The sequence below is a fragment of the Roseibium sp. TrichSKD4 genome (genome assembly GCF_000148725.1).
Lineage (GTDB): Bacteria > Pseudomonadota > Alphaproteobacteria > Rhizobiales > Stappiaceae > Roseibium.
The window spans coordinates 493,562-538,561 of sequence record NZ_GL476310.1; the positions used below are offsets into that span (position 1 = coordinate 493,562).

Below are 45,000 nucleotides of genomic sequence, written 5' to 3' on the forward strand. Positions count from 1 at the left end.
AAGAGAAGGAGTAAATAGAAATTTCAATTTTGTAAAGTGGAATTTCTATTTATTAAGGAAAAATTGGCGAGACCTGAAAAGGAACCCAAGACTGAGCTAGGAAGGCGGCTTAGGAGCGTCCGTGCGCATTTAGGAAATCTGGAAAGATCCGATTTAGCGGAACTCTTTGATGTAAGCGTCACTACAATTGCATTCTATGAACGCGGGGAGAGCGAACCGACAGCGTCAATCTTGGCTGGTTACAAGAAACATTTCGGAGTGAGTTTAGATTGGCTATTAGCCGGTGAAGGGGCAATGTTCGTTGGTGGGGATGTTCAGTTTGAGAATGTCACTCTTGCAGATATTCGAAAATATGTTTGGAACATCGCTGAGACGTATTGGGAAGAACTGCCCCGGAGAACACCTCCAGAGCAGGTCGCTAACCAATTTGTAGAAATGCTTGATTACCTCATTAGCCAACCAGACGTGACTGACGAACAAGCTTCTGGGGTAATTCAATTTGACGCTTCTCGGCTGAAACGCGCATCCGGTCAAGGCGAGACATGAGAGCATTGTAATCATTAATATGGTAGCCAATTTCAGGGATATTGGCTCCCCCAATTGAGCGGTCGCGATACACCAACGGTCTGCAACCGAGCATTGGATAAATGCGACGGTAGGGATTTTGCTTAAAAGCCCAGACACAAGCGGGCCACAAATTATTTTCCTTTAGTGACAGGGCAAGTGCCATCATTGCCATTGGCCCCGCCTGTCCGCCCCGAAACTCTGGCAAAATATAGCAGGCGTGAAATTCTCCCAATGCATCTATTGCATCGTCATGATTGGGCTTTGAAATCGCAAAGCCCACCACGTTGTCGTTGTGTAGCAAAACAAAAAGCGCCTCTAGGTCGGGTCTTTCCTGGAACCAACAATTCCATTGATTTCGCCTGTACGACAGATCTCTCATGTCATGCACTTCTCGAGGCATAAAACCATAAACCTCGCGCCAGCATTGAACATGAATTTTCGCAATTACCTCTACGTCATTTAAAGTTGCCGACCGTAAGCCCGTAATATTAGACATCTGCCAATTCTCCATATAGCTTGTAATTGCGAGCAAGCTGTTGGGAGATTGCAGTGCGGGACGGTGTAATTAAGAGTTCAATTCAGAAAGCTGCTGTTTCCAGCGCGAAGTATCCAGTCTTAGATGCCGTTACCGCATCCTCTCTTGTCAGTTTTGCACTCGGATGTGCGTTGACCTACAAGGTCATTGAGCCGATTAGCCAAGAAAATTTGGAGAAAGTGGCGGAAATGGCCGCATGCTCAACCGGGGAACCGCACTCTTCGGTCTGGCTCAGGGCCAACACCGGCACATTGGTATCGAATACAACTATTATGAAACGCCTGTTAGTTGACGTCGATGTCGAACGTTGCAAAATTCGACAGGCCGCGAACGCCAATCAAAGTGACGGGAAACCTCTCGCTTTTTCTCCAGGCGACACTCACGACTGACTGATTATACTTCACAATTTGGCTGCCTGTTGTCTTGCCTGATTTGGCCAGCTCCAATAGTTTTGGCGCTATAACCGCTTCTGCGGGAAACATACTGATCAGATCCCCTTGTTTGTTGACGGCCAAAGACCAACAATCTCCGCATTCCGAGTAGGTATCAAAGAGAGCCGGGGGCGAGACTACTGCGACGAATGTCAGTTCTCCGATGCGTTTGGCAATTGGAACAAACGCCGCCCCCGAAGTTCTTCCTACTACCGTTTTTCCAATGTGCAGCCCCGGTGACACCTGGGCAGCCTGAAAATATCGTCTGTCGGATAGCTTGAGACGGGCATGAGGGTAGGAATAGCTATCATGCAGTAGCAAACCATCCTGACCGATAACAATGATGGCGCGGGCCCCGGGTATCCCGGCAGCGAGTTGTTTGAGGTCCAAGTGAATCAACCGCTCGCTATCTAGCGAAGCCAAAATAATAGACGCAGTATCAAGCGCTGTTTCTGCTGCGTATAGAACGCGTTCTGTGGCTATCAGATTAGTCCTGGCTATTAGTCGGGCTTCCGTCAGTCTAAAGGAGGCTTCATCAAAAGGAGGGGTGTCTTCGGCTAGACTGGCATTACGAAATGTGAAAATGAAAACGAACAGAAGCAGAATACGAAACACAATGCCCTCCGGTTTCGGCATTATTACCCATGCCGAATACTACTGACCTTACGTCGTGAAACCGGCGTGAAAAATGCACAGCCTTTCTTCAATTTTTAAGACAGTTCTTTCGGCCCCGGTAAATCTGAAACGGGACATCACCTCGCGTTTTTTGTTCCCACTTAACTGCGAGTGGATTTCTGACAAGCTCTCGTAAACGGCGGAAAACCGCCAATTTGGCAAGGTGGGAACATGTAAGTATTGTTGACTTATTTAGTTCCCACCTCAAAATGGCGTCGCTGTTGTTTTTATTGAGCTTTTAGAAAACGCAAAATGGCGCGGCGCGCGCTTGTCTCTAAATTTGCCATTCATAATGACGCGGCGCGTTTCTACGAACTTTCTATAATTTTTGCGAAGAATGGCTATTTTCCGCGAAATTCCACTTATTACCGCATATTCCCGTAATTCCCGGATTTGCCAAGCATAGTGTCGCGTTACATCAATCATTCTGTCGAGTTCGTAGGCTTTCTCGTTGAAGTCACTGATGTGACTTTGAACTGCCCGAAGCCGACGGCTATGTTGATATGCCAGTTCGCTCAGGGCAAGTGCGTTTTCGTTCCACTTGTCCTTGTCCGTATTTTCGAAAAAAACACCCGATCATTTCCAGTACAACGGCTGTCGTTTCAGTGGCGCTAAGAACGACACTGAATTTGCTGTGGTCGGCTTCGGCGAAACATTTTGGATGGTGCATGGTCATGGCAGTTCCCTCTCAAGGCAATGAACGGCCACCAGTTTTGGTGGCCAGGCGATGACGGGTTGACAGACCGGCTAGAGGACCGGCAGAGCAAAGCTCTCCCATCACGCCCGACCATAAAAAACGCGCATGCGGCAAGCCGCTGCGCTTCGGGTGCGCCTCTAGTTCAACCGGCTGTCAATCCGGGCTCCATAAGTTCATGAAGCAATGTTACATTGGGTGCCATTTGATGAAGTGTCAAGAAACTTAGCGTTTGAAACTAGGTGTGCCCGGGCTGCGTTTACTCCTAAGCTTCTTGGAATATGCGCAAAAATCCTCTGTGCGAAATCAGATCTTTTTGTCACATCACTTGGCTTTCCCCACTGCTTTGAACTATTCGTTGCATATAGCTTGGAATTGCAGCTTCAAAAGGGTGGCAATGAAAGATTTAAGCAGTCGCTTTGAATTTGACGAAGATGCGTTGGTACTAGGTGACCCAAAAACCCTACGAGGCACTCTTTGGAGAGTTTATGACCGAAAAAACGGTTCGGCTGAGCGTCGGCTTCGAACCTGGCGAAAAACAAACTCTGATCTCGACATCGAGCTCCGTAGTCTTTGGCGACACGAAATGCGACAAGTGTCTAGAATAATGAGGTATCGGGACGCGGCCGACGTAATAGTAGATATCATTGAAGAAGTTGAAGATGAGGATGAATTTGCTCTCCTCTTAGCAGATCGTGGTGAACCTATTAAGTCTGCGAAACAGAGAAGAAACACAGCTACGGCCCCACGCGGTGCGCAAAGAATTTTGATTTGGCAGAACCTCGAAAGAGTCGCGCGCGCTCTGGGTATCTTGCATGACCAGGCCATCGTGCATGGAAGACTTACTCACGAATGCATTTTCACAGAAGGATCGAGTGCGCCTGATTTCAGGCTCAGCGGTTTTGAATGGAGTGTGCGTCTGGGTGTTGATACTGATGATGGACCAGCAGCCCATTCCTGGAGCCGGTTTAGGGCACCATGCTCCTTTTACGCAGACTGGGCTGCACTAGGTAATATCGCAGCAGATTTGCTTTGCGAAACTGCCAATTTTTCTACATACGAGGAATCCGGCTCTCAGCTAACTTCATCTGAGCGTCGGCTATTGAGGTTACTTATTTCTCCTCGCGCAATCGAGCCGATAGATGCTCGAATTGTAGTTAGAGAGATTACAAATGTAATTGAAGACCTAAAGAGATCGGCTGGAGGGCGCTTTGGCGCGTTGGTGCTATTCCCAAGTCCAGCGGAGTTGAGCCAGGCGATTGCAGACTACTTGGACGATGCGCTGGATCCAGATGACTTTGGCGCACAATTATCCTGGCTTGAAGACGATCTAAGCGACGAAGTTCGAATTATTAAAACTTCTTCCCAAACTAATGACAGAAGATGCACGCTGGTAACCGATACCTTCAGATATACAATCCTGCCGATGCACGGGGCGGATAGTTGGCAGATTGGATATCTAGCGAAGATTATTCGAAATGACGGGAGGGGTACGGGCACAGACGAGCCAGAAGTACTAGGTCACCCCGTACAAGTTTTCGCCAACAAGAAATCAGCAATTGATTCGAGGAGAGCTTTATGGCCGTCAGCAATCGATTGGGAAATGCTCACGAAAACAGATGTTGAGGAGGTTAAGTTTGCACCTGATGTGCGTGATGCGCTGTTTGTAATTGAGATCGTAGAAGCAACCGCAGAAACTCTTAACGCTTTTCCAGTTTCTTCAATTGAGTACGATCAATCGTCGCACGAGCTAAAAGTAAGTCTTGAATGTGATGCTGCGCGAAAGGCGTTACTCCAAGAGGCTGGCATGCGGCCGGATATAGATCGACTCAGCTTTCTTTTGGAAAAGGCAGATGACGCCGTTTGGAGACTTTCATCTTCTCCGAAACTGGGGAGAGAAACCAGCTGGGATATAGAACTCGAATTCCTTCGAATTGAAGAAGGAGAGAATGGGAAAATGTTCGTGTTTGAAGGCGACCAAGCTCCCAGCGGGCAGCTCTTTTTAAAGCCACCTCGTGATCAGGGGCAAGAGAGCGCAACTCGCAGACGCATAAGAAATATAGCAAAATTAAGAGGTCGAACTGACGTTGTTGTGGGACTTGATGATCCTTGGAAAACACGCAGAAAACGTCCTGCACAAGAACTCGCTGAATTGTCAAAACTGAAACTGGATCCAACAAAGACCAAAGCCGCGGATCTTATTGCGGAGATCGAACCCTATGTCTGTGTTGTCGGACCGCCTGGTGTTGGCAAGACGTATCTGGCGACTTCATTGATCTCAGAGATATTGGAAAACAAGACAGACGCGCGGATCCTCGTCGCAGCTCAAAGTCATGAAGCACTCAAAAACTTGGATGAGGCTCTTCGGAATTCTTTGGATCAAAAAGTAATGATCGTTAGAATTGGAAACGAAGATAATAGATTTGATGATATTGACAACTCTTCATACAAAGAATTGAAAAGTATTAGAGAAAGTACGGCAATTTCCGGATTGCAGTACAGACGTTTTAGAGAGTCGATTGACAATACTTTAGCTGCTCACAAAAGAAATCAGAGGACCGACAGAATTTCGAGATTGAGCGATTTCATGCTCGTACCACTGATCAGCCCCACCTGAGTGGTCCGTTTTGATTGTTAGTGCATGACTGGGCTTTGGTCCATCCGGACGATGGTTTCTGGTGCCGGTGGTCGGTAGCCCAAGGCGCTGTGTGGGCGTTTGGTATTGTAATGTTTCCTCCATTGTTCAATCAGGATTTGTGCTTCCTTTAAGCTGTAGAAGATTTCACCATTGAGTAGCTCATCTCGGAGGCGGGCGTTGAAGCTCTCGCAGTATCCGTTCTCCCATGGCGAACCTGGTTCGATGTACGCGGTCTTTGCACCCACAGCGTTGATCCAGTCCCTGACTGCCTGAGCAATGAACTCCGGCCCATTGTCTGATCTGATGTAGGCTGGAACACCTCGCAGGATGAAGAGATCCGTTAGCACATCAATCACGTCGGTGGAGTTCAGATTTCGCTTCACCCGGATTGCCAGGCACTCTCGGGAATACTCATCCAGGATGTTCAGTGTCCGGAACGCTTTTCCTTCATTGGTTCGGCAGTGCACGAAGTCATAGCTCCAGACATGATTGGGATACTCTGGCCGCAGCCGGACACATGATCCGTCGTTCAGCCAGAGCCGCCCTCTCTTCGGTTGTTTCATTGGCACTTTCAGCCCCTCTCGTCGCCACAGCCGCTCAACACGCTTGTCATTCACATGCCAACCAGCATCTCTGAGCAGAGCTGCAATACGCCTGTAACCGTAACGGCCAAACTCACGGGCGAGTGCGATCATATCCGCCACAAGATGTTCTTCGTCAGCACGCCCTGCTGGAGGTTTCCTCTGCGTAGACCGGTGCTGACCCAGAACACGACAGGTTCGGCGCTCTGACACGCCGAGATGCTGACGAATGTGATTGATGCAGGCTCGACGACGGGCGGGGCTCAGAAGTTTCCCTTTGCGGCCTCCGACAAGATCAACTTGTCCAGGGTCAGGTCAGACACTGCCTTGCGCAGCCGCTCGTTCTCTTTCTGAAGGCGTTTGAGTTCTTTCAGTTGGTCGGTTCCCATCCCACCATACTGCTTTCGCCACCGGTAATACCAACCGTCAAAATTCAGAACCGATGGGCCCAATCTCGCATTCCGATGGACATGATGGTCCATGGTTGTTCAATTAACCTGTTCCATGCGCGGCAACAGATATCGATGATTTGTTCGTAGGATTTGAAGACCCGGTTTGACAGCCAGTTATCCCTGATGAACTGCCATAGGTTCTCGACCGGGTTCAATTCGGGAGACCTCGGTGGCAATGGGAGAAGGGTAATGTTGTTGGGAATGTCGAGTTTGCCAGATGTGTGCCAGCCAGCCTGGTCAAGGATGACAACGGCGTGGGCTCCCGGAGCGACTTGCGACGAGATTTCCTGAAGATGCATTTGCATGGCCATGATGTTGCACTTGGGAAGGACGAGCGCAGCACCGACACCCCGTTCCGGGCAGATGGCCCCAAATATCCATGCTGACTTTGTCCGCTGATCCTTGGGGGCCCGCGGCCTTGTCCCGCGTTTTGCCCATCGCCTTGTGATCTTGGTCTTTTGACCCACACGCGCCTCGTCCTGAAACCAAACCTCTATCGGGGTGCCGCTTTCAAGCTGATTGCCGATTTCCGCCAGTTCGGCTGGGAAGCTTTTTTAAAATCCTCGACGGCAAACTCGTTTTGCGCCGGATGCTGCGGCCGGGCCGTCAGACGCCGATAACCCGCATTCTTCAGCTCCCGCGATACGGTACGCTCGTCAACGACAATGCCAAATTCAGACAGGATCCACGCAGCGAGATCCTTCAAGCGCCAACGTACCACTGCATCCACCGATGGATACGGGCCTCGTTCGACAATCTCGATCAACGCACGACGCTGCTGCTCGTCAAGTTTTGAGGGGCGACCTGACTTGGGCGTATCCTTCAGACCATTGGGACCAGAAGCATTGAAACGCAGCACCCAATCGCGAATGATTTGGAGCGTCACTCCGCCAATATGAGCTGCGTCCGAACGGCTCCCCCCATCATAGATCACCGCCAATGACAAAAGGCGACGGGTCTGTTTGGCGTCCCGGCACACCCTCGCCAACCGGCGAAGGGTACAACCGTCAAAGTCATCTCGAAGCGGTATCGCGGCTCCCATGGCAAACTCCCATCGTTTGCCATCTGGAATCATATTCGCAACAAAACCGGAAGCCCAAATATGAGTCACTTCATCTGACGTTTGGTATAATACGTCTGTTCGGTGATACGAACCTGCCGAATGGCATCAATGCGCGGCATGCCTTGGCCGACAAGGACTTCAACCTGCCGCAACTTCGAGACAATTTCTTCTGGCTTGTGACGTTTCGTAGCCATGTTGATCCTCCGTTTTCCTAAACATAACGATGGACCACTTCAAAGGGGGAGGATCAGCTTTTGTTGCTCCGGCGATCATTGGAACGCTGTTCCCCACTCTTGCTGGCGCGGCTTCAGGAACGTTCCTCAGCGCATTGGGGTCCGGCCTTGAAGCCTTTACAGCAACCTTCCTCGTTGAAAGTTTGGATGCAGCGGTCGCGGGTGATTTCGATATTGGCGATATCCTGAAAGACTCTGCCTTCTCAGGCGTATCTGCGGGTCTGACGGCAGGCATTAATCTCGACACGTTCATTGGTGAGATACCAAAAGACTCCGTCCTGAACGACGCTCTGATATCCGGGTTTGGTGGGCTCAACGCCAAGCTGACAATGAAGGGTATTCTCGACGGAGCCATTGATGGTGCGATCTCGTCCGGCCTCTCCTCTGCCGTTTATGGCACTGACTTCCTGGAAGGCTTCTCGTCTTCGGTTCTCAATACCGTGATCAATCTGACGCTAGCCGACGCACAATTCGAGATTGGGACGTTGGGAATCGAAGACGGTTCATTCCCTCACATATTGCTCCATGGACTTGCAGGTTGTGCAGCGGGAGCTGTTCAGAACGGTGTAGGCGGTTGTGCGAGTGGGGCTGCTGGAGCAGCTACTGCTGAGTTAGTTGCAACCGCCTGGATAAATGATCAGCTGGATTCCGGGCGCTTTAACAACCTCTCGAGGGAAGAACGGCTCAAGGAAGCTTATAAGATCAGATCGGAAGTCATCAAAATCGGTCAGCTATTTGGTGCATTTGCTGGCTATTTGACTTCTGGTGGTGACCCAAAAAATGTAAATATTGGAGCGTCCGTTGGGGCCTCATCGGTAGAAAATAATGCGTGTGGTTCCGGCGCATGCGCAGCATTAATTGCTTGGTTGGTGACAATACTAACTGTTGCAGATTATGCACTGACCGCTAAGGATGGATACGATCTTACTGAAGCGGCTTTAGCGTGTGATCAAGGCGACGCTGCAGCTTGTAATCGCGCCAAGGAGATGGCCACTGAACTTGCTCAAGATACTGGAATAGAGCTCACGATAGGAGCACCTGTTCCGGGTTCGAAAGTTGGCATAGAGATTATTCGGTGGCTCAAAAAACTGGATTTAGACCCCGATACTTTGGCTGCCATTGATCGAGCAATAGACGATAATAATGTAAAGAGTACTACCGGAGTTGAAAGTCCTTATTCAGGAGGTGCGCATAAGGATACAAAGAACCCTGTGGGAGATAACTTAGATAGTCATCACTGCCCCGCGAAGGCTTGTTATAAGGATGCCCCTATTAGTTCGGAAGACGGTCCAGCAATCAAAATGGATCCGGCTGATCATAGATTAACCTCAAGTCGTGGAAGTAGCGCAGAAGCTAAAGCCTACAGAGCTGAGCAGAAAAGACTTCTGGATCTGGGGAAACTCGAAGAAGCTATTCAAATGGATATTGATGATATCCGCCGTATAGAAAATGAAATTGGGCAACCGGGCAAATACGATAATGCAATCAAAGAAATGGTAAACTATGCGCGGACTCTTGATCCAGATGTTTTCCGAAATCGTTAAGGAGTAAGCAAATGGATTTGATTCCATTTTCCAGCCTATCGGAGCTACCGACTGGTCAGGGCACTTTGATAGACATCACCTCAAATAATGACCTGATTGATATTTCAGAGAATTTTATTCTTTCGAATGTTCGAGGGCGTCGGAAGCCATACTATGTTGGTATACGAGCTTTTTTGTTCGACGCGAAAATCGCTTTCGAGTTTGATGCCCAATACAAACTTCACTCGGTGGAATTCCGGCAGCCCTATGATGTCCAGAATGCTAGTGCCCTTTACTTTCAGGGAAAAAATCTTCTGCAGGATACGTTAATTAGCGCACAGAAGATTTTGCTAGAAGCCAAAATTCCTTTTGAGATCAGCGATGTAGGAATCGACGCTCCCGAAATTGGGCTTTCTTTCTACTCGGATAGTTTTGATGACAGTCTCGATGTTGAATTGGATTCAGTCACAGTGTTTTTTCGACAGAATATTCCGTGATGATGCTGTGTTCTGCCCAATCTAACCACCTTGTAGCCTGATTCCGATTGGTGCGTTCGTCGCGCCGTATCTTGTCAGTTCATTCCTGTCCTTCTTCTCTGGTCTGACCGGTGTAGCAACGGGAACTGAAGGTGCTGCAGCTGGTGCGGCCAGTGGAGCTGCAGCGACGGGAACGGCGGCGGCTACGGGAACGGCCGCTGCTGCATCGACCGGTGGCACATTCATGAGTGCCATTACCAGCGGTTTGGAAGCCTTCACCTCAACCTTCCTTGTCGAAAGCCTCGACGCTGCGGTCGCAGGTGATTTCGATATTGGCGATATCCTGAAAGACTCTGCCTTCTCCGGTGTGTCAGCTGGTCTTACCGCAGGTATCAATCTGGAAACCTTCGTTGGAAATCTACCAAAAGATTCGGTCCTGAACGATGCTCTGATTTCCGGGTTTGGCGGGCTCAACCCCAAGCTGGCAATGAAGGGTATTCTCGACGGCGCCATTGATGGTGCGATCTCGTCCGGCCTGTCCTCTGCCGTTTATGGCACTGACTTCCTGGAAGGCTTCTCGTCTTCCATGGTCAACACACTGGTGAACCTCACCCTTGCTGATGTTCAGTACGAGATCGGGGAGCTCGGGGTCATTCGAGGCCCCGACGGAAAAGTCATCGAAACCAAGGAAGGCTGGGGCGAAGGTTCATTCCCACATGCCATTTTGCATGGGTTAGCTGGTTGTGCCGCAGGTGCCGTCCAGAACGGCGGTCAGGGCTGCGCGGCTGGGGCTGCCGGTGGTATCGCGCAGAGCATTTTTGCCGGAACCTTGGGCGGCTCTACGCTGACAGGGGAGCAACAGGCTGCAAGGGCTCAGTTCTTGGGGGCGCTGGCTGGCTATATTTTCTCTGGAGGTGACGGGTCGAATGTTTCTACGGCCTCCGGCGTCGCGTTGTCCGGGTTTGTGAACAATTATCTGACACATCAGCAGTTCGATAGCATGCTGGAGTCGATGCGATCCTGTGATGGCGATGAAGAATGCCGAGCATCTGTCTATCGGGAATACCTGGATAATTCGGCAGAGCAGCAGCATGCATTGGCTATGTGCGGAAATGATCTGAGTTGTCAGGCACCGCACTTACAAGCGATGGCAGAAGCCCAAAACCATCCGTTTTGGCAGCAGCTAATGTCGCCGAGTTTTCAATCTGATCCATTACGTGAACAGGAGCTTCAAGCTCACCAAGTTTACCTTGGTTTCGAGTATCCGGGTTGGACCGCTACGCCAGATGCGACATCTGCATATTCGGCCTATCCCGAGTGGGCAGCCTCTAATTGCCAAGGTGTCCTCCGTCAGCGCTTAATGGACAAATTGGTTTGATTTCGTAAGGGAGTGATTTTGGCTCATCATTGCTAACTCAGGAGCAAATGATGAGACGAAAGAAGGATCGAGTGACCGACGATGCGGATTGGATCGTAAAAGACATCAAACGCCAGACCCGCCGTCGGTTTTCCGCTGAAGAGAAGATCCGCATAGTGGTTTCTGGTCTTCGAGGCGAAGACAGCATTGCAGAACTTTGCCGCCAGGAAGGTATCGCCCAGAGCCAGTATTATTCCTGGTCCAAGGACTTCATGGAAGCGGGCAAGAAACGGCTTGCTGGGGACGCAGCTCGTGAAGCCAGTTCTGATGAAGTAAAGTCTCTTCGCAAAGAGACGAGGGACTTGAAGGAAGTGGTTGCAGAACAGGCTCTGGAACTTCGCCTTCTCAAAAAAAGCATGATCGGGGATGGGGTCGACGACGAATGAGATATCCCGCCTCCGAGAAACTTGAAATCATTCGACTGGTGGAGCAGTCCCATCTTCCAGTCAGACAGACGCTGGATCGGCTGGGTATTCCAAGGTCAACCTTCTACGTCTGGTATGACAAATATCAAACCGGTGGCATAGATGCCTTGCAGGACACGGCCCCCATGCCTGCACGGGTCTGGAACCGGATCCCCGATGATATCCGCCAACAGGTCATTGATCTGGCCCTGGAAGAACCGGAACTCTCACCTCGGGAGCTGGCTGTCCAGTTTACGGACACAAAGCAGTACTTCGTGTCTGAGGCCAGTGTTTACCGGTTGCTGAAAGCCCATGACCTCATCACCAGTCCGGCCTTTATCGTGGTCAAGGCAGCTGACGAGTTCAAGAACAAGACCACAGCGCCCAATGAGCTGTGGCAGACAGACTTCACCTATCTGAAGGTTATTGGCTGGGGTTGGTTTTACCTGTCAACAATCCTTGATGATTACAGCCGCTATGTCATCGCGTGGAAGCTGTGTACGACGATGTTGGCCAGTGATGTCACGGATACGTTGGAACTGGCCTTACAGGCTTCAGGCTGTAATCAGGCCAGTGTCCGCCACCGGCCAAGACTGTTGTCGGACAATGGGTCAAGTTACTTCGCCGGTGAGCTGGCCGACTGGCTCGACGACAAAGGCATGGACCATGTGCGTGGAGCCCCATACCACCCCCAAACGCAGGGCAAGATCGAAAGATGGCATCAGACCTTGAAAAACCGGATCCTTCTGGAGAACTACTTCCTGCCCGGTGACCTCAAAGCCCAAATAAGCAAGTTCATCAGCCACTACAATCATCACCGATATCACGAGAGCTTGAAGAACCTCACACCCGCTGACGTCTACTTCGGGCGCGGCGAACAAATCCTGCGCAAACGAGAAAGGATCAAACAAAGCACCATCGAACAACGCCGCTTGCAACACCGCAAACAGGCCGCCTAATATCGACAAACAGATGAGCCAGATACTCCCTTAAACAAAACTCATATCTGTCCAAAAATCCCTGACGATGGACATATATGGGGTTGCTGGATGCCTCTATAGTGGCTCTTGATAAAAACACAGGCAAAGTTATCTGGCGCAAGAGGTTTGGTGACTACAAAGTCGGTTACACAATGACAGGCGCGCCGACTATAATTCATGATAAAAAATCAGGCCGAGACCTATTGATACATGGTTCCTCCGGGGATGAATTCGGTATTGTCGGAAAACTCTATGCCCGTGACCCGGAAACCGGGGAGGAAGTCTGGTCGCGCCCATTGCCGGACTGCTTGTCGGCACAATCGCCGGTTACGTGGGGGGCTGGACAGACACGGTCCTCATGCGGATCACCGATATCTTTCTCGCCTTTACGCGGCTGGTTCTGGCATTGGCCTTTGTTGCCGCACTTGGCGCTGGAATTGAAAATGCGGTGCTGGCGATTTCACTCACAGCTTGGCCGCCTTATGCACGGATTGCACGAGCCGAAACGCTGACGATACGTTCAGCGGATTATATCAGTGCGGTCCGTCTTCAAGGGGCTGGGCCGCTGCGCATCGTTGTGCGCCATATTTGGCCCTTGTGTATCTCTTCGCTCATTGTTCGGGTAACGCTCGATATGGCTGGAATTATTCTGGCTGCTGCAGGTCTCGGGTTCCTTGGGCTGGGAGCGCAACCGCCTAGCCCGGAATGGGGTGCCATGATTTCGGAGGGGCGTAGGTTCATTCTGGATCACTGGTGGGTCGCCACGGTGCCCGGCCTCGCTATTTTCACAGTCTCTCTTGCCTTCAATTTGTTGGGTGATGGTCTGCGTGACGTGCTTGATCCGAAGGACGGTAAACAATGAGCCTTCTTGAAGTTGAAAACCTTTGGGTTCGATTTCTAACCAGGCAAGGCGTCTTTGATGCTGTTCGCGGCGTCTCATTCTCGCTGGGCCGGGAGCGCCTTGGCATCGTGGGCGAAAGTGGCTCCGGCAAGTCCATGACGGGTCGCGCCATTCTGCGCCTCATTCGAAATCCGGGCGTTGTTGAGGCAGACCATATCAATCTGGAAGGTCGGAACCTCTTGGGGCTATCGGAAACGGAGATGCGTCAGGTGCGGGGTCAGCAAATCTCCATGGTGATGCAGGACCCGAAGTTCTCGCTTAATCCGGTCATGCCCATCGGCGACCAGATCATGGAAGCCTACCTGCAACACAACAATACGTCCCGCGCACAGGCGAGAGCCAAATCACTCGCGATGCTGGAAGCGGTATCGATCCGTGATCCGGAACGTGTGGTGCGCGCTTATCCGCATGAAATGTCTGGAGGGATGGGGCAACGGATCATGATCGCAATGATGCTCATTCCTGACCCCAAAATCTTGATTGCGGATGAACCGACCTCTGCATTGGACATCTCTGTGCAACGGCAAGTGCTGGACATCATGGACGGCCTTGTGCAGGAGCGCGGAATGGGTCTGATCTTCATCACCCACGACCTGAACCTTGTGTCTGAATTCTGCGATCGGGTCCTTATCATGTATTCGGGTCGGATCGTGGAAGTGTGTGATGCAAATAAGCTCCACGAAGCCAAACATCCTTACACGCAAGGGCTTTTGAACTCTCTGCTGCGCCTTGATCAGCCACGCAAACATCTTCAGGTGCTCAGTCGAGATGCCGCTTGGGCTGAAACGGAAAGCGTAAGGGGGCATTCATGACGGCCCTTTCAATCAAAAATCTCAATGTGTGGTTTGGTGTCGACCGCGACCGCGTTGATGCGGTGGTCGGTGCCCGTTTTCAGGTCGCCAAAGGTGAGAGTTTTGGCCTTGTCGGCGAAAGCGGGTCTGGAAAATCAACGATCTTGAAGGCCATTACAGGGCTTGCACCAACTTGGTCGGGCGACATCCTTGTTGAGGGAAATGCGCTGACTGGTGCAGCGCGTGGACGCGACTTTTATCGAACCGTGCAGATGGTGTTTCAAGACCCTTACGCGTCTTTGCATCCGCGTCACACGATTGATCAGGTGCTCAGCGAAACCCTGCATCTCCACGGGTTCAAGGACATTGATGCCAGGGTGTTGCGCTTGCTTGATGATGTGGGCTTGTCTCGCAAATTCCGGTTCCGCTACCCGCACCAGCTATCAGGCGCACAAAGGCAAAGAGTGGCTGTTGCGCGCGCTCTTGCGGGTGAGCCTAAATTGCTGCTGCTGGATGAACCGACATCTGCATTGGACGTCTCTGTGCAGGCAGAGGTGTTGAACCTCCTGGCAGACCTCAGGGACGAGCACCATCTCACCTATCTGATGGTCTCCCACGACCTGCCGGTCATCGCGCACATGTGTGATCGGCTTGCGGTCATGAAGGGTGGGGAGGTCGTTGAGGTCATGCAAACCGAAGACTTGCGACAGGGGACCGCCAAACATCCCTATTCTCAGGCACTCCTTGCAGCCTCAAATGCCACCGGGATGCGTGCCAAGGCGCAAGAGACAGAGCCTCTCCCGGTGTGAGAGCGTGCTCAATTCTTGTTGCCATCAAGGAGCGTTAGCGCCTTGATGGTTTCTTCTTCTTCCAGAATGGTTCGATCTCGCCAGCCATGATGCAGCCATAGGGATCGATATAGTCCTCGATCTCGGCAAGGCCGAATTTCTTGATTTGGGCGACCACCGCCCCGGCCTTCTTGTAGCCGGATGGCAATTCCGACACGTCAATCTTGTTTTCATAGAAACGGATATCGAGACCATTCGTTTCTTCAACAAGAAGCTCCTCGGCTGTTTTTCCCGCCGACCGGCGTTTGTGCTCCGAGCGCGAGTAGTTTCGTCCTGCACCATGCGGTGAGAAGCCAAGGGCATGGGAAGCATCCTTTCCGCGAACCACCAACACCGGTTCCGCCATGTTGAGCGGGATCAGTGTCAGTCCGGTCGCATCCGAAGCATAGTCTTCCCAGGCCGGGGTAGCTCCCTTGCCGTGATAGAAGAGGTCTCCCCGCTTGAAGACGAAGTTATGTTCGTTCCAAAAGCGCCTTGTCACCGTTGCACCTGCCAGATCGCTCGCGGCCTGATGGATCGCGTTGTGGTTCGCCTTGGTCCATTTGCGGATCAGCTGCAAGGCTTCCCAGTAGGCAATCCCTTCTTCCGTTTCAGCTGGAATCCACGCGTTCTGCTTCAAAGTTTTCGGCGACAGCTTGCGGCGGAACTTGTCCGCGACATTCATGCCGATCTTGTAGAGCAAAGCACCCGGTCCACGCGAGCCGTGATGGGTCACAAGCGTGGTCTTGCCGGTGTTTCGTGAAGTGCCGACGAACAGGAAGTGGTTGCCGTCACCCTGTGTCCCCAGATGCTCCTGCGCAGCGCGCAAGATTTTCGGGTTGTTCAGGTAGCGGTTTTCCCGAAATGCCTCATAGAGTGACATCGAAAGGGTAAAGCGCTTTCCGTTGGCAAGGCCACCTGCCCTGAAATGTGTCATGGCATGGGCTGCATCCAGAATCTTTGCCGGCTCTGTTTCCTCGAATTCGGTCATCATCACGGAGCAGCAGATATCCGCGCTATGCATTCCCGGGTGGATCGCACCACGCGCCGCAACAACGCCGCCCACCGGAATTGTCCCGAGCGGTCCGGCCGGGCAGACATCCGGCATGACGGCACCCGCCTCGATGGTCGGGGTCCGCATCAATTCGGTCATGTGGTGTTTTACTGCAATGAGGTTTGCTTCCTCATCAGAGTCTTCTGCCTCGATGCTTATATGGAACGGCTTGGCCCCGGAAGGGGAAAGGGGAATGGTCAGAGCTGGCTTATAAGATTCCAGCATCTGGCGCACGACTTCCAAAGAGGTGCCGTGATCAAGTGCTGTCTGCCCGTCACGAAGGGCTGCGCCAAAGGCCTTGCCTTCCGCGTGGCCCCAGGATTTCAAAAGCTCGCTGGTCAGTTTTTCTTCGGTCAACATCGTCATGGCATTTCTCGTTTCAATGTTCGGCAACCAGTTCCGGACAAAATTGAGGTTCGCAGGGCAAGGTTGGACAAGATGAAAATTCCGCCACCGGATATTCCGGGCCAGACTTGAACTGGCACAGGACCGGCTTCCCGGTCCTCCCCAAGGCGGTTGTGCGCTTCAGGGGCGTCTACCTGTAATCCTGTCGGCATCCCTGCGGATCTCTTTACAATCCGCAATCGGCCTGCCTTTCGGTAAAATCCGCAGCCAGGGCGGCAAGGTGGGTGCAAAACGTTCCTGCTCTACCATTGAGCTACGCCGCATCAAATGGCTGCGGCGGCGGGATTTGAACCCGCAACCTGGCGATTAACAGTCGATGTAGTTCTGCAGGCATCCGCCCTGGCTGTTTGTTTTTTCTTCAAGTTCGGTGCGCTCGGGGGCAGCCCCGAGCAGGTTGTGTCAGTCGGCGGCAAGGGCGTGATGAAACATCAAAACCTGCGTCTTTCCTCGTTAGACGACACCGCGATCTCGCGGCGGCGTGGCTCGACCCACGCGTTTCAGGTTCCTGCGATGTAGTTCCATCGGCATCCGCCGTTGAAATTCAGTCAGCTGCCAACAAGCCCAGACGGCAAGGAAGAAGAAACGGTGGGAGTCCCGCTCGAGCCTAAGAGCGCCTGCAAGGAGGGGAGTCGAACCCACTCGGACTGGTCCCTTTTATGGCGCAATGTAGTTCCTTCGGCATCCGTCTGGTTTTGTCTGGCGAAGGCGGCAACAGCTGTGCCGCCACCTTCGGGTTTATTCGGTCAGGTCGATCGCTTCGATCTCGCCAACCCATTGGATTGCGTCCATTTGACCCGCCGCAAATCGCGCAATCTGGTCGAATACTGCGTCGGAGAAACCTCCGACATTCAGGATGTCCGACCGGGTCGCGGCCTGCGCCGTGCCGTAGGGCGCAATGTCGATGCACACCAGCGCGCATCCGGCTTCCGCCGCTTGAGCGTTTCCCAGGCACGCATCACGCCGGTGCGTTCTGCACCATGGTGACGGCCCCAGGTGTCAACCCAGGACTGGTTGTCGGAAACCAGGATCACCAGGTCCGGAGACCGTCGGTTCTGGTTCAGCCATTCCAGCGGCGCGGCACAGTTCGTTCCGCCGCCCCATTGTGCGGCGAGCTTCTGGGCGTTGGTCATGATCGTGTCGCGCGGTTCCAATGCAACCTTGCGGACATTCACTTCGAATGGCAGCACGGTTCCGCCCCGGTTCCGCCTGAGGACGGCAGCAGCCACAAGGGCGGCCACATCCACAAACCGTGTCCGGAACGTTGCTCCCTTTCGCAGGCCCGTCACCACCCCGCTCATCGAGCCGGAAACATCTGGGCAGACAACAACCTGTCCCTTGAAGGACGGAACGTTGGCAACGGCCAGTTCGAGCGCATCATGCATTGCCTCGCGAATTGCCAGCGACATGTCCGCAGACAAGGCCTGATAGGCCGTCATCAGCTGGTAAGGGAAGGCATTTGCCTTCTTCACCCGCTGCGGATCCCGGAGAATGGCCGCAACATCTGCCGTAGCCTGGGTATCTTCAAAGACACCGTGGCGCAGGAAAGTGTTGAGGTTCATCCGCACCATGTTCCAGCTGCCCTGCCGAGCGATCTTCATCCACTGCTTCTGCGAGAGAGGCAGGTGGGTAAGCATCTGGAACGGCACATCCGGCACCGGACGCCCCTTCGGGTCGGCCTTGAACGAAACATAGTCGCGAATCTCAGCTGGCAGGGCGTCGGCGGCACACGGCTTGCCGATCAGCCATGCAAAGAGGGCGTCCCGCTGCGCATCACGCGGCTTGGGGTGTACCATCTTGATGACATCCGCCAGCGACGGATCATTACCCACGCTTGCCTGAAGCAGCTGATAGTCGGTGGCCGAGTTCAGCCAGCCGCGTACCAGAGCCTTCGGGCGAGACCCGAGCGAGCGCCGCCCGGTTTGTCCCGACCGCATGATCTGCACGAAGTTTCGCAACATCTTGCCGTTACTCGCGACCTTCGGAAAGGCGCGGGACAAAAGAACCGGGTCACGGGTTGCGAGGATCGCCAGCAAAAGCGCGGGCAGATCCTTCATCTTGCCCTGCTGGCGGGCATAGACCGCCGTCTTGGCAAGAAACTCGTCCGGCACAGCGTTTGCGACCTGAAGGACAGTCGCAAGTTCCATCTCGGCATCCTGATAGTAGAGGTCGCCGATGGTTCCGGTCACTGCCAGCTGGGCCAGCTTGTGCTGGTCGTCATATTTATAGGCGTTGCCACCCGCCAGGTTAACGGCGTTGGTCTCGGAACCAAAACGTCCCTTCAGGGACGCGAATAGAGACTTGTTAGCCATGATGCCCTCCTTCGGGTTTGAGGCTGGAAGCGATGTGCTTACGTGTTCGTGTTTAGGAGGAGAATGCGTTAGGTGCCGTTGAGGCAAAAGAAAAAATTCAAAATAGGATAAGTTATTGAAGATAATGAATATATTCGCACGTTGACAAAATCGACATGCTGTAATCCTATATAAATATATAAGATATTATCAAATAGGATAAAGCGGTGAAGAAGAACGTCGTTATCGGGTTCCTGGGAACGCAGCTGGATTCGGGTAAAAAGCGGAAATGGCGTCCTTCCGTGGCAGTGACCCAGCATGGCGGCTTTCCTGTTCATCGGCTGGAGCTGTTGCATGACCGCGGGTGGTCCCGTCTTGCCAATCAGGTGAAGCGCGAGATTGAGGAAGCGTCCCCGGCAACGGAAGTGTTGCTGCAGCAAGTCGATTTGAAGGACCCTTGGGACTTTCAGGAAGTTTACGGCTCCCTGTTCGATTTCGCTCGTGGCTATGGGTTTGATGAGGATCGGGAAGACTATTTCGTACACCTGACCACCGGAACCCACGTAGCGCAGATTTGCTGGTTTCTCCTGACGGAATCCCGACATGTGCCAGCCAAGCTTGTTCAGACCTCTCCACCCCGCGCAAACGAGACCGGTGTTCTCGGAGCCTACAACGTCGTTGATCTCGATTTGTCGCGATATGACGCCTTGCAGCAGCGATTTGATCTGGTTGCCGAGGAGTACAACGCCCTTTTGAAGGCCGGAATTGAGACCCGCAATCCAAGGTTTAACAGCCTGATCGAGCGCATAGAGCTTGTTGCGACCAACTCGGACGCACCGCTCCTCCTGCTGGGTGCAACGGGAACCGGCAAAAGCGAACTGGCGGAGCGCATCTACGAGCTGAAGCTTCAGCGCCGCCGGGTAAAGGGGCGTCTGGTGCATGTGAACTGCGCCACACTGAAAGGTGAGCGGGCGATGTCGAACCTCTTCGGACACAGGCGCGGGGCCTTCGGCAGCGGGACATCGGATCGACGCGGTCTTCTGCGCGAGGCGGATGGCGGTGTTCTGTTTCTCGATGAAATCAACGAACTGGGGCTGGATGAGCAAGCTATGATCCTGCACGCGGTCGAGACCGGAAGGTTCCTGCCGCTTGGCTCGGACCACGAGATCACCAGCCGGTTTCAGTTGATCGCCGGAGCCAATCGCGATCTGGGACAGCTGGTTGCTGACGGCAAATTTCGGCCGGACCTTCACGCGCGCCTGAACCTTTGGACGTTCCGATTGCCCTCTTTGACCGAGCGTCGCGAGGATATTGAGCCGAATGTAGAATACGAACTCAACCGGGCGGAGAAACTGCTCGGCACGCGGGTCGGCTTCAACGCGGATGCCTATGCCCGCTATCTCGATTTCGCGACGTCCCCGGCAACCCTGTGGCCGGGGAACTTCCGTGATCTCGGTGCCTCCGTTCAGCGACTGAGCACGCTTGCCCCTCGGGCGCGGATCACGCTGGCGCTAGTTGAGCAGGAAATTGAGGCCCTGCAGGCCCAATGGGCGGCGGCAAAGACAGATCCGGACGGTGCCTTGCTGCGCGACGTGCTGGGCGAGAGGGCTGGGGAGCTGGATCCCTTTGACAAGGTACAGCTGGCCTATGTTATTCGGATTTGCCGGGAAAGCGCTTCCCTCAGCGCCGCCGGGCGCACTCTTTTTTCCGCATCTCGTGCGGCAAAGGCCAGTCAGAATGACGCCGATCGCTTACGTAAATATCTCGCAAGGTTTGCGCTAAGGTGGTCGGATTTGGCAACTGACTAGGCTGAGTGATGAACTTTAGGAGAGCAGGAGAAGCGGCGTTCGTTTATGTGTCTTTCCCGAACAAAGTTCTCATAATTCAATTTGATTTTTTGCGCGCGATAAGAAATTGTAAAAAAGTAACTGAGGACGGATCAAACTCGCCCCTCGGATGGGGCTCTGGTGCAATGAGCAAAACTCAAATCAAAAACATGGAAGAATTCGCTGTTGTGAGCGGGATCTCCAGACCAACATTGTCGAAGTACTTCAACGATCCGGCGAGTGTGCGTGTCTCTACACGAGCACGCATCGAGGCTGCATTGGAGCAACACGATTACCGGCCTAATATTTTTGCGGTTAATCAAAACCGGAAGCTAACCAAAAACATCGGCATCGTTGTCCCTTATTTGGCGGACCCCTTCTTTGCGGAGATTGCGCGCAATCTGGAAGAAAGATGCATTCAGGCCGGGTATCGGCCAACTCTTTACAGCTCGCACGGCGAACAAAAGCTGGAGCTGGAAATCATGGACAGCTTGCGAGGCTTGCGACCGGCTGGAGTTCTTTTTGCGCCTCTTGGGAGGGCGTCAGACCGCTCGGAAATTGAGAAATTTTGCAAGGCTGTTCCCACCGTTCTGTTCGACAGCAACCTGGACGGTATCGGCGAAGCCTTCATTGGATCAGACAATTTCAGCTTTGTATCGCAAACGGTTGAGTATTTGACCCGTACAGGTGAGCCGCCGTCTTTTTTTGAGATGAAAACGCCCGCGAACCCAAACGCGAACAAGCGGCGCATAGCCTATATTCAGATGATGGAGCGTCTCGGATTTGAGCCCAACGTCATCAAGGTAGAAGGGCAGGGCTGGGCTTTTGAGGAGATTGGCCGACAAGGTGCGCTCAAGTTGCTGGGGGCCGGAAACCTGCCTACCAATGCCATTCTCTGCAGCAATGATCGTCTGGCGATTGGGTTGCTCTCGGCCTGTTATCAGCTGGGTATTCGGGTGGGGCGGGACAAAAGCGCATCTCTTCGAGTCGCCTCCAACGATGACCACCCGTTTTCGCGGTTTACATGCCCTTCTTTGACAACGGCGGCGCATGACTATGAAAACGTCTCGAACAAAAGCGCCGAAACATTGTTTCAGTTGATCGAGGGCGGAGGGCACTTGCCCGAGCGAACCGAAACTTTGTTTCCGGCCCGCCTGGTTCTGCGCGATTCAGCTTAGAAAAATTATCGCGCGTAAAATTTATATTGACGGCGCGATAAAATTGCTCTTACCTTACGTCCCAGTGATATCCAATCACTGGGAGGAAATTGATGAAGTTGAAAAGCGTACTTTGCGCAGCAACTGCGTTTGGCCTGATGGCTGCCGCATCCGCTCAAGCAGAAACACTCACCATTGCCACCGTGAACAACGGTGACATGATCCGCATGCAGGGTCTCACCGAAGCCTTTACGGCCAAAACTGGCCACAAGGTCGAGTGGGTGACACTGGAAGAAAACGTACTTCGCCAGCGCGTGACGACTGACATCACCACAAAAGGTGGTGCCTTTGATATCATGACGATCGGCATGTACGAGACTCCGATCTGGGGCAAGAACGGCTGGCTCGTTCCACTCAATGACATGTCCGAAGAGTATGACGTTGGTGATATTCTCCCGGCCATGGCAAACGGTCTGTCTTATGACGGCACGCTTTACGCAGCACCGTTCTACGGCGAAAGCTCCATGGTCATGTATCGCACTGACCTGATGGAAAAAGCTGGTCTTGAAATGCCGAAGGATCCAACCTGGCAGTTCATCCGCGAAGCAGCTGCTGCCATGGATGATCCGGAACAGGACATCAACGGCATTTGCTTGCGCGGCAAGGCAGGCTGGGGTGAAGGCGGCGCTTTCATCACTGTGACAGCCAACTCTTTCGGCGCTCGCTGGTTCGATGAAGACTGGCGTCCGCAATTCGATCAGCCTGAGTGGAAAGAGGCATTGACCTTCTACACAAGCTTGATGAATGACTATGGTCCTGCCGGATACGCAACAAACGGCTTCAACGAAAACCTGTCGCTGTTCCAACAGGGCAAATGCGGCATGTGGATTGACGCCACAGTGGCAGCTTCCTTTGTGACCAATCCGGAAGACAGCACGGTTGCTGACCACGTTGGGTTTGCATTGGCACCGAACAGTGAAGGCGTTTCAAAGCGCTCCAACTGGCTTTGGGCTTGGGCGCTCGCTATTCCGGCTGGCACTCAAAAAGCCGATGCTGCAAAACAGTTCATTGAGTGGGCTACGTCCAAGGAATACATTGAACTGGTTGCCGAAAAAGAAGGCTGGGCCAACGTACCTCCAGGTGCCCGTACATCTCTCTATGAGACTGCGGAATATCAGGAAGTTCCGTTTGCTGCGATGACGCTTGAATCGATCAATGCAGCAGACCCGACCAACCCGACTGTGAAGCCGGTGCCTTATGTCGGTATCCAGTTCGTTGCCATTCCGGAATTCGCCGGCATCGCGACAGAGGTGAGCCAGGAGTTCTCCGCAGCCTATGCCGGTCAACAGACCGTCGATGAGGCGCTGGCGAAGGCACAGGCCATCGTAAATGATGCAATGGAAGCTGCCGGCTACCGCTAAGCATCCTCCCGGGTCGGGCGTCAGGTCCTGCGTGGATTTGGTGCCCGACACCTATCCGACCTTCCGAAAATTATGACAGACTGGTCAGGCAGGTTTGGCCTGCCAACGGAGGAGGCTTGCGATGGCGACCCGACAATCTCGGACCCTTGCGCGCTACATGATGGCACCAGCTGTCATTCTATTGCTCGGGTGGATGCTCGTTCCCCTGACAATGACATTGTTCTTTTCATTCAAGAAGTACCTGCCTCTTCGCGGAGATTCACTTGACAATGGCCTTGAATGGGTCGGCTTTCAGAATTTTGTTCGTTTCATTTCATCCAGTGCGTTTTGGCCGTCCGTTTCCACCACCATCATTATGGTTGGCGGTGTATTGGTCATTACTGTTGTTCTGGGTGTCTTTCTCGCGATCCTTCTGGATCAACCGCTCTGGGGGCAGGGGCCGTTGCGTATCCTCGTGATCGCACCGTTTTTCGTGATGCCGACGGTAACGGCGCTGGTCTGGAAGAATATGTTTCTGGACCCGGTAAACGGCCTGTTTGCCCATTTGTGGAAGTTCTTCGGATTGGCACCCGTGGAATGGTTGGTCGACTATTCGCTCGGGTCGATCATCATGATCGTGTCCTGGCAATGGTTGCCCTTTGCACTCTCATTCTGATCACTGCCATCCAGTCACTCGACAGTGACAGCTGGAAGCCGCGAGATGGACGGAGCATCGCCCATTGCACGGTTCTTCTACATCGTGCTGCCACACCTTAGCCGCGCCATCACGATTGTCATCTTGATCCAGACCATCTTCCTGCTGTCGATCTTTGCAGAGATTTTCGTGACAACCGGAGGCGCTTTCGGTACGCGGACACTGACTTACCTGATTTTCCAACGGGTTATCGACAGTCAGAATATTGGGTTGGGGTCTGCAGGTGGTGTCTACGCAATCATACTGGCCAACATTGTTGCCATCTTCCTGATGCGCATCGTCGGCAAAAACTTGGACAGGTGACATCATGGCGCGTTCTGTTTCAACACGGCGCAAGGCGCTAAATACCATAATCGCCTGGACCATCGGACTGATGATCGTCTTTCCGATCCTCTGGACCATCCTGACCAGTTTCAAAACGGAAGCGCAGGCGATCAATGATCCGCCCTTGTTCTTCTTCTTTGACTGGACTTTGGAGAATTACTCGGTCGTTCAGGAGCGCTCAGATTACATGCGGTTCTTGTGGAACTCCATTATCATTGCCGGTGGTTCAACCCTTCTTGGCATTTTGATCGCAGTGCCCGCGGCCTGGTCCATGGCGTTTGTTCCCTCCAAGCGCACGAAGGATATTTTGCTGTGGATGCTATCCACCAAAATGCTCCCGGCAGTTGGCGTGCTCTATCCGATCTATCTCCTGTTCATCAGCCTTGGTCTACTGGACACGCGTGTTGGCTTGGTCTTGGTCCTGATGCTGATCAACCTCCCGATCATCGTGTGGATGCTCTACACCTACTTCAAGGAAATCCCGACGGAAATCCTTGAAGCGGCCCGAATGGATGGTGCAACGCTCAAGGAAGAAATCCTCTATGTCCTCACGCCCATGGCGATCCCCGGCATAGCGTCGACCATTCTCTTGAACATTATCCTCGCCTGGAACGAAGCCTTCTGGACACTCAATCTGACGGCAGCACAGGCAGCGCCGCTGACGGCCTTCATTGCAAGCTACTCCAGCCCTGAGGGTCTCTTCTACGCCAAGCTGAGCGCAGCCTCGACCATGGCTATCGCTCCGATCCTGATCCTTGGCTGGTTCAGTCAGAAACAACTTGTACGCGGCCTGACATTTGGCGCAGTGAAATAGGAACCGAAGACATGGGGCGTATTGTACTCGACCAAATCACCAAAAGCTTCGGCAGCACGCAGGTTATCCCACCACTGGACCTGACGATCGAAGACGGCGAATTCACCGTCTTCGTTGGTCCATCCGGGTGCGGAAAATCCACCCTTTTGCGATTGATTGCCGGGCTGGAGGATGTCACCAGCGGGCAGATTTCCATTGATGGTCAGGACGCGACACAGCTTGCTCCTGCAAAACGTGGCCTGGCGATGGTGTTCCAGTCCTACGCGCTGTACCCGCATATGACGGTTCGCAAGAACATCGCGTTTCCGCTGCGCATGGCGAAGATGGAGCAATCGGAAATCGACAGGCGTGTAACAGCTGCAGCGGATGTGTTGAACCTGACCGACTATCTTGATCGCCGTCCGGGCCAGTTGTCAGGTGGTCAGCGTCAACGCGTTGCTATTGGGCGCGCCATTGTTCGCGAGCCGTCCGCTTTCCTGTTCGATGAACCGCTGTCAAATCTGGACGCCGCCTTGCGTGTTGGCATGCGTCTGGAAATCAGCGAGCTGCACGAGCGCCTGAAAACCACAATGATCTATGTGACCCATGATCAGGTCGAAGCGATGACCATGGCAGACAAGATTGTCGTCTTGCGCGCTGGGCATATTGAGCAGGTCGGCTCGCCTTTGGAGCTTTATAAAAACCCGCGCAATAAGTTTGTTGCTGGATTTATTGGCTCCCCGAAAATGAACTTCATTGAAGGGGAAGAAGCGAAGCGCCACAACGCTCATGCCATTGGGGTGCGTCCGGAACACATTGAAGTTTCGGAATCTGGCGGCGACTGGACCGGTGTTGTCGGGGTGTCCGAGCATCTGGGCTCTGACACATTCTTCCACATACACGACACAGGCCTTGCAGACACGATAACGGTGCGCGCAGGTGGGGAAGTGGGCTTTCGCCATGGCGACCGCGTACACCTGACGCCGCGTTCAGATGTCATTCACAAATTCGACGCTCAAGGCCTTCGTCTATGACGCGGCTTGCCGGGAAAAACGCTCTGATTACAGGTGCTGCCCGCGGCATCGGGTTGGCGTTTGCAAAGGCCTATGTCCAGGAAGGTGCCCGCGTCGCTATCGCTGACATTAATGTGGAGCTCGCGCGGGAAGCGGCAGAAGAGATTGGTGCTAGCGCCATCGCCGTGGAGATGGATGTAACTGATCAGACCAGCATTGATGCTGCGGTTTCCGCCACCGTAGAAGCCTTCGGGCAGATCGATATTCTGATCAACAACGCAGCTTTATTTACAGCAGCTCCGATCACTGAGATCACGCAAGAAGACTATCAGCGGGTCTTTGATATTAATGTCTCCGGAACGCTTTTCACTCTGCAGGCTGTCGCGCGGCACATGATCGACAAGGGTGTTCGCGGACGCATCATCAACATGGCCAGTCAGGCCGGACGGCGCGGAGAACCGCTTGTCGCTGTTTATTGCGCAACCAAGGCGGCCGTTATCAGCCTGACGCAGTCAGCTGCTCTCAATCTGATTGAATACGGCATCAACGTGAACGCGATAGCGCCGGGTGTTGTCGATGGCGAGCACTGGGATGGTGTGGACGCGTTCTTTGCCAAATACGAAAACAAGGCGCCCGGTCAAAAGAAGCGGGAAGTCGGGGAAAGCGTTCCATTTGGACGAATGGGACGCCCGGACGACCTTACAGGAATGGCCGTGTTTCTGGCGAGTGCGGATGCCGAATACATCCTCGCGCAATGCTACAACGTCGATGGCGGACAATGGATGAGCTGATCATGGCAGAAAACAGCAGATCAAGTCTGACGCGCCTAACAGACACAGCGTTGGGCGGCCTGAATGAAGCGATCAAGCGCCCAAGCTACGTTCGAGCTGCATTAAAGCCCGGTATCGTTCACATCGGGGTTGGGAATTTTCATCGGGCACACCAAGCTTGGTACTTGCACAAGCTGATGGAGCAGGGGCTTGCTCACGACTGGGCAATCCTCGGAGCCGGCGTTCGAGCAAGCGATGCCGCGATGCGCGCTCGGTTGCTTGCTCAAGATTGCCTGACCACATTGATCGAATTGGATCCGAACGGCTCGTCTGCCGAGGTGGTGGGATCAATGATCAATTACCTGCCGGTGGAGGAGAGTAATGCGGTATTGATTGCCGCCATGTCGGATCCCGCTATCCGAATTGTCTCTCTGACAATCACCGAGGGGGGATATTTTCAAACCTCAACCGGGGCATTTAATGCGGACCACCCGGACGTCGCACATGATGTTGCCCATCCAAATGAACCGCGCACAGCATTCGGTGCAATTGTTGCGTCCTTAAAGGCCAGACGTATGTCTGGAGCGGGGCCATTTACTGTTCTTAGCTGCGACAACCTGCAGGGCAACGGCGATATTCTGCGTCAAACTGTGGTGGGTCTGGCACGCTTGATGGATGCAGATTTGGCAAACTGGATCGATCAATCTGCGACTTTCCCGAACTCCATGGTGGATTGCATAGTCCCGGCGACCGGTGAAACCGAACTGGCGCTTGCCCGATCATTTGGCGTTGAGGATCAGGCTCCGGTCACTCACGAAAACTTCCGCCAATGGGTGATTGAAGATGCGTTTTGCGCAGGTCGCCCGCCGCTCGAACAAGCTGGCGTGACGCTAACGGACGATGTTCATGCTTATGAGAGCATGAAAATCCGCATTTTGAACGGTGGGCACCAGTTGCTGGCCAATGCAGGTGAAATTCTGGCGCTACCTACCATCGCTTCCTGTATGGACCATTCTGGCGTTTCCGCGTTCTTCCGCAAAGTGCAGCTGGAAGAAATCTTGCCGCATGTAAAGCCCGTTCCGGGAATGGAACCAGATCACTATCTGTCGCTGATTGAGCAGCGCTTTTCCAATCCCAAAATTCATGACACGACCCGCCGCGTTGCCTTTGACGGATCGTCGCGTCATGCCGGTTTTCTCATTCCGACAATACGCGAAGCCGTTGAGGTCGGTGCGTCTGTAGAGGGTTTGGCTTTAGCACAGGCACTTTGGGCGAGAATGTGCGCAGGATCGCGTGAAGATGGCTCAACTATTGAACCCAATGACCCACATTGGGATGTGCTTACTCAAACAGCACTGTCAGCGCGCGATGAGCCTATTGCCTGGCTTAAACAAAGCTACTACGGCGGACTTTCAGAAACTTCCAGATTTACGGAAGCCTTCGACCGCTGGCTTAGGGCCCTTTGGCAAGAGGGCTGCGACGCGACGCTCAAAGCATATGTTTTAGGTGGTTAGGGCCAGGCCCATTTCATTCAAATTAATGTGGCCTGACCTTAGCTCGACCTATTGGGATTCGACTTCAGCAAATACCTTCTTTGCAGCACGGAAGCACTCCAGTCCCTGAGGCACACCGCAATAGATCGCTATAACGTGGATAATGGCGCGGACTTCTTCCTTCGTCACTCCGTTATTAATGGCACCGCGGCAATGAAGTTCCCACTCCTGCATCTTGCCAAGCGCACCGATCATGGAGAGGTTCATCATGGACCGTGTTTTTGCATCAATTGCCTCATCGCCCCAGCCGAAGCCCCAGCACCACGCGGTCATGGCCTCTTGAAAAGGCAATGTGAAATCATCAGCAGCGCCCAAGCTTTTTTCAACATACTCAGCGCCCAGCGTTGCCTTGCGCTGAGCCAACCCTTTTTTAAACAGATCCTGATCCATGGTGTTCACCTCAGCTTGATTGCAACGTTTTTGGTTTGCACATAATTCATCAGGGCTTCACGCCCCTTCTCCCGGCCATAACCGGACTTCCCAAAGCCACCGAACGGGGTTTCGACCCCGCCCGCGTACCATTCATTGACAAAGACCTGCCCCGCTCGCAGCTTCTGGCTGGCACGCATGGCGCGATCAATATCTTTGGTGAAAACGCCGGCAACAAGACCATAAGGCGTGCCATTGGCTATCTCGATTGCTTCGGCTTCATCCTTGAACCTGAGAACGGACAGCACTGGTCCAAAAACCTCATCATGGGCAATTGTTGTGTCTTTGGTCACATCGTGTTGATTTTCACTGAGAACTGACCCGGTATTTTCACCGAGAATTGACCCACCTTTAGTTATGCGTCGTGGTCTATGACGCGGTCAATGTTGGGGTCTCCTTTCTAGTTTTCTTTGTATCCTTGGAACTGGCTTTGAAGCGGTAGCTGTCGTTGCCTGTTTCCAAGATGTGGCAGCGGTGCGTGAGGCGGTCTAAGAGAGCGGTGGTCATCTTTGCATCTGTGAAGACCTGCGCCCATTCTGAGAAGCTACGGTTGGTTGTGATGATGACGCTTGTGCGCTCGTAGAGCTTGCTGAGCAGGTGAAAGAGCAGCGCCCCACCTGATGAACTGAACGGCAGGTAACCGAGCTCATCCAGGATGACCAAGTCGACTTTGGTCAGCATATCAGCGATTTTCCCAGCCTTGCCAATCGCTTTTTCTTGCTCCAGTGCATTGACCAGCTCCACTGTTGAGAAGAACCGAACCTTGCGCCTGTGGTGTTCGATCGCCTGAACGCCGATTGCTGTGGCGGTGTGGCTTTTGCCCGTGCCGGGCCCACCGATCAGAACGACATTCTCGGTGTTTTCGATGAACTCACACCGGTGTAACTGCCGGACTTTCGCTTCGTTAATTTCACTGGACGCAAAATCAAAGCCGGTGAGGTCTTTGTATGCAGGGAAGCGGGCGACCTTTGTGTGGTAAGCGATGGATCGAACCTCTCGTTCCGCCATTTCAGCCTTGAGCAGCTGTGATAACATCGGGGTCGCGGCTTCAAAGGCTGGGGCACCTTGGGCGACCAGGTCTTCGACGGCATTTGCCATGCCATAGAGCTTGAGGCTGCGCAGCATGATGACGATAGAGGCTCCGGCTGGGTCATGACGCATGGCGCTTCTCCCCAGCCTGTCTCAGGCCATCGTAACGATTTAGATTTGCCTCGGGCGTGGTTTGCAATGCCAAGGCGTCCGGTGGGTCGACTTCTGGATGTTCCGTCGGCTTACGGTCGATCAACCGGTGTAGAAGGTTCAGGATATGCGTCTTGGTTGGCACACCCGCTTCCAGCGCCTTGTCCACGGCGCGTAACACGTCCTCTTCGTTATGCTGCAGAACCAATGAGAGGATGTCGACCATTTCCCTGTCACCCCCCTCCTTGCGTAACATGCGTTCCTGCAGCCGTTGGAAGGCTTCCGGCATCTCGGTGAAGGGCGCGCCATTGCGAAGGGCGCCAGGTTTGCGCTGAATGACAGCAAGATAGTGCCGCCAGTCATAAACAACCTTGCCTGATTTGCGGCAGGACCGATCAATGAGCCGTGCATGTTCACAAACTGTTTGCCCTTCGGCCACAACGACCAGTCGGTCAGGGTAGACATGCAGGCTGACACGGCGGTTCGCAAAGCTGGCGGGCACGCTATACCTGTTGCGTTCGAATGTGATCAGGCATGTGGGAGACACTCGCTTGCTATGTTCGATAAATCCATCGAAGGCCGGCGGCAGAGCCATCAGCATTGGCTTCTCAGCTTTCCACACATCGGCGAGAGACCCCGGCAAGGCTTTGTGCGGCGTCTCCGCCCAAAGGGCGATGCACCGATCTTCAAGCCATTGGTTCAGTTCAGCCAGATCTGCAAGGACGGGCATGACCTGCCAAAGCCGATTGCGCGCGTCCTGGACGTTCTTCTCGACCTGGCCTTTCTCCCAACCTGAAGCCGGATTGCAGAACTCAGGCTCAAAGACGTAGTGGCTAGCCATCGCCTTGAAACGGACGTTGATGTCCCGCTGCTTGCCTTTGCCGACGCGATCAACCGCTGTCTTCATATTGTCATAGATCCCTCGGCCAGGAACGCCGCCAAACACGCGGAACGCGTGCCAATGGGCGTCAAACAGCATCTCGTGCGTTTGCAGCAGGTAAGCCCGGACCAAAAACGCCCGACTGTGTGACAACTTGATATGCGCGACCTGAAGCTTCAGTCGCTCGCCGCCAATATTGGCCCAGTCTTCACTCCAATCAAACTGGAAAGCTTCGCCGGGCTGGAAGATCAGAGGCACAAATGTGCCGCGCCCTGTCGTCTGTTCCGCCCGCTGCCGGTCCGCACGCCACGCACGGACAAAGGCCGCCACACGTTCATAGGAGCCATCATACCCTAACTGCACCAGATCCACGTGCATCTGTTTGACGGTTCGACGCTCTTTGCGCGACTTGCGCGTCTGGGCCACAAGCCAAGAAGACAAACGGTCCGCATACGGATCAAGTTTGGTTGGTCGCGGCGGGGTTTTGAACTTCGGCTCAACAATGCCCTCGCGCAGATACTTCTTCACCGTGTTGCGAGATAAACCCGTGCGACGGGAAATCTCTCTGATTGGCATTTTGTCACGCAATGCCCAGCGTCGAATGACACTCAAAAATCCCATGTCGATCACTCCATATCCCCCGAGCCAAAAACGTCGGGGTAGTGTGTTCACATGGGTCAGTTCTCAGTAACAATTTATGGGGCCACCGGGTCAGTTCTCAGTGAAAATCAACACTGGCTGTCCAGTTTACGGACACAAAGCAGTACTTCGTGTCTGAGGCCAGTGTTTACCGGTTGCTGAAAGCCCATGACCTCATCACCAGTCCGGCCTTTATCGTGGTCAAGGCAGCTGACGAGTTCAAGAACAAGACCACAGCGCCCAATGAGCTGTGGCAGACAGACTTCACCTATCTGAAGGTTATTGGCTGGGGTTGGTTTTACCTGTCAACAATCCTTGATGATTACAGCCGCTATGTCATCGCGTGGAAGCTGTGTACGACGATGTTGGCCAGTGATGTCACGGATACGTTGGAACTGGCCTTACAGGCTTCAGGCTGTAATCAGGCCAGTGTCCGCCACCGGCCAAGACTGTTGTCGGACAATGGGTCAAGTTACTTCGCCGGTGAGCTGGCCGACTGGCTCGACGACAAAGGCATGGACCATGTGCGTGGAGCCCCATACCACCCCCAAACGCAGGGCAAGATCGAAAGATGGCATCAGACCTTGAAAAACCGGATCCTTCTGGAGAACTACTTCCTGCCCGGTGACCTCAAAGCCCAAATAAGCAAGTTCATCAGCCACTACAATCATCACCGATATCACGAGAGCTTGAAGAACCTCACACCCGCTGACGTCTACTTCGGGCGCGGCGAACAAATCCTGCGCAAACGAGAAAGGATCAAACAAAGCACCATCGAACAACGCCGCTTGCAACACCGCAAACAGGCCGCCTAATATCGACAAACAGATGAGCCAGATACTCCCTTAAACAAAACTCATATCTGTCCAAAAATCCCTGACGACCGACACTATCGCAGAGTTGAAGGACCGTTTGGCAACGACGTTTTCAGCGTTGTTGAGCAATCGTCCGGAATATGCCCAGTTTCGACTGATTGAGGCCAATGAAAGCGGCACCGAAATTGTTCGGGTTGATCGAACGCAATATGGATTGAGAACCGTCCGGCCAGAAGACCTTCAGGACAAGGGCGGCGAACCGTATTTTGCGCTTGCGATGAAAAGCAGGGGGCACAGAGTTGCGTTCTCTGACGTTACCCTCAATCGCGAGAACGGGAAAATTGAAGAAAACGCAAAGCCGGTTCTCAGGGGGGCAATCGACGACCCTTTGGGGGACCGGAAGGTTATTTTGATCGTTAATGTAAACTACGAGAAAATACTTTTGGCAGCGTTTCAGTCAGCCCCACCTAGACACGATATGATTGCCGTAAACGCCCGCGGTGATTTCATGCACTATCAGGTCAAGGGGGCGATGTCTGGTCAGAAGCTTTTTCTGGCGAACGCGGCTCAAAGTGACCTGCCTAAGCTGGTCGCGGCTTATACTCAATCATCGGGCGCCGAAGGGCTCGTCGAGCTGAATGAGCAGATCGGTTATTTTGTGCGCTCTAGCGCTGGGTTTAGCCAGGACTCGACCAAAATCGGATTGATACAGTATCTTCCAAAATCTGAGTTTTTTGCGGAGTCGTCCGCATTTTTCTACCGGGTTCTGGAGATTGGCATGTTCCTGCTTGTGCCAATCCTCTTGATTGCTGTGTATGCGGGCCGGAAATTTATCGAGCCGCTTCGGAAGCTTGCCAACCAAGTGCAAGCCCTGCCCGAAAAGCGCCTTGTTAGTGGGTTGCCAGAGAAAAGGGACGATGAAGTAGGCTATCTGGCATCTGCAATTAGAAAACGAGCTCAAGACCTCTTGGAGGCAGAGGCGCAATCATCAACCATACTGGAGAAGGTAATCGAAGGGATTATCTTGATCGATGACAAGGGAGTTGTCGAAAAATACAACGCGGGCAGTCAAAAAATATTCGAGTACACGCCTGAAGAGGTCATCGGTAAAAACGTAGCTATGTTGATGCCAACTGAATTGGCTGATGTGCATGACAGCTTCGTTCATCGTGCGAATACAAATGACGTGATGCCAGAGTTCCATAGCTTCCGCGAGTTTGAAGCTCTGGACAAATATGGGAACGAGGTTGCAATAGAACTGAGCGTAAATTCGTTGCAAATCAACGGTCAGCGCAAGTACATCGGAGTTGTGCGTGATGTTTCTCATCGTCAGGAAATTGACCGGATGCGGAACGAGTTTATCTACACGGTCAGCCATGAACTTCGCACGCCGTTGACGTCCATTCGCGGATCACTCGCGCTGGCGAACACATTGGCCGCGGGCACTGAGATACCTGAAAAAGTGTCAAAGATGATGGATCTCGCACTTAAAAACAGCGAACGCCTCAACCTTCTTGTGAATGATATTCTGGACCTTGAAAAACTTCGGTCCGGCAAAACGACCTTCGATTTGTCAGAAGTTGATCTGAACGAGGCGGTCGAGGAATCTGTGGCATTGAACCAGCACTACGCGCTTGAGCGAAATGTCAAACTCAAGGCAACGCCTCTTGAGCAGCCTGTCGTAGTGAAGGTCGACAAGGCGCGATTGCAGCAAGTGCTTTCCAACCTGATTTCGAATGCGGCCAAATTCAGCCACGAAAATGGAACGGTCGATGTCCGCGTTGGCCTAGAAGGCGAGGCGGCCAAGCTGTACGTCATAGATGCCGGCATGGGTATTCCAGACGAGTTCAAGGCCTATATTTTTGATCCCTTCAGTCAGGCTGATGGCTCGGAGCGCCGTAAAAAAGGTGGTACCGGGCTTGGTCTCAACATTACAAAACGTCTTGTTGAGGGTATAGATGGCGGCATCAACTTCACCAGTGAAGAAGGCGTGGGCACGACATTCGTCATCGAGTTCCCACGCCTACAAAACGCCGAGTTGGTGCGCCCGCCACGGCTGGCTGAAGACAGCACTTTGATCGGCCTTTACATCGACCATGAAGAGGATATGGAAGAAGCGCTCTGCTCTGGGTTGGAAGGTGAAGTGGAATGCCTTCACGAGGTGACCTTGTCTGGTGCCCGAAAACGTCTTTCCGAACAGGCGTTCGACTTTGTGATCCTCAACACGGCGCTCTACGGGGATGATGAAAGCAGTGTCGACCTGCTTGATGAAATCCCGGATGCAGCCAATGTCGCGGTGATTGCGATGTGTGAAGCTGGCAGCGAGCTTGAGCATCCGTCCGTCGATATGGTGCTGGATAACGGACTATCATCGGAAGGTGAGATTGTCTCGGTTCTTGCCGCCATATTACTGGAAATGAAAAAAGGTGCTCTTGGTGCCGACACAGCGGAGAATTCGGCAAAACAACCGGACGCATCCGGTCCGCATCTTGCAGCTGTTCGTGGTTCCAGTTGAGCTTTAGAAATGAAAAGCCCCTTGCCCGGACTTAAGCTTCTGAGTGCGGCACTGGGCCTAAAGTGGCTCGGTGAGTAACTTCGGTGTCGAGCTCCGTGTGGCGATCGAAACTTTTGCCAGCAAGCATGTTGGTCAGGACATCGGCTGCTTGTTTGCCCATGCGTCGGTGGGGAACATGAACGGTGGTCAGTGGCAACAGCGCGACACTGGCAAGTTCGATATCGTCAAAGCCGGTGATTGAAATGTCCTTGGGAACCTCTAGTCCATGCTGAACAGCAGCGCGCAGTGCGCCAATGGCCAACACGTCGTTTCCGCACATGATTGCCGTCGGTCTTGCTCCTGAGGTGAGGATTTCCCGGCAAGCCTGTTCCCCGTTTTCGATAGAATAATGAGTTTCAGCGAGCAAAAGACGGCTCGGGTCAAGGCCGCGCGCCAGCATGGCATCTTTGACGGCCTCAACCCGACCACGGGCACGGTCGTTTGTCGCTGTTGGTGCGGAAATAAACGCAACTTGCGTGTGCCCTTGGTCCAGTACGTCTTCCGCAAGAGCACGCATGGCCTGTCGATTGTTGAAGCCGATCGCCGGAAGGTTTGAGGAGGGATCGCACGCCCAAGCAATCAAGGCTGGAACCTTCCGCTTTTTAAGAAACTCATAAATCTCTTCATTGCGGTGGTAACCGATCAGCAATAGGGCGTCTGCGCCTCGTGCTGCGAGTGTGCGAATTTGCTCTTCCTCGACATCTTCCCGATAGGCGGAGCTGGCTACAAGCAGAGTGTAGCCGTGATCGCGAAGGCGCTCTTGAAAGGCTTGCAGACCACGGGCAAAAATCGCGTTTTCCATGGTTGGAATGATCGCGCCGATTGTTTTGCTTTGCCGGGCTGCCAAGGCGCGGGCGTTGTAGTTTGGGGCATAACCTAGCTGGTCAACGGCTGCCATCACCTGATCAAGGGTGGCTTTACTGACCTGCGTTGGCGAATTGAGACAACGGGACACAGTTGCCGTGGAGACACCTGCAGTTTTGGCTACATCTGCCAAAGTCGGCAGTGCGGTTCCTTTTTTTGTTGGTCCCTGCGTCATTCCAAAAGCCTGAGTTTAAGCCGAATTTTTTCGACCACAGCCCCTGATTACTATGCTTCGGGTCCAGATCAAACGAAATTCATGCTTGCCAAGGAGAATGTAAGCGCTTACATTCGCACTTATCGCTAGGTTATTCTGGTGTTGGGAGGTGAATGTGTTGCTTATGTTGTCCGGGGCGTTTTTCGCCGCTTTCCTGATCAACGTTTCGATTGGCTCATTCGGAGGAACTCCCTTTCTGGGTAGCGTCGGTGAAATGCTTTTGTTGTTTGCCACGTCGATCGCCTTCGTGGCGGCCGTCCTGAAAAAGGAGGAGGACGCGCGCGAGGCAGGCAATTGAACGCAAAGACAAACTGGGAGGAAGTGTATGTCCGAGATTAAAGAGCTGCAGTCCGTAGAACGTAGAAATTTCATGAAGCTTGCAAGCGCCGGCGCTTTCACAGCGGCTGTTGTTGCAGGTGCAGGTGGGCTGCTGTGGTCTGAGCAAGCTGTCGCGCAGACTGCAAAAGAAGAGCGCGAGCGTGAGGCCGCGGCTGATCATGTGATGACTATCGCCACCGCTTATGTGCTTGGTGCGTCTCGCAGTTATCCAATCATGCAGCTGGATCTGAAAGAAAACATCCAGAATGCGACAAACGGTAAGGTCTATGTGAAGCTTGCACCAGGTGGTCAGCTCGGTGCCGGTGGTGCGCTGGCTCAGGCCGTCCAAAGCGGCACCATTCAGGCGGCACAGCACTCCCTGTCAAACTTTGCTCCGTTTGCATCTGCTGTTGATCTCATCAACATGCCTTATTTCTGCGGCTCCAATCAGCGCTTCACCAATTTGGTGACGTCTGAGGCCTGGAAAAAGGAAGTGCACCCGAAAGTGGAAGCTTCCGGTTTCAAGGCGTTGTTCTACGTAGTGATTGACCCACGCGTGGTTGCTATTCGCAAAGGCAGCAACGCTGTCATCACACCGGGCGATCTCGATGGCGTGAAGTTCCGCGTTCCGGGTTCTGCCATGCTGCAGCAGTACTACCGCATGGTTGGCGCAAACCCGACGCCGGTTGCCTGGGGTGAAACACCTTCAGCAATCAAGCAAGGTGTTGCTGACGCTCTCGACCCGTCTGTTGGCGCTCTTTACGTCTTCGGCTTCAAGGATATCTTGAGCCACGTAACATTCACGCAGGCCGTTCCGGACAGTCAGGTCTATTCAATGAACCTTGAGTGGTTCAACAGCCTGCCTGCGGATGTTCAAGAAGGTATTGAGTTTGCTGGTGAAATGACCGCGCAGCAAAATCTGGCAAAAGTTCCGGCAGCGCGCGCCTACGCAATGTCCGAGCTGACAAAGGCTGGCGTTGAGTTCCATTCACTTTCCGAAGACCAGCTCGGCGAGTGGCAGGATGCCGGTGGTTACCAGCGGTCCGAGTGGGATCAGTTCAAGGTGGACCTTTCTGGCTCCATGGATGCCTTCAACCGTCTGGAAGAAGCAGCAAGCACACGCGGCCGCTACTACGTCCACGACGCATAAGATCCAAATCTCGGCCCGGGAGATATCTCACTCCCGGGCCACTCACCATTTCTGAAAGCTGACGCATTCCGGTCGGGCGCAAAGCGCCATTCACCGGGTGAGGGGAAGCTATGTCCAAAATTCTGCATGCCTTGGACCAGAACGCGGAGCGCTGGTCACTGCTCGTATTCTACACGATGATCGTCTTGACGATGTTTATCGAGGTGGTTCGGCGCGAAGTCTTCGCCTATTCCTCGATCTGGGGCGAAGAGATCGTTCGGTACAGCTTCATTTATCTGGCCTGGATCGGAGCAGCAGCTGCTGTCAAGGAGCGTGGCCACATCCGCATCGATGTGATTATGCACTATGCCTCGCCGCGATTGAAAGCGCTGCTCTATATTTTTGGCGATTTGGTCATGTTTGGCGTGGCGGCGGTTGCGTTCTTTTGGTCGATGGAAACTGTGTTGGTTTCGGCCAAATTCGGATCCGTCACCCACGGTCTTCGCATCTCCCAGGTCTGGTTCCTCTTGGCGGTACCGATCGGGTTCGGGCTTGTCATCATTCGCCTCCTTCAGTCCTTTCTGCGCGATATGCGCGATCTTCGGAACGGCAACGCCGTTTACGAAGGCGACAAGCTGTTTGATTGAGGAGAGACGATATGCTTTGGCAACAACTCCAAAATCAAGCCGTTGAACTCGGTTGGGACTTTTATGGTCCGGTCCTGATTTTCGTCGGCCTTGTCGCACTTGCCGTTCCAGTTTGGGCTGCAATTGGCGCGGCGGCGATCGCCATGCTCATGATGTCCGGCGCGCTTCCGCTGTCGCTCATCGGCGAAAGCCTCTTTCACGGCATTGACCACTTTGCTCTTACGGCGGTTCCGCTGTTCATCCTGACGGGTGATGTTCTGGTCCGCACGGGCCTCAGCCGCAAGTTCTTGGATGTGGCAGAAGCGCTGACGTGCTGGACAAAAGGCGGCTTCGGCTCGGCAACGGTTCTCGTTTGCGGCATGTTCTCGGCCATCTCCGGGTCTGATGCCGCCGGTGCTGCTGCTGTGGGCCGGATGACGATCGCCCGTTTGGTGGAAAGTGGCTACCCGCGTCCTTACGCCTGTGCCTTGGTCGCAGCAGGTGCCTGTACAGGTATCCTTATCCCGCCGTCGATCGCCTACATCATCATCGGCCTTGTCCTTGGCATTTCCGCATCTACCTTGTTTCAGGCAGCGCTCATTCCCGGCATTGCCATTCTGGTCTCTATCCTTGTGACGAACATCGTCATGAACCGGATTTACGCCTATGAAAACGGCGGCCAGATGAGCTTCGCCGAATGGTCTGCCAATGTGGTGCAAGCGCTGAAATCCGGATGGTACGCGTTTATTGTTCCGGGCATCATTTTCTATGGCATCTTCTCTGGAAGACTGACGCCAACCGAGGCGGGTGCTGTCGCCGTGGTGGTCACCATTGCCATGGGCTTCATGCTCGGCACTTTGAGGCTGTCTCATTTCCCGGCCATGTTGGTGAGCTCAGCGAAGGTGAATGGTGTGATCCTGCCGATCATTGCCTTCTCCCTGCCACTTGCTCAGGCGTTGGCTATTCTCGGTGTCCCGCAAGGCTTCGTCTATTCCGTTACATCTCTGACGGACAATCCGGCGATCCTCATCTTCCTGATGGTGGGTATCCTGATCGCAGCTGGCTGCGTGATGGAAACAACCCCGAATATCGTGATCTTGGCGCCGATCTTGAAGCCCCTGGCTGACAATATCGGAATGAATGAAATCCAGTTCTGCATCATGATGATCACAGCGCTGGGCGTCGGGTTCATTACGCCGCCTCTGGGCCTCAATCTCTTCGTGGTCTCGGGTTTGACCGGGGAGTCGATCCTCAAGATTGCCGCTCGGGCCGTCCCCTTCGTGCTGTTCATGCTCGCGGTGACGCTGCTGATCGCCTACGTGCCCGAGATTTCAACCACGCTTCTTCCTGACATCTACAAGTAGGACTGACCATGTCTGTCGAGTATTTGAAAAAAGCCACCAAGACGTCTCGCAGCGACGCGTCCGATACGACGGCGATCGTGCAGGAAATCCTCGACCGGATCGAGGCAGGTGGAGACGAGGCTGCGCTGGAATATGCGGCCAAGTTCGACAAGTATGAGGGCAATATTGTCCTCCCCGCTGAGGAAATCGAAGCCGCAAGCGCTCTGGTTCCTGCAAAGCTGAAACAGGACATTGAGTTCTCGCACGCCAATGTAAAGCGGTTTGCTGAATCTCAAAAAGAATCCTGCGGCAACACCGAAGTGGAAATCATTCCGGGTCTGATTGCAGGGCAAAAGTGCATCCCGGTTGACACAGCCGGCTGTTACATCCCGGGTGGTCGCTACAGCCATATAGCCAGCGCGATCATGACTGTGACGACGGCAAAGGTGGCAGGCTGCAAAAACATCATTGCCTGCTCGCCGCCACGCCCGGGAGTTGGTATCAATCCGGCCATCGTCTACGCCGCTAAAGTTTGTGGTGCGGATCAGATCCTCGCCATGGGCGGTGTTCAAGGTGTTGCGTCAATGGCCTTCGGTCTGTTTGGTATGCCGCCGGCAAACATTCTTGTCGGACCGGGCAATCAATTTGTCGCTGAAGCCAAACGCATCCTGTTCGGCCGTGTCGGTATCGATATGTTTGCAGGGCCAACAGACAGTCTGATCCTCGCGGATGAAACCGCTGATCCAATGGTTGTTGCAGCCGATCTCGTGGGGCAGGCCGAACATGGCTACAACTCACCGGTTTGGCTGGTGACGGACAATCGTCCGCTCGCCGAAGAAGTTATGCGTCTGGTACCTGAACTCATTCAGGACCTGCCTGAAGTGAACCGGGACAATGCAATGGCGGCCTGGCGGGACTATGCCGAAGTCATACTTTGCGGTGACCGCGAAGAAATGGCGGCAACTTCAGATTCATATGCTCCAGAGCATCTGACCGTTCAGGCGCAAGATCTTGATTGGTGGTTGGGTCGTCTGTCCTGTTACGGTTCTCTCTTCCTTGGCGAAGAAACGACAGTTGCCTTTGGCGACAAGGCGTCGGGAACCAATCACGTTCTGCCCACATCGGGCGCCGCCACCTATACCGGTGGGTTGTCGGTGCACAAGTTCATGAAAATCGTGACTTGGCAGCGTGCAACCCGGGAAGGTGCCAAGCCTGTTGCAGAAGCAACCGCTCGCATCTCGCGCCTTGAAGGCATGGAAGGGCACGCCCGCACCGCCGACATCCGTTTGAAGAAATACTTCCCGGATGAAACGTTTGATCTGACGGCAGGAGCCTGACGTGAACTCCGCTTCCTCCATATTTGATGTTGCAGGGCGCGTGGCCTGTGTGACCGGTGCAAGTTCCGGCTTGGGGCGGCGTGCAGCAACTGCACTGGCTCAAGCGGGTGCTTCGGTTGTTGGCGTCGCTCGCCGTGCAGCTGATCTGGAGGACTGGCAAAACGAAACCACGGGATCGACGGCGTGCGTGTCGGCGGACCTGAGTGACCGCGCAGGCTTGCCGGACATCGTTGATCAGATCACTGCGCCGTTTGGTTCGCCGAACATTTTGGTTCACGCGGCTGGGATCAATACCCGGGAAGCTGCCGATAAGGTAACACTGGAAGGATGGGACATCACGCTGGCACTCAATCTCAGCGTCCCGTTCTTCCTGTCACAGGCACTTGTTCCCGCAATGAAGGAAAAAGGCTGGGGGCGGATCGTCAATTTCGCATCCTTGCAAACCACGCGCGCATTTCCTGGTGGCATCGCCTACGGCGCTACCAAGGGCGGTGTCGGGCAGATGACGCGCGCGATGGCCGAAGCCTGGTCTTCAAGCGGGATCAACACCAATGCGATTGGACCCGGTTTCTTTCCAACGGAACTCACTGCCGCTGTCTTTGGAGATGACGAACGCGCTGCTCGCAATGCAGCTCAAACTTGCATTGGTCGAAATGGGAGGCTTGAGGACATTGATGGTCCATTGCTGTTCCTGTGTTCGCCAGCCTCTGACTATGTCACAGGGCAGATATTGATGGTTGATGGGGGGTTCACGGCGAAATGAAAGCCCTTGTTTATAACGGTCCAGAAAAACTGGACTATCAAGACTTCCCAAATCCATCTCCCAAAGAGGGGGAAGTCCTCATCCAGATTGCACTTTGCGGGATCTGTGGATCAGACATGCACGCCTATCTTGGGCATGATGAGCGCCGTCCCGCTCCATTGATCCTCGGACATGAAGTTACCGGAACCATTGTATCTGGCGCAAAAACTGGACAGCGCGTTGCGGTAAACCCGTTGGTTCCTTGCGGTGAGTGCGCAGCCTGCCAACGGAAACAGGAAAATCTATGCCCGAACCGCCAGATCATTTCCATGCCGCCACGAGAAGGCGGGTTCGCAGATTATGTCGCGATGCCAGTTGGGAATTTGGTTGATGTTCCTGATCATGTGCCAGACAGCACAGCTGCGCTTGTTGAGCCGATAGCTTGCGGATGGCATGCGGTTCGGCTGGGTATCCGGGCGTTGGGCGATTTTTGGAACGGCGCAAGGGCTCTTGTGATCGGTGGCGGTGCAATTGGAACTGGTGCCGCGCTGGCGCTAAAGGCGCAAGGTATATCCGAAGTGTCGGTTGTGGAGCCTAATAGCCAGCGGGCCGCGTTCCTTGAGAAATCGATCGGCCTGAAGGTTTTGACACCAGAACAAGCAGAAGCCGAGCAGCCCTTTGATCTGATCATTGACGGCGTCGGGTATGCCGCAACACGCCAGATGGCATCTGCCTCAGTCCGTCCCGGGGGCGTCATCGCGCATATCGGCCTCGGATCAGGGGAAAGCGGTCTCGATATCCGCCGAATGACTTTGCAGGAGATCACCTTCATCGGGACCTACACCTATACCGCTGAAGATTTCCGCGAGACAGCCAAGGCCATGTTTGATGGTCGGCTGGGTGCATTGGACTGGGTTGAAATCCGTCCTCTTTCTAAAGGGGCAACAGCCTTTGCCGATTTGCGGGCAGGCCAGGTTGCCTCACCAAAAATTCTGCTTAAGCCAGACACTACAGGAGACAAGAATGTCTGAAATTCCGCATCTGCTTGTTCATGAGCAAGCCGACAACGTGGGTGTTGTCGTCGTGGAGGGGCTGACCGCTGGCACGGACATGCTGTGCTGCATTACCCATGACAACTCAACCTTTCGCCTGACTGCGGGAGCCGATGTGCCGATCGGGCACAAAATCGCTCTGACGGATCTAAAGGCAGGCGATACGGCCATTAAATACGGCGAAGACATCGGCAAGATCATTGCTGACATCCCCAAGGGCGCACACGTCCATACCCACAATTGCAAGACAAAGCGCTGGTAAGGAGTCGCTCCCATGTCAAAATATTCCAACATGACTTTCATGGGCTACCGGCGTGAAAATGGCCGGGTCGGGGTCCGGAACCACGTCGTTATTTTGCCGCTTGATGATATCTCGAACGCTGCCTGTGAGGCCGTTGCGAACAATATCAAAGGGACAATGGCAATTCCGCATGCCTACGGCCGCTTGCAGTTCGGTGAGGATCTGGAAGTTCATTTCCGCACCATTATCGGCACGGGCGCCAATCCGAACGTTGCGGCTGTCGTCGTGATCGGAATTGAGCCGAGCTGGACCCAGCGCGTTGTCGACGGAATTGCCAAAACCGGAAAGCCGGTTTGGGGCATTTCCATTGAACAGAAGGGGGATCTGGAAACGATCCGTCAAGCAAGCTGGAAAGCCAAGGAATATGTCCATTGGGCGTCCGAGCTGCAGCGCGAAGAGTGCAACATCTCCGAGCTTTGGGTCTCCACCAAGTGCGGTGAAAGTGACACGACCACAGGTCTCGGCTCCTGTCCGACCGTTGGCAACATGTATGACAAGCTGCTTCCGGAAGGCATCTATGGCTTCTTCGGCGAAACATCGGAAATCACCGGTGCCGAGCACATCTGTCAAAAGCGCGCGATCAACGAAGAAGTTGGCGAGCGTTGGTACAAGATGTGGAAGGCTTATCAGGACGATGTCATCTTCGCTCACCAGACCGACGACCTCTCCGACAGCCAGCCGACCAAGGGCAACATCGAGGGCGGTTTGACCACCATTGAGGAAAAAGCGCTTGGCAATCTGGAAAAGATTGGCCGCACGTCTCAGTATGTCGATATTCTCGATCCGGCCGAAGCGCCTCAATCGGGCAAGGGTCTTTACTTCATGGATTCCTCATCAGCGGCTGCAGAGTGTGTCACGCTGATGGCTGCAGGTGGTGCGGTCATTCACACATTCCCGACAGGGCAGGGCAACGTGATCGGCAACCCAATCGTGCCGGTGATCAAGATTACCGCCAACCCGCGCACTGTCCGGACTATGGCTGAGCACGTGGATGTGGACGTCTCCGGCATTCTGCGCCGCGAAATGACCATCGATGAAGCCGGAGATGAGCTGATCGACATGATCCGCCGGACTGCGAATGGTCGAAACACGGCAGCCGAAGCACTTGGGCACCGTGAGTTCTCCATGACCAAACTATATCGCAGCGCCTGATATCGGCGAGCGATCTTGATTGGGCGGTTGGCAACGGCCGCCCAAGCGGGGCTTTTAATCATGCAAACCCACTGTATGAACCTGTCTGAGGCGACGGAACTTGTCGAAGCGGCCTTTCGCAAGGTTTCTGTCCCGGTCGAATCTGCGCGCTCTGTTGCCAGTGCACTCGTTGCAGCTGAAGCAGAAGGGCAGGTTGGACATGGGTTCTCCCGCGTTGAGGATTATGTGGCTCAGGTCGTGTCGGGCAAAGTGGTCGCGGATGCGAGTGTGTCTGTCGCCCATGCAGCGACCACGAGCCTTTTAATTGATGCTGGAAACGGTTTTGCCTATCCGGCACTCGATGCAGCCATTCAGGCCGGTGCGGAGCTGGCGCAGGAGCATGGCTCGGCCACGATGGCGATTTACCGGTCCCATCATTGCGGTGCTTTGTCCGTGCAGGTGGAGAAGCTGGCTCAAAAGGGGCTGGTCGCAATGATGGTTGCCAATGCTCCTGCAGCCATGGCGCCGTGGGGAGCCAAGTCTGCGGTTTTCGGAACCAACCCGATCGCCTTTGCAGCGCCCCGTGATAACAAGCCGCCGCTGGTTATTGACCTCTCCTTGTCGCGTGTTGCGCGTGGAAAGGTCATGAATGCAAAGAAAGCCGGGTCAAGTATTCCCGAAGGATGGGCACTTGATCAAGACGGGAAACCGACGACGGACCCAGAGGCTGCGCTTGAAGGGACAATGGTCCCCATCGGTGAGGCTAAAGGCACCGCGCTTGCCCTGATGGTGGAAATCTTGGCTGCTCTCATGACGGGTGCGGCCAGAAGTGCAGAAGCATCTTCTTTCTTTTCAGCGGATGGTCCGCCACCCAATGTCGGCCAATACCTGATTGCCTTGAAGCCGTCTGACAATGTCGGCTTCGCAAGTCGTTTGGAAGATCTGCTCCAACACATCGAAA

39 protein-coding genes and 6 pseudogenes (1 of these 45 running past the window's edge) are annotated in these 45,000 nt (G+C 53.8%); 31 read left to right on the forward strand and 14 right to left on the reverse strand.

All coding sequences use genetic code 11. The annotated features are described in order from the left end of the window. Positions 1–36: 36 nt before the first annotated feature. Entirely contained in the window at positions 37–546 is a 510-nt protein-coding gene (locus TRICHSKD4_RS32265) for a helix-turn-helix transcriptional regulator (RefSeq protein ID WP_050763368.1), read from the forward strand. Here TRICHSKD4_RS32265 and TRICHSKD4_RS30180 read toward each other — a convergent pair. Together TRICHSKD4_RS30180 and TRICHSKD4_RS08235 are read right to left on the reverse strand one after the other, a co-directional pair. Then, complete coding sequence (locus tag TRICHSKD4_RS30180) at positions 452–1,063, reverse strand: GNAT family N-acetyltransferase (protein ID WP_168156992.1); 612 nt, start codon at positions 1,061–1,063, stop codon at positions 452–454. The two genes, TRICHSKD4_RS32265 and TRICHSKD4_RS30180, sit on opposite strands and share 95 nt — an antisense overlap. A gap of 323 nt (positions 1,064–1,386) precedes the next feature. Then, a complete protein-coding gene (locus tag TRICHSKD4_RS08235; RefSeq protein ID WP_208993030.1) occupies positions 1,387–2,148 on the reverse strand; it encodes a hypothetical protein in 762 nt (253 codons plus the stop codon). Positions 2,149–3,299: 1,151 nt separating this feature from the next. Between TRICHSKD4_RS08235 and TRICHSKD4_RS08240 the strand changes: the two genes are divergently transcribed. Then, positions 3,300–5,519 carry an AAA domain-containing protein gene (locus TRICHSKD4_RS08240; RefSeq protein ID WP_083782751.1) on the forward strand — a complete coding sequence of 740 codons (2,220 nt, stop codon included), beginning with the start codon at positions 3,300–3,302 and terminating at the stop codon, positions 5,517–5,519. Positions 5,520–5,536: 17 nt separating this feature from the next. Here the strand turns inward: TRICHSKD4_RS08240 and TRICHSKD4_RS08245 are convergent. From TRICHSKD4_RS08245 to TRICHSKD4_RS30185, 3 genes and pseudogenes are all read right to left on the reverse strand, one after another. Then, positions 5,537–6,540: pseudogene (locus tag TRICHSKD4_RS08245) on the reverse strand (IS3 family transposase); the annotation flags it as partial. 14 nt (positions 6,541–6,554) lie between these two features. Further along, positions 6,555–7,615, reverse strand: a protein-coding gene (locus TRICHSKD4_RS29180) for an IS630 family transposase (protein WP_085979595.1) whose coding sequence is annotated in 2 segments (ribosomal slippage) — positions 6,555–7,123 and positions 7,123–7,615 — 1,062 coding nt in all. Because the reading frame shifts where the segments join, the coding sequence is not laid out codon by codon here. Between the two features lie 74 nt (positions 7,616–7,689). Further along, positions 7,690–7,830: pseudogene (locus TRICHSKD4_RS30185) on the reverse strand (IS3 family transposase); the annotation flags it as partial. 29 nt (positions 7,831–7,859) lie between these two features. Between TRICHSKD4_RS30185 and TRICHSKD4_RS08270 the strand changes: the two are divergent. Further along, entirely contained in the window at positions 7,860–9,413 is a 1,554-nt protein-coding gene (locus TRICHSKD4_RS08270) for a DUF637 domain-containing protein (RefSeq protein WP_009467053.1), read from the forward strand. A gap of 11 nt (positions 9,414–9,424) precedes the next feature. Continuing rightward, complete coding sequence (locus TRICHSKD4_RS08275) at positions 9,425–9,889, forward strand: hypothetical protein (protein ID WP_009467054.1); 465 nt, start codon at positions 9,425–9,427, stop codon at positions 9,887–9,889. 21 nt (positions 9,890–9,910) lie between these two features. Here the strand turns inward: TRICHSKD4_RS08275 and TRICHSKD4_RS30190 are convergent, their stop codons facing one another. Continuing rightward, the gene (locus TRICHSKD4_RS30190) at positions 9,911–10,114 is read right to left on the reverse strand and encodes a hypothetical protein (RefSeq protein ID WP_208993031.1); all 204 of its coding nucleotides are present in this window, start codon (positions 10,112–10,114) and stop codon (positions 9,911–9,913) included. On the opposite strand from TRICHSKD4_RS30190, the gene TRICHSKD4_RS08280 reads away from it, so the two are divergent. From TRICHSKD4_RS08280 to TRICHSKD4_RS08305, 6 genes and pseudogenes are all read left to right on the forward strand, one after another. Then, positions 10,113–11,246: a DUF637 domain-containing protein gene (locus tag TRICHSKD4_RS08280; RefSeq protein ID WP_009467055.1), complete on the forward strand. Its 1,134-nt coding sequence runs from the start codon at positions 10,113–10,115 to the stop codon at positions 11,244–11,246. The genes TRICHSKD4_RS30190 and TRICHSKD4_RS08280 overlap by 2 nt on opposite strands. 50 nt (positions 11,247–11,296) lie before the next feature. Beyond that, positions 11,297–12,648, forward strand: a protein-coding gene (locus TRICHSKD4_RS08290; RefSeq protein ID WP_371256719.1) for an IS3 family transposase whose coding sequence is annotated in 2 segments (ribosomal slippage) — positions 11,297–11,632 and positions 11,635–12,648 — 1,350 coding nt in all. Because the reading frame shifts where the segments join, the coding sequence is not laid out codon by codon here. 77 nt (positions 12,649–12,725) lie between these two features. Beyond that, positions 12,726–12,806 (forward strand): annotated as a pseudogene (locus tag TRICHSKD4_RS32270) (hypothetical protein); the annotation flags it as partial. A 152-nt stretch (positions 12,807–12,958) separates the two neighbouring features. Then, a pseudogene (locus tag TRICHSKD4_RS31635) lies at positions 12,959–13,531 on the forward strand (ABC transporter permease); the annotation flags it as partial. After that, positions 13,528–14,382 (forward strand): ABC transporter ATP-binding protein, encoded by an 855-nt coding sequence (locus TRICHSKD4_RS08300; RefSeq protein ID WP_009467058.1) that lies wholly within the window; start codon positions 13,528–13,530, stop codon positions 14,380–14,382. The pseudogene TRICHSKD4_RS31635 and the gene TRICHSKD4_RS08300, both read left to right, overlap by 4 nt. Beyond that, positions 14,379–15,170, forward strand: a complete 792-nt coding sequence (locus TRICHSKD4_RS08305) for an ABC transporter ATP-binding protein (RefSeq protein WP_009467059.1) — start codon at positions 14,379–14,381, stop codon at positions 15,168–15,170. The genes TRICHSKD4_RS08300 and TRICHSKD4_RS08305 overlap by 4 nt, the downstream gene beginning before the upstream one ends. Positions 15,171–15,204: 34 nt before the next feature. Here the strand turns inward: TRICHSKD4_RS08305 and TRICHSKD4_RS08310 are convergent, their stop codons facing one another. Beyond that, positions 15,205–16,608 (reverse strand): RtcB family protein, encoded by a 1,404-nt coding sequence (locus TRICHSKD4_RS08310; RefSeq protein WP_009467060.1) that lies wholly within the window; start codon positions 16,606–16,608, stop codon positions 15,205–15,207. Next, positions 16,605–16,799 carry a hypothetical protein gene (locus tag TRICHSKD4_RS08315; RefSeq protein ID WP_040616508.1) on the reverse strand — a complete coding sequence of 65 codons (195 nt, stop codon included), beginning with the start codon at positions 16,797–16,799 and terminating at the stop codon, positions 16,605–16,607. The genes TRICHSKD4_RS08310 and TRICHSKD4_RS08315 overlap by 4 nt, the downstream gene beginning before the upstream one ends. Positions 16,800–16,914: 115 nt before the next feature. Between TRICHSKD4_RS08315 and TRICHSKD4_RS08320 the strand changes: the two genes are divergently transcribed. After that, positions 16,915–17,163, forward strand: coding sequence for a hypothetical protein (locus tag TRICHSKD4_RS08320; protein ID WP_009467062.1), 249 nt, complete (start codon positions 16,915–16,917; stop codon positions 17,161–17,163). A 332-nt stretch (positions 17,164–17,495) separates the two neighbouring features. Here TRICHSKD4_RS08320 and TRICHSKD4_RS08325 read toward each other — a convergent pair whose 3' ends face one another. Next, entirely contained in the window at positions 17,496–18,956 is a 1,461-nt protein-coding gene (locus tag TRICHSKD4_RS08325; protein ID WP_009467063.1) for an RNA-binding protein, read from the reverse strand. A gap of 206 nt (positions 18,957–19,162) precedes the next feature. On the opposite strand from TRICHSKD4_RS08325, the gene rtcR reads away from it, so the two are divergent. From rtcR to TRICHSKD4_RS08365, 8 genes and pseudogenes are all read left to right on the forward strand, one after another. Then, positions 19,163–20,743, forward strand: a complete 1,581-nt coding sequence (gene rtcR / locus TRICHSKD4_RS08330) for an RNA repair transcriptional activator RtcR (protein WP_009467064.1) — start codon at positions 19,163–19,165, stop codon at positions 20,741–20,743. 164 nt (positions 20,744–20,907) lie between these two features. Beyond that, entirely contained in the window at positions 20,908–21,939 is a 1,032-nt protein-coding gene (locus TRICHSKD4_RS08335) for a LacI family DNA-binding transcriptional regulator (protein WP_009467065.1), read from the forward strand. A 92-nt stretch (positions 21,940–22,031) separates the two neighbouring features. Then, entirely contained in the window at positions 22,032–23,339 is a 1,308-nt protein-coding gene (locus TRICHSKD4_RS08340; protein WP_009467066.1) for a sugar ABC transporter substrate-binding protein, read from the forward strand. A gap of 121 nt (positions 23,340–23,460) precedes the next feature. Then, positions 23,461–24,336, forward strand: a pseudogene (locus TRICHSKD4_RS08345) (carbohydrate ABC transporter permease). 4 nt (positions 24,337–24,340) lie between these two features. Beyond that, positions 24,341–25,171 carry a carbohydrate ABC transporter permease gene (locus TRICHSKD4_RS08350; RefSeq protein WP_009467069.1) on the forward strand — a complete coding sequence of 277 codons (831 nt, stop codon included), beginning with the start codon at positions 24,341–24,343 and terminating at the stop codon, positions 25,169–25,171. An 11-nt stretch (positions 25,172–25,182) separates the two neighbouring features. Beyond that, on the forward strand, positions 25,183–26,184 hold the full coding sequence (locus tag TRICHSKD4_RS08355; protein WP_009467070.1) for an ABC transporter ATP-binding protein: 1,002 nt from the start codon (positions 25,183–25,185) through the stop codon (positions 26,182–26,184). After that, entirely contained in the window at positions 26,181–26,954 is a 774-nt protein-coding gene (locus tag TRICHSKD4_RS08360; RefSeq protein ID WP_009467071.1) for an L-iditol 2-dehydrogenase, read from the forward strand. Before TRICHSKD4_RS08355 ends, TRICHSKD4_RS08360 begins: the two co-directional genes overlap by 4 nt. 2 nt (positions 26,955–26,956) lie before the next feature. Next, positions 26,957–28,447 (forward strand): mannitol dehydrogenase family protein, encoded by a 1,491-nt coding sequence (locus tag TRICHSKD4_RS08365; RefSeq protein ID WP_009467072.1) that lies wholly within the window; start codon positions 26,957–26,959, stop codon positions 28,445–28,447. 48 nt (positions 28,448–28,495) lie between these two features. Here TRICHSKD4_RS08365 and TRICHSKD4_RS08370 read toward each other — a convergent pair whose 3' ends face one another. The 4 genes from TRICHSKD4_RS08370 to istA form a co-directional block, all read right to left on the reverse strand. Further along, positions 28,496–28,876, reverse strand: a complete 381-nt coding sequence (locus TRICHSKD4_RS08370) for a carboxymuconolactone decarboxylase family protein (protein WP_009467073.1) — start codon at positions 28,874–28,876, stop codon at positions 28,496–28,498. A gap of 5 nt (positions 28,877–28,881) precedes the next feature. Further along, complete coding sequence (locus TRICHSKD4_RS08375; RefSeq protein ID WP_009467074.1) at positions 28,882–29,208, reverse strand: aldehyde dehydrogenase family protein; 327 nt, start codon at positions 29,206–29,208, stop codon at positions 28,882–28,884. Positions 29,209–29,284: 76 nt separating this feature from the next. Beyond that, the gene (gene istB / locus TRICHSKD4_RS08380) at positions 29,285–30,076 is read right to left on the reverse strand and encodes an IS21-like element helper ATPase IstB (RefSeq protein WP_009465782.1); all 792 of its coding nucleotides are present in this window, start codon (positions 30,074–30,076) and stop codon (positions 29,285–29,287) included. Then, entirely contained in the window at positions 30,066–31,595 is a 1,530-nt protein-coding gene (gene istA, locus TRICHSKD4_RS08385) for an IS21 family transposase (RefSeq protein WP_009469599.1), read from the reverse strand. Before istA ends, istB begins: the two co-directional genes overlap by 11 nt. A gap of 113 nt (positions 31,596–31,708) precedes the next feature. Here istA and TRICHSKD4_RS08390 point away from each other — a divergent pair. Both TRICHSKD4_RS08390 and TRICHSKD4_RS28035 read left to right on the forward strand, forming a co-directional pair. Continuing rightward, a pseudogene (locus TRICHSKD4_RS08390) lies at positions 31,709–32,428 on the forward strand (transposase); the annotation flags it as partial. 97 nt (positions 32,429–32,525) lie between these two features. Further along, on the forward strand, positions 32,526–34,943 hold the full coding sequence (locus TRICHSKD4_RS28035) for an ATP-binding protein (protein ID WP_009467076.1): 2,418 nt from the start codon (positions 32,526–32,528) through the stop codon (positions 34,941–34,943). Positions 34,944–34,974: 31 nt separating this feature from the next. On the opposite strand, the gene TRICHSKD4_RS08400 is transcribed toward TRICHSKD4_RS28035, so the two are convergent. After that, complete coding sequence (locus tag TRICHSKD4_RS08400; RefSeq protein ID WP_009467077.1) at positions 34,975–36,021, reverse strand: LacI family DNA-binding transcriptional regulator; 1,047 nt, start codon at positions 36,019–36,021, stop codon at positions 34,975–34,977. A 154-nt stretch (positions 36,022–36,175) separates the two neighbouring features. Between TRICHSKD4_RS08400 and TRICHSKD4_RS08405 the strand changes: the two genes are divergently transcribed. The 10 genes from TRICHSKD4_RS08405 to TRICHSKD4_RS08450 all read left to right on the forward strand — a co-directional run. Beyond that, complete coding sequence (locus TRICHSKD4_RS08405) at positions 36,176–36,358, forward strand: hypothetical protein (RefSeq protein WP_009467078.1); 183 nt, start codon at positions 36,176–36,178, stop codon at positions 36,356–36,358. A gap of 27 nt (positions 36,359–36,385) precedes the next feature. After that, positions 36,386–37,528 (forward strand): TRAP transporter substrate-binding protein, encoded by a 1,143-nt coding sequence (locus TRICHSKD4_RS08410; protein WP_009467079.1) that lies wholly within the window; start codon positions 36,386–36,388, stop codon positions 37,526–37,528. Positions 37,529–37,638: 110 nt separating this feature from the next. After that, positions 37,639–38,154 (forward strand): TRAP transporter small permease, encoded by a 516-nt coding sequence (locus TRICHSKD4_RS08415; RefSeq protein WP_009467080.1) that lies wholly within the window; start codon positions 37,639–37,641, stop codon positions 38,152–38,154. Positions 38,155–38,165: 11 nt separating this feature from the next. After that, a complete protein-coding gene (locus tag TRICHSKD4_RS08420) occupies positions 38,166–39,497 on the forward strand; it encodes a TRAP transporter large permease (RefSeq protein ID WP_009467081.1) in 1,332 nt (443 codons plus the stop codon). Between the two features lie 8 nt (positions 39,498–39,505). Beyond that, positions 39,506–40,813: a histidinol dehydrogenase gene (hisD, locus tag TRICHSKD4_RS08425; protein ID WP_009467082.1), complete on the forward strand. Its 1,308-nt coding sequence runs from the start codon at positions 39,506–39,508 to the stop codon at positions 40,811–40,813. Position 40,814: 1 nt separating this feature from the next. Continuing rightward, a complete protein-coding gene (locus TRICHSKD4_RS08430; protein ID WP_009467083.1) occupies positions 40,815–41,576 on the forward strand; it encodes an SDR family NAD(P)-dependent oxidoreductase in 762 nt (253 codons plus the stop codon). Beyond that, on the forward strand, positions 41,573–42,586 hold the full coding sequence (locus TRICHSKD4_RS08435) for a zinc-binding dehydrogenase (RefSeq protein ID WP_009467084.1): 1,014 nt from the start codon (positions 41,573–41,575) through the stop codon (positions 42,584–42,586). Before TRICHSKD4_RS08430 ends, TRICHSKD4_RS08435 begins: the two co-directional genes overlap by 4 nt. Next, positions 42,579–42,869 (forward strand): UxaA family hydrolase, encoded by a 291-nt coding sequence (locus TRICHSKD4_RS08440; protein ID WP_009467085.1) that lies wholly within the window; start codon positions 42,579–42,581, stop codon positions 42,867–42,869. The genes TRICHSKD4_RS08435 and TRICHSKD4_RS08440 overlap by 8 nt, the downstream gene beginning before the upstream one ends. A gap of 12 nt (positions 42,870–42,881) precedes the next feature. Then, entirely contained in the window at positions 42,882–44,060 is a 1,179-nt protein-coding gene (locus TRICHSKD4_RS08445; protein ID WP_009467086.1) for a UxaA family hydrolase, read from the forward strand. A 60-nt stretch (positions 44,061–44,120) separates the two neighbouring features. Beyond that, positions 44,121–45,000 carry the 5' portion of an Ldh family oxidoreductase gene (locus TRICHSKD4_RS08450; RefSeq protein WP_139052007.1) on the forward strand. The gene runs 128 nt beyond the window's last position, so 880 of the gene's 1,008 nt are visible here — the first part of the coding sequence; the start codon lies at positions 44,121–44,123; the stop codon falls past the right edge of the window.

Bases quoted from the DNA above. Each gene is read 5' to 3' on its own strand.
- TRICHSKD4_RS30180 (WP_168156992.1), bottom strand. From the start codon at position 1,063: ATGTCTAATATTACGGGCTTACGGTCGGCAACTTTAAATGACGTAGAG.
- TRICHSKD4_RS08240 (WP_083782751.1), top strand. From the start codon at position 3,300: ATGAAAGATTTAAGCAGTCGCTTTGAATTTGACGAAGATGCGTTGGTA.
- TRICHSKD4_RS08270 (WP_009467053.1), top strand. From the start codon at position 7,860: ATGGACCACTTCAAAGGGGGAGGATCAGCTTTTGTTGCTCCGGCGATC.
- TRICHSKD4_RS08275 (WP_009467054.1), top strand. From the start codon at position 9,425: ATGGATTTGATTCCATTTTCCAGCCTATCGGAGCTACCGACTGGTCAG.
- TRICHSKD4_RS08280 (WP_009467055.1), top strand. From the start codon at position 10,113: ATGAGTGCCATTACCAGCGGTTTGGAAGCCTTCACCTCAACCTTCCTT.
- TRICHSKD4_RS30190 (WP_208993031.1), bottom strand. From the start codon at position 10,114: ATGAATGTGCCACCGGTCGATGCAGCAGCGGCCGTTCCCGTAGCCGCC.
- TRICHSKD4_RS08300 (WP_009467058.1), top strand. From the start codon at position 13,528: ATGAGCCTTCTTGAAGTTGAAAACCTTTGGGTTCGATTTCTAACCAGG.
- TRICHSKD4_RS08305 (WP_009467059.1), top strand. From the start codon at position 14,379: ATGACGGCCCTTTCAATCAAAAATCTCAATGTGTGGTTTGGTGTCGAC.
- TRICHSKD4_RS08310 (WP_009467060.1), bottom strand. From the start codon at position 16,608: ATGACGATGTTGACCGAAGAAAAACTGACCAGCGAGCTTTTGAAATCC.
- TRICHSKD4_RS08315 (WP_040616508.1), bottom strand. From the start codon at position 16,799: ATGCCGACAGGATTACAGGTAGACGCCCCTGAAGCGCACAACCGCCTT.
- TRICHSKD4_RS08320 (WP_009467062.1), top strand. From the start codon at position 16,915: ATGGCTGCGGCGGCGGGATTTGAACCCGCAACCTGGCGATTAACAGTC.
- TRICHSKD4_RS08325 (WP_009467063.1), bottom strand. From the start codon at position 18,956: ATGGCTAACAAGTCTCTATTCGCGTCCCTGAAGGGACGTTTTGGTTCC.
- TRICHSKD4_RS08335 (WP_009467065.1), top strand. From the start codon at position 20,908: ATGAGCAAAACTCAAATCAAAAACATGGAAGAATTCGCTGTTGTGAGC.
- TRICHSKD4_RS08340 (WP_009467066.1), top strand. From the start codon at position 22,032: ATGAAGTTGAAAAGCGTACTTTGCGCAGCAACTGCGTTTGGCCTGATG.
- TRICHSKD4_RS08350 (WP_009467069.1), top strand. From the start codon at position 24,341: ATGGCGCGTTCTGTTTCAACACGGCGCAAGGCGCTAAATACCATAATC.
- TRICHSKD4_RS08355 (WP_009467070.1), top strand. From the start codon at position 25,183: ATGGGGCGTATTGTACTCGACCAAATCACCAAAAGCTTCGGCAGCACG.
- TRICHSKD4_RS08360 (WP_009467071.1), top strand. From the start codon at position 26,181: ATGACGCGGCTTGCCGGGAAAAACGCTCTGATTACAGGTGCTGCCCGC.
- TRICHSKD4_RS08365 (WP_009467072.1), top strand. From the start codon at position 26,957: ATGGCAGAAAACAGCAGATCAAGTCTGACGCGCCTAACAGACACAGCG.
- TRICHSKD4_RS08370 (WP_009467073.1), bottom strand. From the start codon at position 28,876: ATGGATCAGGATCTGTTTAAAAAAGGGTTGGCTCAGCGCAAGGCAACG.
- istB (WP_009465782.1), bottom strand. From the start codon at position 30,076: ATGCGTCATGACCCAGCCGGAGCCTCTATCGTCATCATGCTGCGCAGC.
- istA (WP_009469599.1), bottom strand. From the start codon at position 31,595: ATGGGATTTTTGAGTGTCATTCGACGCTGGGCATTGCGTGACAAAATG.
- TRICHSKD4_RS08400 (WP_009467077.1), bottom strand. From the start codon at position 36,021: ATGACGCAGGGACCAACAAAAAAAGGAACCGCACTGCCGACTTTGGCA.
- TRICHSKD4_RS08410 (WP_009467079.1), top strand. From the start codon at position 36,386: ATGTCCGAGATTAAAGAGCTGCAGTCCGTAGAACGTAGAAATTTCATG.
- TRICHSKD4_RS08415 (WP_009467080.1), top strand. From the start codon at position 37,639: ATGTCCAAAATTCTGCATGCCTTGGACCAGAACGCGGAGCGCTGGTCA.
- TRICHSKD4_RS08420 (WP_009467081.1), top strand. From the start codon at position 38,166: ATGCTTTGGCAACAACTCCAAAATCAAGCCGTTGAACTCGGTTGGGAC.
- hisD (WP_009467082.1), top strand. From the start codon at position 39,506: ATGTCTGTCGAGTATTTGAAAAAAGCCACCAAGACGTCTCGCAGCGAC.
- TRICHSKD4_RS08435 (WP_009467084.1), top strand. From the start codon at position 41,573: ATGAAAGCCCTTGTTTATAACGGTCCAGAAAAACTGGACTATCAAGAC.
- TRICHSKD4_RS08440 (WP_009467085.1), top strand. From the start codon at position 42,579: ATGTCTGAAATTCCGCATCTGCTTGTTCATGAGCAAGCCGACAACGTG.
- TRICHSKD4_RS08445 (WP_009467086.1), top strand. From the start codon at position 42,882: ATGTCAAAATATTCCAACATGACTTTCATGGGCTACCGGCGTGAAAAT.